Origin of the sequence: Pluralibacter sp., from assembly GCF_019237635.1 — a bacterium.
In the GTDB taxonomy this organism is placed as follows: Bacteria; Pseudomonadota; Gammaproteobacteria; order Enterobacterales; family Enterobacteriaceae; genus Enterobacter_B.
In genome coordinates this window covers 1-57,433 of the sequence record NZ_JAFAGS010000149.1, presented here as the reverse complement: position 1 = coordinate 57,433, position 57,433 = coordinate 1, and the positions used below count along the sequence as shown (strand labels likewise).

Here is a 57,433-nt window from a genome sequence, read left to right as displayed (position 1 = left end):
GCTCTTATCCAGCGGCTGGAATACGCCTGCGGTGAGTTGACGCTCCAGGAAACTCGCCGACGGCACCACCAGGTCAAAACCGGTGCTTCCCGCCATCAGTTTACCTTCCAGCACTTCGTTGGAATCGAAGACGTCGTAAACGACTTTAATACCGGTTTCTTTTTCGAAGTTCGCTACCGTGTCCGGCGCGATATAATCTGACCAGTTATAAATGTGCAGCGTTTTTTGTTCGTCAGCGAGCGAGCCGGCAGAGACGGCCATCAGCGCACCCGCAACCAGACCCGTTAACCATTTTTTACTCAAGGCGGTCATATCTCTTTTCCTTATCAACGTCCGTTAACATTCGGACTAAACAAACGCACTTTAAAGCATGCAAAACTCATGCATATTTTGTCAGTCTGCAAAGAAAAGGAGAGAGGTTCTCTCCCGGCACGCATTGCTCGCGATTGCCGCAGGATATTCCGCGTTACATCGCGATAATCGCAGGTTTTCACGCGGCCCTTTTTCAGGCTTCGCAAGAATAACTTTAGCCAGGGATTGAGGCCATAGCTCAGGTTAAAAAACGTTTTTTATCAATTTTTTATGCAAGATCACTTTATGGCGTAAGCCAATAGCGGCGGAGAGGTGGTGAAAAATTCTTTAAGAAGATGTTAAAAGCAGCAGATACGCGGGATTAACGCAGTCGCACTGGCAGCGACTGCGTTAATGACTCTCGGGATCAGTGGAGAAAATGGTATTGAATCTCTTCCTCTGTCGGCTCCTCTTCTTCCGACTTAAACAGCAACTGATGCGCCGCCGCTTCGAGGATAACCATGGAGACTTGCTCTTCACTCTGGCGGAAGAACCACTCAAACTGTTCCCACGTCACGCCCACGCCGACCGACAGCGACTGGCAGACCACCAGTTTTGGCAGGTTGTCGTCCTGAATATCGATAAACGCTTTCACTGTAAGCGAACTGGCGTTAATCGCGGAGAGATCGGCGGCCAGCGCCAGCAGCGCCGATGGTTTGACCTCCGCCAGCGCCGAGAACAGCAGCACGTTGTCGACCAGATCGAGCTTGGCATCGAAAATGCCGTCGAAATTCTGCATGTGCGGAAGATGAAGCGCCTGACAGGTATCGCACTCAAAGAAGCTGATGCCCATTTCGTCGAGCCATTGACGTAACGTATCCAGACCCGGAACGACGAGTGAATCCATAATACCTCAGACCTCTTGCTATGAAAGTAAACCGCCATAGATTACGCAAAAAACCCGTTTGACGCTACGAAACGGGCGAAAATGGCGATCATCCGCCAGTTTTCAGGCAATAACCGGGATGTGCGTTACGCTCTATCCACTGGATCATCTTGCCCGCAATATCAATACCGGTGGTTTTCTCAATCCCTTCCAGGCCTGGCGAAGCGTTAACCTCCATCACCAGCGGCCCACGGTTGGCCCGCAGAATATCGACACCCGCCACGTCAAGCCCCAGCGTACTCGCTGCCTTCAGCGCAATGGCCCGCTCCTGTGGGGTGATGGCGGCGACAGTCGCCACGCCGCCGCGGTGCAGGTTGGAGCGGAAATCGCCGTCCTTTGCGCGCCGCTCGATAGCAGCAACCACCTCATCCCCCACCACCAGGCAGCGGACGTCGCAGCCTTTGGCCTCCTGGATATACTCTTGCACCAGAATATAGGCATTGAGCCCGCGAAAGGCATCAATCACGCTCTCCGCCGCTTGACGGGTTTCCGCCAGCACCACGCCGATGCCCTGAGTGCCTTCGACCAGCTTCACCACCAGCGGCGCGCCGCCGACCATGTCGATAAGATCGCTGGTGTCATCCGGCGAGTGGGCTATGCCGGTGATGGGCAGGTCAATGCCCTGACGCGCCATCAGTTGCAGCGAGCGCAGCTTGTCGCGGGCGCGGGTGATGGCGACGGACTCATTGAGCGGATAGCTGCCCAGCATTTCGAACTGACGCAGCGACGCCGTACCGTAGAAGGTAATGGCGGAACCAATACGCGGGATAACTGCATCGTAATGCGGCAACTGGCGGCCTTTATAGTGTATAGACGAGGCTGCCGGGCTGATGTTCATATAGCAGGACAGGGGGTCGAGAATATCGACCAGGTGGCCGCGCTGCATGGCGGCCTCACGAAGACGTTTACAGGACCAGAGCGTTCCGTCCCGGGACAATATGGCAATTTTCACCCTGCACCTCGCAATGAAGACCTGAAAGCTGGCGTATCATACACATAGTCTGGCTCAGGATGAATGGCCTCAGCGTACGGCCCAGCCCTGTTTATGCAAATAGTCCAGAATGAACGGACGGTTCTCTTTAACGATGGTGCGACGGATGTGATCGCTCCAGGTATCGCGGCGGGTATTGCTGCCGCGGGAAAGATAGTAGTTCGCCATCTCTTCATCATAGCGGGCAAGCTCAGCCGCATCGACCGCCTGATACTGGTTTTCGTGCACCACCAGGCTGGTTGGCAGGCGCGGTTTTACGCCCGGGTCATCCGCAGGCCAGCCCAGACACAGGCCAAACAGCGGCAGCACGTGCACCGGCAGCTTCAGCAGTCCGGTGACGGACTCAATATTATTACGAATCCCGCCGATAAAGACGCCGCCAAGGCCGAGCGACTCCGCCGCCGCCATCGCGCTCTGCCCCATCATCGCCGTATCCACCACGCCGAGCAGCAGCTGTTCCGCCAGCCCCAGTTGCGCCTCAGGGCAAATTTGCAGATGGCGGTTAAAATCCGCACAAAAAACCCAAAACTCCGCCGCTTGCGCGACGTGCTTTTGCCCGCCGCTCAGCGCCACCAGCTGTTCGCGTAGCGCCGGGTCGGTAATGCGTATAATGGAACTGCACTGCAAAAAGCTGGAGCTGGAGGCCGCCTGGGCGCTGGCGATAATCGCTTCGCGCTGTGCGCAAGTGATGGGTTTATCAGTGAAGTGGCGAATGGAGCGGTGGCTGCGCAGCAGATCAATGGTCGGCGTCATCTCGTTTTTCCTGGTCAGACGGTGAAGAAGGTTTGTCGTTACGGCGCATCAGTTGCGGCGCGACGGTTTGCGCCATTCCCCACATCAGCGCAACGGCCGCCGGGAGCATCAGAACAATACCGGCGAAAATCATGATGACGCCAGCAAGCTCGCTGCCAAACGGCGCGGGTAGCGAGACATACTGTTTGAGCGAAAGCCAGGCCAGCGCCAGCAGCGCCATGCCGATGCCTTCCAGTATCAGCACGCTTTTCGGTAACGATCCAAGCGAACGCATAGTCCTTCTCCATCCACAAAGATGAATCATTATAGCGAGGCGAACTCAGGCTGTATTTAACGAAAATAGCCAGAAGTCATCAAAGCAACAGGCAAAACCTTCTTTCTTCTTCGCCCCACTCCCGGCATCATAACGGTATTCGCCGTCAGGCGCAGACTCATCTCAGGAGAGAAATATGTTTACCGTTATTTTTGGTCGTCCAGGATGCCCTTACTGCGTACGTGCAAAAGAGCTGGCAGAAAAACTGACCAATGAGCGCGATGATTTCAATTACCGTTATGTGGATATCCACGCGGAAGGGATCTCGAAAGAAGATCTGCAGAAAACTGTCGGCAAACCGGTGGAAACCGTACCGCAGATTTTCGTCGATCAACAGCACATCGGCGGCTTTACCGATTTCGAAGCCTGGGCGAAAGCCAACCTCGGGCTGTACGCGTAAGCCGCAGCGTGGGCGCTACTCGCGTCCACGCTTCTCCCCGGCGATAACCCGGATAAACTGCCAGAACAACGCCCCCAGCCCGCACCAGAATACCGCACTGAAAAGCCACGCCAGCTCCTGCCAGAAGGAGCGGGTGGAAACAAGCCCCAGACGCATCAGCAACAAACATACCGGCATCGCCAGCACCGCGCCCAGCAGAGGCAACATCAGCCGCCGTTTTGGCGAGATAACGCTTGCGATGACACCAGGAATAACAAAAAAAAGCAGTCCCAGTTCCGAATGCCCGGACGTGCGAAACGCATCGCCGATGCGCAAGGTCAGAAAAAGGCACACGATAATAAACAGGACAAAACAACAGATAACGCCCGCCCAGCCACGTTCAGTCTTCACAATTCCTCCTGACGTCTCTCTATCGAACTTCCACTACGCCCAGATAAAGTTTTACGGCATTCCATGCCTGCAAGTACCCACGTGATTACAAACGATTGTTACTAGCCGTCGTCTACAGGAACGATTAAACTAGCGGCCTTAATTTGAAGGTTATCGGCAAGCAGAAGAACGTTACCGTTTCCCGTCATACCTGGGAAAAACCTTAGCCTAAATAACCATTCCTTTCAACAAGTTACTAGTAAACAAGAAGTTAGCTTCCGTGAATATAAACGTCGCAGATTTGTTAAATGGGAATTACATCCTGTTATTATTCGTGGTGCTGGCGCTGGGCCTGTGTCTGGGTAAATTGCGCCTTGGCTCCATCCAACTGGGTAATTCCATTGGCGTTTTAGTGGTCTCTCTGTTATTAGGCCAACAGCATTTCAGCATTAACACTGATGCATTGAATCTCGGTTTTATGCTGTTTATTTTTTGCGTCGGCGTGGAAGCTGGCCCTAACTTTTTTTCTATTTTCTTTCGCGACGGTAAGAATTATCTGATGCTGGCGTTGGTCATGGTCGGCTCCGCGCTGGTGATCGCATTGGGACTCGGTAAGCTGTTCGGCTGGGATATCGGCCTGACCGCCGGTATGCTTGCAGGCTCCATGACCTCTACCCCGGTGCTGGTGGGCGCAGGCGATACCCTGCGGCACTCCGGCATGTCGGGAAGCGAGCTAACCTCCGCACTCGACCACCTGAGCCTGGGCTACGCCCTGACCTACCTGATTGGCCTGGTGAGCCTGATCCTCGGCGCGCGCTATTTACCGAAGTTACAGCATCAGGATCTGCAGACCAGCGCCCAGCAAATCGCCCGCGAGCGCGGCCTGGACGCCGATTCCAACCGCAAGGTCTATTTGCCGGTGATCCGCGCCTATCGCGTCGGGCCGGAGCTGGTAGCCTGGACTGACGGCAAGAATCTGCGCGAGCTTGGCATCTACCGCCAGACTGGCTGCTACATCGAGCGTATTCGCCGTAACGGTATCCTGGCGAACCCGGACGGCGACGCAGTGCTGCAGATGGGCGATGAAATCGCGCTGGTCGGCTACCCGGATGCCCATGCCCGCCTCGACCCGAGTTTTCGCAACGGTAAAGAGGTGTTTGACCGCGACCTGCTGGACATGCGCATCGTCACTGAAGAGGTGGTCGTGAAAAACCACAATGTGGTCGGCCGCCGTCTGGCGCAGCTGAAGCTCACCGACCACGGCTGCTTCCTGAACCGCGTGATCCGCAGCCAGATTGAGATGCCTATCGACGATAACATCTTGCTGAACAAAGGCGATGTGCTCCAGGTCAGCGGCGACGCCCGCCGCGTCAAAACCATCGCCGATCGCATCGGCTTTATTTCCATTCACAGCCAGGTGACCGATCTTTTAGCATTTTGTGCCTTTTTCATCGTCGGCCTGATGATCGGGATGATTTCCTTCCAGTTCAGCTCATTCAGCTTCGGCATCGGCAACGCCGCGGGCCTGCTGTTCGCGGGTATCATGCTGGGTTTCCTGCGCGCCAACCATCCGACCTTCGGCTACATCCCGCAGGGGGCGCTGAATATGGTGAAAGAGTTTGGTCTGATGGTGTTTATGGCAGGCGTCGGCCTCAGCGCGGGCAGCGGCATCGGCCACGGGCTTGGCGCCGTGGGCGGCCAGATGCTGGTCGCGGGCCTGATTGTCAGCCTGGCACCAGTCGTTATCTGCTTCCTGTTCGGCGCTTATGTGCTGCGCATGAACCGCGCGCTGCTGTTCGGCGCAATGATGGGGGCAAGAACCTGCGCGCCAGCGATGGAAATTATCAGCGATACCGCGCGCAGCAACATCCCGGCGCTGGGCTACGCAGGCACCTACGCTATCGCTAACGTTTTGTTAACATTGGCAGGTACACTCATTGTCATCATCTGGCCGGGGCTTGGATAAAACCGAAGATTGCAACCAGCAAAAAAAATTTTTGTGAAGTGCAGAACTTTTTAATCGGGCATCAGTCATAAGTAGTGCCACTGCTTTTCTTTGATGTCCCCATTTTGTGGAGCCCATCAACCCCGCCATTTTTGGTTCAAGGTTGATGGGTTTTTTGTTTCTGCTCCCCGGCAATTCTCCCCACCATCTGACGAATCTCCTCGCGGCCAAGCGGCGCGCGGTCTGTGACGAAGTGCAGCGTCATACCCTCGATAAACGCATCCAGCGCCCGCGCGGTCGGCGCATCGAACCAGCGCCCGAGCGTCTGCTGGCTGCGCTGCATCCAGTCCTGCATTATCCCTTTCAGCGCCGGTTTGCAGCTGGTGAAGGCGTACATCTGATACATCAACTCCATATTGCGCGCGGTGGTCACCTCGGCGCCGGAAATCAGCGCGGTGATGGCGTCGCAGGCCTCGTCAGGTGTTGAGACGTCATTAAAAAACGCCTGGTACTGCAGCGACATCTGTACGGTAAAGCTGTTGAACGCTTCCTCCAGCAGCGCATCGATGCCGCTGAAATAGTAGGTCATCGACCCCAGCGGCACATCGGCGCACAGGGCGATTTTACGGTGCGTCACCGCCTGAATACCGTGGCGGGCGATGGTGTCGAGCGTGGCCTGAATAATACGCTCCCGGCGCAGCGGGTCGTTGGGTCGGCGAGCCATATTTTTCCCCTCCTGATTTATGTACAAATGTACACAACCTTGTTAGTGTTGTCTCTGCTTCTCTTTGTACAGGCCATGAATGGATGACATCGCTCTCTTCCCGTAACGCCCTGCGGCTTCGCATGTGGGCGCTGTTTATGTTCTTCTTTTTACCCGGGCTGCTGATGGCCTCCTGGGCTACGCGCACGCCCGCTATCCGCGATATGCTCTCACTGTCGACCGCCGGTATGGGCGTAGTGCTGTTTGGGCTCTCAGTCGGTTCGATGAGCGGCATTCTCTGTTCGGCCTGGCTGGTAAAACGCTTCGGCACCCGTAAGGTTATCCGCACCACCATGTCCTGCGCAGTGCTGGGCATGGCCATCCTGAGCGGTGCGCTGTGGCAGGCTTCTCCTCTGCTGTTCGCCTTTGGTCTGATGATTTTCGGCGGCAGTTTCGGCGCGGCGGAAGTCGCTATCAACGTCGAAGGCGCCGTGGTGGAGCGCGAGATGAACAAAACCGTGCTGCCGATGATGCATGGCTTTTACAGCTTCGGCACCCTTGTTGGGGCCGGTGTCGGGATGGCGCTGACCGCCTTTGGCCTGTCGGCGACGCTGCACATTCTGCTGGCGGCGCTGGCAGGCATACTGCCTATCATGATCGCCATCAAAGCCATTCCCGACGGTACCGGGAAGAACCGCGCCGACAACACCGCCCATGGCGATAAAGGCGTGCCGTTCTACCGCGATATCCAACTGATGCTGATTGGCGTCATCGTGCTGGCGATGGCCTTTGCCGAAGGCTCGGCTAACGACTGGCTGCCGCTGTTGATGGTGGACGGACACGGCTTCAGCCCCACCTCCGGCTCACTGATTTACGCCGGTTTCACCCTGGGGATGACCGTCGGGCGCTTTACCGGCGGCTGGTTTATCGACCGCTACAGTCGCGTGGCGGTCGTGCGCGCCAGCGCCATGATGGGCGCGCTGGGCATCGGGTTGATTATCTTTGTCGACGTCGACTGGATTGCGGGCGTGTCGGTTATCCTGTGGGGGCTTGGCGCCTCGCTCGGCTTCCCGCTGACCATCTCCGCCGCCAGCGACACCGGGCCGGACGCGCCCACCCGCGTCAGCGTCGTCGCCACCACCGGCTATCTGGCATTCCTGGTCGGCCCGCCGCTGCTCGGCTTCCTCGGCGAGCATTTCGGCCTGCGTAGCGCGATGCTGGCCGTGCTGGCGCTGGTCATCGTGGCGGCGTTTATCGCCCGCGCGGTCGCGAAACCTGAATCTCAACCGGTAATGGAGCATGCATGATGAGCGTAAAACTGATTGCAGTAGATATGGACGGCACCTTCCTGAGCGATGAAAAACGCTATAACTGCACGCGGTTTCTCGCGCAGTACCAGCAGATGAAAGCCCAGGGCATTCGCTTTGTGGTCGCCAGCGGCAACCAGTACTGGCAGCTTATCTCCTTCTTCCCGGAAATTGTCGCGGAGATAGCCTTTGTGGCGGAAAACGGCGGCTGGGTGGTGGACGCGGGTGAAGAGGTCTTCAACTGCGCGCTGCCGCGCGACCATTTTCGCACCGTTGTGGACTTTCTGCATACCCTACCTGATGTGGAAATTATCGCCTGCGGCAAGCGCAGCGCCTACACCCTGAACCGCTATGACGATGCGCTGAAATCCATGGCGGCACTCTATTACCATCGCCTTGCGCTGGTGGATACCTTCGATAACCTGGACGATACCTTCCTGAAATTCGGTCTTAATCTGCCGGACCGCCAGGTGCCGGATGTCCAGGCCGCGCTGCATGAAGCGCTGGGCGACGTGATGACCGCCGTCACCACCGGTCACGGCAACATTGACCTCATCATGCCCGGCATTCACAAAGCCAACGGTTTGCGCCTGCTACAGCAGCGCTGGGGCATCCACGACGCCGAGGTGGTCGCCTTCGGCGACAGCGGTAACGATCTCGAGATGCTGCGCCAGGCCGGGTTCGGCTTTGCGATGGCTAACGCCGCCGCGCCGGTGCAGGCGGTGGCGGGTTATCGTGCGCCGCATAACAACGAGGAAGGGGTGCTGGAGATCATTGATAAAATCCTGAGGCGAGAAACGCCTTTTGCCTGATGATAAGCCCGGCAGCGCCGGGCTTATTGATCACTGCTGCGAATTGCCCACCGATTTATTCCACAGGAAGTAGGTCATCAGCCCCAGCCATATCACGCCATTAAGCAGGTTAAACAGGCTGAACAGCCCGTTGCCGCCCAACTGGTAAGCATGTTTGCTCACCTCGATGCCGACGGTAAAAATCAGCATCTGCAGCATGCCCATCGCCGCAGAAACCGTCCCTTTACTCATATCGCTGGCAAACAGCGTCAGACGCACCAGGCCCGCATTCGCCAGCCCAATGCCAAAGGCATAGAGGCTCAAACCGGCGGTCATCCACAGATAGGCATGGCTGGACACCACCGTGGCGGCAGCGGCCAGAATCAGCCCGGCGGCAATCGGCCAGCCGCCCGCGATAATCAGCCAGCGTACCGTACGGCGCGAGGTCAGTTTCGCCAGCGTCAGGTTGCCGACGATCAGCGCGCCGAAAATCGGCACCTGCAGCATGCCGTACTCATAGGTGCTGGCCTGCTCACCGCTGATGATAATTACTGGCGACTGCGCGATCCACGCCAGCAGCGGCAGGCTGACGAACCCGGTCGCCAGCGCGCCAGCGACGAAGCGGTAGTTTTTCAGCACCTGGGCATAATCGCGGCCCAGCGCCTTAATCGACAGTTTTTCGCCCATCCGTGTCGCCGTCTCCGGCATCGCTTTCTGCAGGCCGAAAAACGACACCGTCGCCAGTGCGGCAAACAGCACGAACATGGTCTCCCACGGGGCGATGTGGATCCAGGCGGCACCCACCAGCGGCCCCAGCAGCGGCGCTATCAGCGCGACGTTGGCCATCAGCGCGGTTATCTTGATGCACACCGCTTCATCAAACGACTCCTGAATGGCGGCGTAGCCGACGGCGCCGATAAAGCACAGGCTGATGCCCTGCAGAAAACGCAGCACCGTGAACTGCTCAATATTTTGCGCCAGCAGGGTGGCAAGGCAGGTGAGGATAAACCACACCACGCCGGTCAGCATCACCGGGCGGCGTCCGATGCGGTCCGACAGCGGGCCTAACAGCCACTGCAGGAACATACCGCCCGCCAGATAGGCCGTCATTGAGGTGGGAACCCATTCGTTCCCCGCCTGAAACTGCTCAACCACCACCAGCATACCCGGCTGGATCATATCGTTGCCGATGTAGGTGGAGAATTCGTAAAGCACCAGACAGAGAGGGAAAAGCAACGCCTGACGTCCGAGGCGCTTACCGGAAATTAAGTGGTTTTGCATGAAATCTCTTAGCAATAAAAAAAGCGCGTGAAGTGTAATCAATGAGTATCAACGACGATAGTGAAAAGTGCATGACACACTCTGTTACAGCACAAATAGGTTTGTTTAAGGTTCGCTTAAGTTCCTCCCCCTATACTCCCTGATTATGGTTGCCTGAAGATTATCGTAACCGCCGGACAATTAAGATAAAGCTGGTTTACTGTCGGGGACACGATTTTTATCGTAAGTAGCGTCATCAAACTGTCAGAGTGCGCAAAGTATGCTGGAAAATTTAAATCATTCGTTGTTTAGCTGGATTAATGCCACGCCCGCGTCGCCGCAGTGGAGTCTGTCGCTGGCGACATTCATCGCCCAGGATCTGATTTTCATTATTCCGGCGCTTGCCGTCATACTCTGGCTGTGGGGACCACAGGCTCAGATCAGCGCGCAGCGCCAGTTGGTCATTAAGATGGCGATGGCATTGGTTATCAGCATGGCGCTGTCATGGGTCGTCGGCAACATTTTCCCGCATAACCGCCCGTTCGTGGATGGCGTGGGCCATACCTTCCTGCAGCACGCGCCGGATAACTCCTTCCCGAGCGATCACGGCACCGCGATTTTCGCTTTCTCGCTGGCCTTTTTGTTCTGGCATCGTCTGTGGTCAGGCCTGTCGCTGCTGGTCATCGGCGTCGCCATCGCCTGGTCCCGCGTGTACCTTGGCGTCCACTGGCCGCTGGATATGGTGGGCGGGTTCCTCTCCGGCCTGAGCGGCTGTCTGATCGCCCAATGGCTGTGGCTCTCCTTCGGCGCCGCGCTGTACCAACGTCTGCAGCAGCTCTATCGCCTGTTGTTTTCCTTACCGATTCGAAAAGGGTGGGTACGTGACTAACCCGTGACGCGCAGGTAAAATTACCGCCTGGCCCTCGCCTGCCGCGAGGGTAATTTTAGTGACAGGGGCGATATGGAAACTCGGCGCGAAGAGCGAATCACACAGCTTATTCAGGCACTCAAACGCAGCGATAAACTGCATCTGAAAGAGGCTGCAGCCCTGCTAGGCGTCTCCGAGATGACCGTTCGCCGCGATCTCAACAGTCTGGATGGCCCTGTCGTGTTGCTCGGCGGCTACATCGTGCTGGAGCCGCGAAGCGCGAGCCACTACCTGCTCAGCGATCAAAAAACCCGTCTTGTCGATGAAAAACGCCGGGCAGCCCGCCTGGCGGCAAAACTGTTAAAACCGCACCAGATGGCCTTTTTTGACTGCGGTACGACCACCCCCTGGATTATCGACGCCATCGATAACGATATGCCCTTTACCGGCGTCTGCTATTCGCTGAATACCTTTCTGGCCCTGCAGGAAAAACCGCTGTGCCGCGCTGTGCTCTGCGGCGGTGAGTTTCACGCCAGCAACGCTATCTTTAAACCCCTGAGCCTCGAAGACACACTCAACCACTTGTGTCCGGACATCGCCTTTTACTCCGCCGCGGGCGTGCACATTGAGCAGGGCGCGACCTGTTTTAATCTGGAGGAGCTGCCGGTTAAACAGTGGGCCCTGCGCCACGCGCAGTACCATGTTCTGGTGGTGGATCACAGCAAATTCGGCAAAGTACGTCCGGCGAGAATGGGGGAGTTGCAGAGTTTCAACGTTATCGCCAGCGACCGCAGCCCCGATGAGGCGCTGACGGCGCTGGCGAAACAGCGCAAAATTACGCTGCTGTTCGAGCCGTCATGAGAACCAGCTACCGAACCACTGGTGGAATTTCATCAGCACGAAGTCAACCATCCGGCTGAAGAAGCCGCCCTCATTGACCGCTTCCATGACAATGAGCGGGCGCTGTTCAACGGTCTGGTCATTGAGTTTAAAATCGATGGTGCCGACAACCTGCCCTTTCGCCAACGGCGCGGTGAGCTGAGGCTGGTTCAGGGTGTAGCTGGCCTTCAGGTTTTTCAGCTGTCCGCGCGGGAGCGTAATTGAGCCCGCTTCCCCTGCCCCCAGTTTGGCCTGGTTCGTATCGCCGTACCAGACGCGCTGCTCAACGAAGGTGGCGTCCGGTTTAATCGGCGTCACGGTTTCGAAGAAGCGGAAGCCCCAGGTCAGCAGTTTTTCAGATTCATTAAAGCGGATACGGTCCGTTTTGGTGCCAAGCACAACCGCGATCAGGCGCATATCGCCCTGGACGGCGGAAGAGACCAGGTTATAGCCAGCGCCCGCTGTCGTTCCGGTTTTCACCCCGTCCGCATTCAGGCTGGCGTTCCACAACAGGCGGTTGCGGTTAGGCTGGCGAATGTTGTTGAAGGTGAACTCTTTTTCTTTGTGGATGGCGTACTCTTCCGGCACGTCGTGGATCATCGCCCGGGTCAGCAGCGCCATATCGCGGGCGGTACTGAACTGCCCCGGCGCGTCCAGGCCGTGAACAGTCTGGAAGGTGGTATTGGTCAGGCCGAGCTTCTGCGCATAACTGTTCATCAGGCCGACAAAGGAGTCCTGGCTGCCGGCGACATAGTCCGCAATCGCAATGCTGGCATCGTTACCTGACTGGATAATCACCCCTTTATTCAGATCCTCAACCGACACCTGATCACCCGGTTTGAGGAACATGACCGACGATCCGCGCAGCGACGGGTTGCCCGTCGCCCAAGCGTCACGCCCGATGGTGACGCTGTCCGTCAGTTTGATTTTCCCTGCTTTTAACGCCTGGCCTACCACATAGCTGGTCATGATCTTCGTCAGGCTTGCCGGATCGAGTTTTTCGTCAGCGCTTCCTTCGCTCAGGACTTTTCCGCTGGCGTAATCCATCAGGATCCACGCCTTAGCATCCACCGGGGGAGGTGCAGGCATCTGAACCTGCTCTGCCGCCTGCACCGCAGGGGCAACGAAGAGTAATAAAAGAGAGCCTGCCGCCAGGCCGCGAAGAGAAACTGCATTACGCGTCATAAGAGCCACCCAAAGTATCCATTCCAAAAAACACGCCACGTCACCGAAGCCGTGTTACAGCAAGCGGTGAGTAATAGCGTACAAATGACCTTAAAGAAACAATGCGTTGGTAAAGTTTTTAAAGTTTACGCAATAACGCCGCTTTGTGTTGAATGACGCACAATTTTTTTCGTGATGGTTGCCTGAGGATTTACTTTCCTCCACCATGGACGCTCACCAACATCGTTACACAACCGGGAGTGATTCATGATTACGCTGTGGGGCAGGAACAATTCGACAAACGTCAAAAAGGTGCGCTGGATTCTGGAAGAGCTGGAATTACCGTATAACCAGATCCTGGCGGGAGGCCAGTTTGGTCTCAATCATGACCCGGCGTTTTTATCCAAAAACCCCAACGGTCTGGTGCCGCTGCTGGTGGATGACGAAACGCAGATAACGTTGTGGGAATCGAATACCATCGTGCGGTATCTCGCCGCCCAGTACGGGCAAAACCGCCTGTGGGTGGAATCACCGGCACAGCGCGCCGAAGGCGAGAAGTGGATGGACTGGGCAAATCAGACGTTATCGCCTGTGCACCGGGTCATTCTGCTGGGGCTTATCAGAACACCGCCGGAAAAGCGCGACCAGGCCGCAATTGACGCCGCCATCGTGCAGTGTGAATCGCTGTTCGTCATGCTGGACGACGCGCTGGCGAAATCGCCATGGCTTTCCGGTAGTGAATTCGGCCTCGGCGACCTCGCCGTCGCACCGTTTATCTATAACCTGCTGGAAACCATTCACAGCTGGCAGCCGCACCCTAACCTGCAGCGCTGGTACCAGCAACTGGCCCGCCGCCCTGCTTATCAGAACATCGTGATGATTCCGGTTTCCTGAAGGTGACAAAACAAGGGGGAGGTGGCTCCCCCTTGACGCTACGCTCGCGCCATTGGCGCGAGAGCATTCATTTCCTGAATGCTACTATCCAATGTGGTCAGGCAGCGCTCGAGTGTCTCTACGTTAACAGCAATATACAAAGGGCAATCATGGTGCCCGGTCATCAGACAAACGGCGGCAGACGCCATGGCCTCTCCGGCCATATGTAACGCCTCTTGCTGCTGTGGCGTTACCGAGGGTGCAATTGCTGCGCTTCTGTTGCGCAGTTCAGCACAGAGCTCAAACAAATTATCACGCAGATGGTCATTCTCGCTGACTGACATGTATCCCTTCGCACGCCGGAGCTGGAGGTACGCGGCAATGTCGATGCGCGCATTCACCAACTTGTCCATGAGGTTGCGTTTCCGTCTGTCAACGTTCATGCATTTCCCTCCTGTGTTGTCCATTACCACAGTTATAGTATGGTCATTTTCTGAGCAGAATCATGCGCAAGGTCAATATTTAATCATTGATTAACAATTTTATAAAAAATCTTTATAACATAAGCAGTTGTTAACGCTTCGTCGACATATTCGATGTCGGGAGGCGTCGTCTTATGGCAACTTTTGCAAGATTTGCCAGGCGGCATTAACCCGTGCCGGGTTCGGGTAATTCTTGTTTGCCAGCATCACAATACCGACGTTCTTTTCCGGGATGAAAACGATGTAGGCGCCAAAACCGTTAGTACTGCCGGTTTTGTGCAGCCAGGTCGCCGGAGTCGCCGGGCGCGGCGGCGATAGCCGTTTCGCCGGTCGCGCTTTGAGCGCCATATCGTTACCACTGGCGGTAATCACCTTTTCGGCGTCAACAGGCCAAGAATACATTTCCCAACCCAGCCCCTGATACATATCGCCGATTTTGTAGTATCCCGTTTGCGCAATGGTGATGGCCTTCGCCAGTCCCGCCTCTTTCGTCGCCAGCGCTTTCGGGTCGATATTCGCCTGCATAAACGCCGCCATATCCTTCACCGTCGTTTTAACGCCGTAGGCCTGTGCGTCGAACATCCCCGGGCTTACCCGCACCGGCTGCCCGTTACGGTATCCCCAGGCATAATTTTTTTCCGCCTCTGCCGGTACGCTTATCCAGGTATGCGTCAGCTGTAGCGGTGCAAAAACGTGCTGTTTCATGAACGCTTCAAACGACAAGCCGCTGTCTTTTACCGCCAGCGCGCCAAACAAACCGATACTGGCATTGGAATACTGACGCTGGGTTCCCGGTGCCCACTGAGGCTGCCAGTGCTGGTAGTAGCGCCATAACGCATCGGCATTATCGACGTCATCCGGCACCTGAAGCGGCAGACCACCTGCAGTATAAGTGGCCAACTGCAGCATAGTGATTTTCCGCCACGGCGGCGAAGTCAGCTGCGGCGCATAGCGGGCAACGGGGTCGGTAAGACGCAAATTGCCGCTCTGTACGGCGTAGCCTCCGGCTATACCCGTAAAGGTTTTACTGACAGAGCCCAGTTCAAACAGCGTATCGTCTGTGACCGGCCGCTGGTTTTTCACATCGGCCAGCCCATAATGGTAGAGGTGCGTTTTACCGTCGACGATCACCGCAACCGCCATCCCCGGGATGTCCTGTTGTTTCATTAGCGGCGTAATGGTGCTGTTCACCAGTTCATCGAGGTTTTGCGTCTTTTCCGCCATCACGCTGTAAGACGTCATCAGCAGCGCGGTTGCCATCACCAGCGGGGTTACAGGTCTTTTTTCCACAATACACTCCCCTGTTTGTTCGCCATTTTCTCTCCCCAATTCTCACGTGAACGCATGTTGCCTGCGCCATTAAGCCGAAAAGCCCGTACAGGCGCAATTCTTACGTGAAATTTTACTGCGGATTCGCGCCAGCGACTTCAGCGGTGTGATTCACGTACTCTCAGTGGGGGATGGTACGCATAAGCGTCTGTTGCATGCTATTTTTGATAGACGCTTACGGTCGCTATGATGACGTTCAGGGGTTTTATGTCAACGATTCCCGTTTCGGAAAAAATATGTTCATTGAGCAGAATCGATCTGAATCTGCTGACTATTTTTTGTTTAATCTATAGCGCAGGCAGCATTAGCAAAGTGGCCGACATGCTGGAGATTTCCCCCTCGGCGGTCAGCCAGTCATTGCGAAAACTGCGTGAAATGATGGGCGATAATTTATTTGTCCGTAGCGGTAACATCCTTTTACCCACCGTATTCTCAGATGAGCTTTATGACAATATCATCCCGCTCATCGACGAATTATCAGCGGTATTGCCGGTATCCTCGCTGGTGCAGAAGAAACGGCTGACATTATATACGGAATCATTTATTTCTCCGCTTATCGTCCCCGAATTGACCGAAAAAATCATCTCGATGAATGACAATCTCAGCCTGCTGCATCGCACCGATGACCTGAACGAAACACGGATTATCGAGCTACTCAACATGCGACAGGCCGACGTTGTTTTTTCAACATTTTCCACTGAAAACAGCAATATCAGCTGCAAGAAGGTCAGCAACATGAAGCTGGTACTGGTCGCCTCTCAACACAATACGCTCTATGGCGACACCATCAGCGAAGTCATGCTCAGGGATGCCAGTCTGGTGGGATATAATACGAAAAATGAGAAAGTCATTTATTACAGAACGATTTTTGATAAAAAATTCCGTTCCAGCGAGCGCTGTCTGCTCACGACGTCGTTTGCCTCTATTTTAATGATCGTCTCGAAAACCAATTGTTTAGGTATTATCCCCGAAAAAGCATTTGCCGCTTATGCTGACATGTACCATTTAAAGAAAATCGAGCCGCCGTTTCCATTACCACAATTCAGTATTTATGCCTCATCCCGGAAGGAAATAAATAAAACACTGTTTTCAGTGCTGGTCGATATGCTGGCGGCAGTTCCTGGGTGATGTTATTCGATGAATAACAAAAGGTGGTGGTGTAACGCTTAGTGCTTCTTTATTTTCTGCTGTGTGTTGGGTTTGTCGACAAGGTTTAACTCGGCGATAAGTTTCGGACGCGTGAGCCCTGTGGCGACAGAAATGCAAATCAAATCAACGCCATTCGCATACAGCGTTTTTGCCATTTTTAATTTTGACGGTAAATAAATGTCTCTCATTGGATGCCTCGTGATAGTTAATGAGCCATAAAAGTACAATATTTGAACAACGGTTCCAATAAGCAGCGCTTAAAGCCGGGATAAGTAACACTAACGAGCTATGCGGGACAGGCGCCACCACCGAGCACACAGATCCTGTATAAATCCGGCGAGGAAATCTGTACAATCCCTGCCCTGACCATTCCAATAATTGAACAATTTTTAAGCTATGAGCAATGTAACGCAGCAGCCGAAGATCGGCTTCGTCTCCCTGGGCTGTCCGAAAAACCTCGTCGACTCTGAACGCATCCTTACCGAACTGCGTACCGAAGGCTACGACGTGGTGCCAAGCTACGATAACGCCGACATGGTTATCGTCAACACCTGCGGCTTTATCGATAGCGCAGTGCAGGAATCCCTGGAAGCGATCGGCGAAGCGCTGAAAGAAAACGGCAAAGTGATCGTCACCGGTTGCCTGGGCGCCAAAGAAGATCAGATCCGCGAAGTGCATCCGAAAGTGCTGGAGATAACCGGGCCGCACAGCTACGAGCAGGTGCTGCAGCACGTGCACCACTACGTTCCGAAGCCGCAGCATAACCCGTTCCTGAGCCTGGTGCCGGAACAGGGCGTGAAGCTGACGCCGCGTCACTATGCATATCTTAAGATTTCCGAAGGCTGCAACCATCGCTGCACCTTCTGCATCATTCCGTCCATGCGCGGCGACCTCGACAGCCGCCCGGTAGGCGACGTGCTGGCCGAAGCCAAACGTCTGGCGGACGCAGGCGTCAAAGAACTGCTGGTTATCTCTCAGGATACCTCGGCCTATGGCGTCGACGTGAAGCACCGCACCGGGTTCTACAACGGCGAGCCGGTGAAAACCAGCATGGTCAGCCTGTGTGAACAGCTCGCGAAGCTCGGCGTGTGGGTGCGTCTGCACTACGTCTATCCGTACCCGCACGTGGACGACGTGATCCCGCTGATGGCCGAAGGAAAAATCCTGCCGTATCTCGACATCCCGCTGCAGCACGCCAGCCCGCGTATTCTGAAGCTGATGAAGCGCCCGGGTTCCGTGGACCGCCAACTCGCACGCATTAAGCAGTGGCGCGAGATCTGCCCGGAATTGACCCTGCGCTCCACCTTTATCGTCGGTTTCCCGGGCGAAACAGAAGACGATTTCCAGATGCTGCTCGATTTCCTCAAAGAAGCGCGTCTGGACCGCGTCGGCTGCTTTAAGTACAGCCCGGTAGAAGGCGCCGCCGCCAACGAACTGGCCGATCAGGTGCCGGAAGAGGTGAAAGAAGAGCGCTGGAACCGCTTCATGCAGCTGCAACAGCAGATTTCCGCTGAGCGCCTGCAGGAGAAGATTGGCCGCGAAATCATGGTTATCGTTGATGAAGTCGACGAAGAAGGCGCCATCGGCCGCAGCATGGCGGATGCACCGGAAATCGACGGCGCGGTCTACCTGAACGGTGAAACGCGCGTCAAGCCTGGCGACGTACTGCGCGTTAAGGTCGAGCACGCCGACGAGTACGACCTGTGGGGTAGCCGGGTCTGATCCCTCCTCTCTAACCCTCTCCGGCAACGGAGAGGGTTTATGCCCTACCCCTTAATCTTCGGGTCCAGCGCGTCGCGCAGGCCGTCCCCCAGCAGGTTGAACGCCAGTACCGTCAGAAAAATCGCCAGCGCCGGAAACAGCGCCACGTGCGGCGCAATCACCATATCCGCCCGTGCTTCGTTGAGCATAGCGCCCCATTCCGGCGTCGGCGGCTGCGCGCCCAGCCCGAGAAACGACAGACTGGCGGCGGAGATAATCGACACGCCAATGCGCATCGTGAAATAGACCACGATCGACGATACCGTACCGGGCAGAACATGGTGGAACAGGATGACGCCGTCGCGGGCGCCGATACTGCGCGCCGATTCGATAAACGTCTGCTGTTTAAGCACCAGCGTGTTGCCGCGCACCAGGCGGGCAAAGGCCGGTACCGAAAAAATCGCCACGGCGATAATAACGTTCGCCATGCCGCTGCCCATCACCGCCACCACCGCAATCGCCAGCAAAATGCCGGGAAAGGCGAACAGCACGTCGCAGATGCGCATAATAAGGCGATCCCACCAGCCCTCGTAGTATCCGGCCGCCAGCCCCAGCACCGTACCAATCGCGGCGCCTATCAGCACCGCAAAAACCCCAGCGGCCAGCGAAATCTGCGCGCCGAGCAACACCCGGCTAAAGATATCCCGCCCCAGCGAATCGACGCCGAACCAGTGCAACAACGACGGCCCTTCGTTCAGGCGATCATAGTCAAAATAGTTTTCAGCATCGAACGGCGCTATCCACGGGGCGATGATCGCCACCACAATCAGCAGCAGGACAAAGATCCCCGCCGCCATCGCCACGGGCTGACGGCGAAAACGCCGCCAGAACTCATGCCACGGCGTTCGCACCTGACCCGATGCCAGCATCGGCATGGCGTTCATTACCGCCTGGCGACGCCAGTTTAACAGTCGCACTTTACTTGTACCTGATAGTCGGGTTGATGGCCGCATAGAGTACGTCCACCACCAGATTGATAAGAATAAACTCCAGTGAAAACAGCAGTACTTCCGCCTGAATCACCGGATAATCGCGCATTTCCACCGAGTCCACCAGCAAACGTCCGAGCCCCGGCCAGTTAAACACTTTCTCCACCACGATAGAGCCGCCGAGCAGAAAGCCGAACTGCAACCCCATCATCGTCACCACCGGGATCATCGCATTGCGCAGGCCATGCTTGAGCACCACCCGCGTTTCGCTCACCCCTTTCGCCCTGGCGGTGCGCATATAGTCCTCATTGAGCACCTCAACGAACGACGCGCGGGTAAAGCGCGCCATCACCGCCGCAACCGCCGCGCCGAGCGTGAGGGAGGGTAAGATGTAGTGCCGCCAGCTGTCGGCGCCGACCGTCGGCAACCAGCCCAGCTCAACCGAAAACACCTGCATCAGCAGCATGCCGAGCGCAAAAGCCGGGAACGAGATACCGGTGACCGCAATTGCCATACCCAGACGATCGGGCCAGCGGTTTCGCCAGACCGCCGCGGCAATCCCCATCGCCATACCGAAAATCACTGCCCATACCATGCTGGTCAGCGTCAGCCAGAGCGTCGGCAGAAAGCGGCTGGCTATCTCTTCGCTGACCGGTCTGCGCGACACCATCGAGATGCCGAAATCCCCCTGCAGAACGTTGCCGATATAGTTCCAGAACTGGACGTGCAGCGGCTGATCCAGCCCCAACTGTTGACGCACCTGGGCGATAACCTGCGCGTCAGCTTCCGGCCCGGCCACCAGCCGCGCCGGATCGCCTGGCAGCATGTGCACAAACAAAAACACCAGCACCGCTACGATCAGCAGCGTAGGGAGAAGCCCCAGCAGTCGCTTAATGACATAGTTGAGCATTACTTCAGGTCGGCCTCCTCGAAGCTAAACCCGGTATCCGGCATGATGTAAAAACCGGTGAGGTTTTTACTGTGCGCGGACACCAGTTTTTCCACCACCAGCGGCACCCACGGCGATTCTTTCCAGATGATATCCTGAGCGGCTTTATACAGCTGCGCCTTTGCCTGCGGATCGTTCGTTTTCAGCGCATCGGCCAGGTCTTTATCCACCTGCGGGTTGCTGTAAAACGCAGTGTTAAACAGCACAGGCGGCCAGTTTTGCGCAGCGAACAGCGGCGACAGCGCCCAGTCAGCCTCCCCGGTGGAGGCCGACCAGCCGGTATAGAACATCCTGACATCGCTCTCTTTCTGGCTCTTACCCTCGACCTGCGCCGCGCGCTGACCGGCATCCATCGCGGTGACCTGCGCTTTAATCCCCACCTGCGCCAGTTGTTGCTGGGTAAACTGCAGCACCTTCTGCGCAGTGCTGTGGTTATGCGATGACCATAGCGTGGTGCTAAAACCATCCGGGTAGCCCGCCTCTTTCAACAGCGCTCGCGCTTTCGCCGGATCGTACGGCCACGGCTGATACTGCTGGGCGTAGGCAATCGACGGCGGCACCACCCCGGTCGCCGGTGTGGCGTAACCGGCGAACGCCACTTTCACCAGCGCCTGACGATTAATGGCGTAGTTGATGGCCTCGCGCACCTTCGGGTTATCAAATGGCTTTTGCGTCACGTTCATGCTGATATAGCGCTGCATGATTGAGGGGCTCGCCACCAGTTCCAGCTTGCTGTTTTTCGCCAGCAACGCCGCCTGCTCGTAAGGGATCGGGAAGGCGAACTGCGCTTCGCCGGTCTGCAGCATCGCCGCGCGGGTATTGTTGTCGACAACCGGACGCCAGGTGATGGTGTCCAGCTTCGGCAGCCCCTGCTGCCAGTAGCCGGGGAATTTTTTCACCTTCAAAAAATCGGTCTGGTTCCAGGTGTCGAGCTGATAAGGCCCGGTACCCACCGGATGAAAGCCGATTTCGTTGCCATATTTTTTCAGCGCCGTCGGGGAGATCATCGCGGTTGCCGGATGAGCAAGAATATTAATAAACGCCGAGAACGGCTGCTTAAGGGTGATTTTTACCGTCGACGAGTCGACCGCCTCGGTGCTGGCGATGTCTTTGTACAGGTTGTAGCGCTTAAGGTGGCTGTCCGGGTTGCTGGCGCGATCGAGGTTCGCCTTCACCGCCTCGGCGTTAAAATCGGTGCCGTCCTGAAACTTGACCCCCTGGCGCAGCTTGAGGGTATACACCAGACCATCCGCCGACACGGTATAGCTGTCGGCCAGCACGTTCATCAGCTTCATGTCTTTATCAAGACCAAACAGCCCCTGATAGAACGATTTGGCCACCGCCTGCGACAGCGTATCGTTAGCATCATACGGGTCCAGGGTGGTGAAGTTCGAGCCCACCGCCACCACCACATCTTTGGCTGCAAACGCCGGGAAAGCCGCCAGCGCGGAGAGTACGCCCAGCGCCAACATCCCTTTACCAGAAACGCGTTGTGTCATGTTGTTCTCCTGAAGTTATAAGCGGTCGTATCCTCACGCGCCACAAAGTGGCCGGGGCTAACCTGCTGTAGCGGAACGCTGGCAATCTCTTCCCCCCGCCGATAGATGTTCCCCGGCAGTTCATCTGACAGCAGCACACGCTGCGGGCGCTGATGCGTCGGGTCGGCCACCGGAACGGCCGCCATCAGTTTGCGGGTATACGGGTGCTGCGGATTCTCAAATACAGCGCGGCGCGGCCCCATCTCAACGATCCGCCCGCGGTACATCACCGCCACGCGATGGCTGATGCGTTCGACCACCGCCATATCGTGGGAAATAAACAGGTACGCGATGCCCATCTCCCGCTGCAAATCGAGCAGCAGGTTGATGATTTGCGCGCGAATCGACACGTCCAGCGCTGAAACGGCCTCGTCGGCGATCACCACTTTCGGGTTGAGCGCCAGCGCTCTGGCAATACAGATACGCTGACGTTGGCCGCCGGAAAACGCGTGCGGATAGCGCGCGGCATGTTCCGGCTGCAGGCCGACGCGCTCCAGCAGCCACGCAACCCGCCGCTGGGCGTCTTCGTGCGACATCACCCCATGCACCCGCAGCGGCTCCATCACTGAGTAACCCACCGTCTGGCGCGGGTCGAGCGAGGCCCACGGATCCTGGAAAATAAACTGGATATCGCGGCGCAGGGGCTGAAGCTGTCCGGCTTTCAGGGTATCCATGCGCTCACCGTTAAAGGTGATGGCGCCGCTTTGCGATTCCACCAACCGCAGCAGCGCGCGACCGGTGGTCGATTTCCCGCACCCGGACTCCCCCACCAGCGACAGCGTTTCGCCAGGCCAGAGATCGAAGCTCACCTTTTCCACCGCGTGAACCTCACGGGTAATGCGGTTTAACAGGCCACTGCGCAGAGGAAAACGGGTGACCAGGTCGCGCACCTGAAGGATGGGTTCGCCGGGGATGACGGTATCCTGCTCCGGTTCGCGCTCGGGTGCTTTCGTCACCGGATTGATTAACGGGAAACGGCGAGGCAGGTCGCTGCCCCGCATCGCGCCCAGTCGTGGCACCGCCGCCAGCAGGTTGCGGGTATAGGGATGCTGCGGCGCGCTGAAAATCTGCTCCACGCGGCCGGTTTCCACCGCCTCGCCCTGGTACATCACCAGCACGCGATCGGCAATATCCGCCACCACGCCCATATCATGGGTGATAAAAATCACCCCCATCGACATCTCTTTTTGCAGTACATCGATAAGCTGGAGGATCTGCGCCTGAATAGTGACATCCAGCGCCGTGGTCGGCTCATCGGCGATCAGCACCGCCGGACGGCAGGAAAGCGCCATGGCGATCATCACCCGCTGACGCATGCCGCCGGAAAGCTGATGCGGGTAGCGGGACAGTATGGTTTCCGCCTCCGGGATACGCACCAGGTCGAGCATCTTTTTCGCTTCCTTCAGGGCATCATCCCGCCCGAGCCCCTGGTGCAGCCGGATAGACTCGGCAATCTGTTCGCCGACGGTAAACACCGGGTTTAGCGACGTCATGGGTTCCTGAAACACCATGGCGATATCGGCCCCACGCACGCGGCGCATTTGCGATGGCGACTGTTCGTTGAGTTCAATCACCTCGCGATTGCGCCGCCGCAGCAATATGCTGTCACAGTCGACATCCGCCGTAGCGCTATCCAGCAGGCGCATCAGCGCTTGCGCGGTGACTGACTTGCCCGACCCGGACTCGCCGACAATCGCCAGCGTTTCGCCGCGTTTAAGCGAAAAGGAGAGATGGCGAACCGCGGGCACAACCTGCTGCTCCTGCTGAAAACGGATGCTGAGATTGCGCACCACCAGCACATCGCTGGCATCGATTTCATCACTGTGCGGCACGGCTACTCCTGATCCCGATAAATGCCGACGGAAGGCGTGTCGCCCGCATAGGCATACGCGCGGTACATGCCTTCGCTGTTAAACGGCAGCGCCACATTGCCTTCGCGATCGATAGCGACGGCGCCGCCGCTGCCGCCAAGGGCCGGAAGTTTTTCCAGAATGACCCGCTCGCAGGCTTCCTGCAGACTCAGGTTGCCGTACTCCATCAGGGCGGAAAGGTCATACGCCGCCAGCGTGCGCATAAACACCTCCCCCGTTCCGGTACAAGAGACCGCCACGCTTGCGTTATTGGCATAGCATCCCGCACCAACGATGGGGCTGTCGCCCACCCTTCCTGGCAACTTGTTGGTCATACCGCCGGTCGAGGTCGCGGCGGCCAGATTACCGGCGTAATCCAGCGCCACTGCGCCGACGGTACCCATTTTGCTGCGCTCTTCGAGCGGGGCGCCGCCGTGGTCGAGCACCACCAGTTGCGCCTCACGGGCCTGCTGTAGCTGGGCATAACGCTCGTCCGTGGAAAACAGCGCGTTGTCGACGTGCGCCATGCCGTGACGCATGGCGAACATTTCCGCGCCCGCGCCTATCAACAGCACGTGCGGGCTCTCCTCCAGCACCAGTCGCGCCGCCAGCACCGGGTTGCGTAAATGCCGCACTCCGGCCACCGCGCCCGCCTGCAGGGAGTAGCCGTCCATCACGCAGGCGTCGAGCTCATGGGTTTCATCGGCGGTAAAAACGGACCCGATTCCGGCATTGAACAGCGGGCACTCCTCCAGCAACCGCACCGTCTCGGTGACGCAATCCAGCGCGCTGGCGCCGTTTTCCAGCATTGACTGCCCGGTGCGGACAATTGTAAACAGCGCCTGCACATAGTCCTGTTCGCGCGCGGGCGTCATTGTCGCCCGGCTAATGGCGCCAGCTCCCCCGTGAATCGCAATCACTGCTTTTGTCATCGTCGTCTTCCCTTCAAATCCCTGTCTGACATCACTATTGTACAGACACTCCTGGACGATTTTTGAATATAGAAAGAGCCGCTGCTGATGTAAAGGTTACGCAGCAGGCGGCATACAGTCTGTCGGGTTTTTCTGCCATAATGGGCGGATTAGACGAATGGCCGCAGGAGTAACTTGATGGATTTTAATGCCGGATTGATGCCGCTTGAGACAGCGCTCGCTGAGATGCTTACACGGATAGCGCCGCTGACCGACACCGAAACGCTACCGCTGGCGCAGGCCTTTGGCCGCGTCACGGCCCGGGAGGTTGTTTCACCGCTGGACGTGCCGGGGTTTGATAACTCGGCGATGGACGGTTACGCGGTACGCCTGGCCGATGTGCAGAACGATAAACCGCTGCCGGTCGCCGGTAAGGCCTTCGCCGGGCAGCCGTTCGACGGCGAGTGGCCGGTCGGTACCTGCGTGCGCATCATGACCGGCGCGCCGGTGCCTGTCGGCTGTGACGCCGTTGTGATGCAGGAAGAGACCGCGCAGAGTGATGCAGGCGTACGTTTTACCGCCAGCGTCAGGCCTGGACAAAACATTCGCCTGCGCGGTGAAGATATTGCCGCCGGCAGCGTGGTTTTCGCGCGCGGCACCCGCCTGACCGTGGCGGAACTGCCGGTGCTGGCGTCGCTCGGCATTGCCGACGTCGAGGTGGTGCGCAAACCCCGCGTGGCGGTATTTTCGACCGGCGACGAACTGCAGCTGCCTGGCAAACCGCTGGCTGCCGGGCAGATTTACGATACCAACCGCCTCGCGGTACACCTGATGCTGGAACAACTCGGCTGCGAGGTGATCAACCTCGGTATTATCCCCGACTCCCCTGAACAGCTGCGCGAAGCGTTTATCCGCGCCGATGCGCAGGCCGATGTGGTGATAAGCTCCGGCGGCGTCTCGGTGGGCGAAGCCGATTACACCAAATCGATTCTGGAAGAACTGGGAGAAATCGCTTTCTGGAAGCTGGCCATCAAGCCTGGCAAGCCGTTCGCCTTCGGCAAGCTCAGGCACAGCTGGTTCTGCGGCCTGCCCGGCAACCCGGTTTCTGCGGCGCTGACGTTTTATCAACTGGTGCAGCCGCTGTTGGCGACGCTGAGCGGTAATCCGTCCTCCGGCGCCGCGCCGCGCCTGCGGGTTCGCGCCGCCACGCGGCTGAAAAAATCGCCGGGACGCCTCGACTTCCAGCGCGGCATTCTCGCGCGTAACGCCGAAGGCGACCTGACCGTGTCGACAACCGGCCACCAGGGGTCGCACATTTTCAGCTCCTTTAGCCAGGGCAACTGCTTTATCGTGCTGGAGCGCGATCGCGGCAATGTCGAGGTGGGCGAATGGGTCGAAGTGGAGCCGTTTAATCCGCTGTTCGGAGGCCTGTGATGACAGAGGCGCTGAGCGACCCGGAGATGCTGCGCTACAACCGGCAGATAATTCTGCGGGGGTTTGATTTTGACGGTCAGGAGGCGCTCAAGGGCGCGCGCGTTCTGGTGGTCGGGCTCGGCGGGCTCGGCTGCGCCGCCGCGCAGTATCTGGCGGCGGCCGGTGTCGGCGCCATGACGCTGCTTGATTTCGATACCGTCTCGCTCTCCAACCTGCAGCGCCAGACGCTGCACAGCGAGGCGACCCTCGGCCAGCCGAAAGTCGACTCAGCGCGCGCGGCGCTCAGCAATATCAACCCGCACGTACAGTTCACCTGCATCAATGCGCTGTTAGACGATGACCAGCTGGCGGCGGAAATCGCCGCTCACGATCTGGTGCTGGACTGTACCGACAACGTGCAGATCCGCAACCAGCTTAACGCCAGCTGTTTTCAGCATAAAACGCCGCTGGTTTCCGGCGCCGCCATCCGTATGGAAGGCCAGATCAGCGTCTTCCGCTACGCCGACGGCGAACCGTGCTACCGCTGTCTGAGTCGTCTGTTCGGCGAGAATGCGCTGACCTGCGTCGAAGCGGGCGTGATGGCGCCGCTGGTCGGGGTGATAGGCTCGCTACAGGCGATGGAGGCGATTAAGCTGCTGACCGGGTACGGTACGCCTGCGGCGGGAAAAATCGTGATGTATGACGCAATGACCTGCCAGTTCCGTGAAATGGCGCTGATGCGTAACCCCAACTGCGAAGTGTGTGGGGCTTAACGCCCCTGCCGGGCAAGCGCCTGCGCTGCCCGGCAAGCCCGTCAAATAGAGGTGCGCCCAAACGCGCTCAGCCAGTCCTGCTCGAATTTCGCCACCGCAGCGTCCACCGCCGGAGAGGCGATAAACTGCCGGGCGACGTCCAGCGGCAGGGTAATCGCCCCGCAACCCGCCAGCAGGCAATCCAGCGCCTGACGCGGTGTTTTAAAGCTGGCGGCCAGTACCTTCGCGTGCGGCGCATGCAGCGTCAGCAACTGCTGTAACTCCACTACCGTCTGAATCCCGTCGCCACCCTGCGCATCCACGCGGTTCACATAAGGCGCGACGTACTCCGCCCCGGCCAGTGCCGACAGCATCCCCTGCGCCGCGCCGTACACGGCGGTGCCGAGCGTGGGGATCCCTTCGGCCTTCAGCATTTTTATCGCCGCCAGCCCTTCTGCGGTTACCGGCACTTTCACCACCAGGTCGGGGATAATCGCCCGCAGCGTATGCGCGTCTTCCACCATCCCTTCCGCGGTCGTCGCCATCACCTGAGCAAACAGACGCCCCTTGCCGCCCAGCGCCTCGTGGAGTTCTGGCAACAGGACATCCAGCGGTTTTTTGCTCGCCGCGACAATACTGGGGTTCGTCGTCACGCCCGCCAGCGGGAAAACACGCGCCAGCGCGCTGACGGCGGCAACATCGGACGTATCAAGATAGAGTTCCATGGTCGTTCCTCAAAGTGTGAGATTCTGCATGCTTTAACCCTACCATAGCGAAACCTCTCGTTTAGTTGACTCACATCAAGATAACTTTCATTCGAAAGTAATTTACTCTTTATACGAAAGCTGAGAGGTAACCTATGATCTTCAATATTCAGCGCTACTCCACCCATGACGGACCCGGTATTCGCACCGTGGTCTTCATGAAAGGCTGCTCGCTGGGCTGCCGCTGGTGCCAGAACCCGGAAAGCCGCGCCCGGACGGAGGATGTGCTCCTCGACCCGCGCCTGTGCCTCGACGGCTGCGATCTGTGCCAGAAAGCGGCGCCCGGCGTTATCGAGCGCGCGCTGAACGGGGTCATCATCCACCGCGAAAAACTGAGCGCTGAGCTTATTCCGGCGCTACGAACCTGCTGTCCGACGCAGGCGCTGACCGTCTGCGGCGAAGAAAAAAGCGTCGATGAGATTATGGCGACCGTGCTGCGCGACAAACCGTTCTACGATCGCAGCGGCGGCGGGCTGACCCTGTCCGGCGGCGAACCGTTTATGAACCCGGCGCTTGCCCTTTCGCTACTGAAAGCCAGCCACGACGCCGGTATTCATACCGCCGTGGAAACCTGTCTGCACGTGCCGTGGCGCTACATTGAACCGGCATTGCCCTGTATCGACCTGTTTCTTGCCGACCTTAAACACATCGACCCGACGGTTTTCCAGCAATGGACGGACGGCTCAGCGAAGCGGGTGCTGGATAACCTCAAACGCATCGCTGCCGCCGGTAAAAAGATGACCATCCGCGTGCCGCTGATTCAGGGATTTAACGCCGACGAAGCGTCAATCCGCGCCATTACCGCTTTCGCCGCCGATGAGCTGCACGTGCGCGACATTCACTTTTTGCCGTATCACACGCTGGGCATGAATAAATACAACCTGCTCGGCCTTCCCTATTCCGCCCCTGACAAGCCGCTCGATGCCCCGGAACTGCTGGACGTTGCCCAGCGCATCGCCCGGGAAAAAGGGCTGACTGCGACCTTACGAGGATAACATCATGACCACGCTGACTCTTGATAAACTGACCGACCGCATTCAGGCGCACAAAACCGCGCTGGTGCATATTGTGAAACCGCCGGTGTGTACCGAGCGCGCACAGCACTACACCGAAATGTATCAGCAACATATGGACAAGCCGATCCCGGTGCGCCGCGCGCTGGCGCTGGCGCATCATCTGGCCAAGCGGACCATCTGGATCAAACATGACGAGCTCATCATCGGCAACCAGGCAAGCGAAGTGCGCGCGGCGCCTATTTTCCCGGAATACACTGTCAGCTGGATAGAAAAAGAGATTGATGACCTCACCGATCGTCCTGGCGCCGGTTTTTCCGTGAGTGAAGAGAATAAACGCGTGCTGCATGAGGTATGCCCGTGGTGGCGTGGACAAACCGTACAGGACCGCTGCTACGGCATGTTTACCGATGAGCAAAAAGCGCTGCTGGCGACCGGCATTATCAAAGCCGAAGGCAATATGACCTCCGGCGACGCGCACCTGGCGGTAAACTTCCCGCTGCTGCTGGAAAAAGGCCTCGACGGCCTGCGTGAGAAAGTCGCTGAGCGCCGTTCTCGCATCAACCTGACGGTGCTGGACGATCTGCACGGCGAACAGTTCCTGAAAGGCATTGATATTGTGCTGGAGGCCGTCAGCCGGCACATCACCCGCTTTGCCGACCTCGCGCGTACCCTGGCCGCCAGCGAAGCGCGCGAAACGCGCCGCGACGAGCTGCTGGCGATGGCGGAAAACTGCGACATCATCGCCCACGAGCCACCGAAAACCTTCTGGCAAGCGCTACAGCTGTGCTACTTCATTCAACTGATTCTGCAGATCGAATCCAACGGCCACTCGGTGTCGTTTGGTCGTATGGATCAGTACCTTTATCCGTACTACCGTCGCGACGTCGAGCTGGATCAGTCGCTCGATCGCGAACACGCCATTGAGCTGCTGCACAGCTGCTGGCTGAAGCTGCTGGAGGTGAACAAGATCCGCTCTGGTTCGCACTCGAAAGCCTCCGCCGGCAGCCCGCTGTACCAGAACGTCACCATCGGCGGTCAGAGGTTGGTGGACGGTAAACCGCTGGACGCCGTCAACCCGCTCTCTTACGCCATTCTGGAGTCCTGCGGCCGCCTGCGTTCCACCCAACCAAACCTGAGCGTGCGCTACCACGCCGGGATGAGCAACGATTTCCTCGACGCCTGCGTACAGGTGATCCGCTGCGGTTTCGGTATGCCAGCCTTCAACAACGACGAAATTGTGATTCCGGAATTCATTAAGCTGGGCGTTGAGCCGCAGGATGCCTTTGATTACGCGGCCATCGGCTGCATCGAAACCGCCGTCGGCGGCAAGTGGGGCTATCGCTGCACCGGGATGAGCTTTATCAACTTCGCCCGCGTGATGCTGGCGGCGCTGGAAGGCGGACGCGACGCCACCAGCGGCGAAGTCTTCATGCCACAGGCGAAAGCGCTGTCGGCTGGCACCTTCGCAGGCTTCGACGAGGTAATGGCGGCGTGGGATACGCAGATCCGCTACTACACCCGAAAGTCGATAGAGATTGAATATGTGGTCGACACCATGCTGGAAGAGAACGTGCACGATATTCTCTGTTCGGCGCTGGTCGATGACTGCATAGAGCGGGCGAAGAGCATTAAACAGGGCGGCGCGAAGTACGACTGGGTTTCCGGCCTGCAGGTCGGCATCGCCAACCTCGGCAACAGCCTGGCGGCGGTGAAAAAGCTGGTCTTCGAACAGGGCGCTATCGGCCAGCAACAGCTGGCGGCGGCGCTGGCCGAGGATTTTGACGGCCTGACCCACGAGCAGTTGCGCCAGCGGTTGATCAACGGCGCGCCGAAGTACGGCAACGACGACGACAACGTTGACGCCCTGCTGGTTCGCGCTTATCAGACCTATATCGACGAGCTGAAACAATATCACAACCCGCGCTACGGTCGCGGCCCGATTGGCGGCAATTACTACGCCGGCACCTCGTCCATCTCCGCGAACGTGCCCTTTGGCGCCGCCACCATGGCAACGCCGGACGGTCGTAAGGCGAGAACGCCGCTGGCAGAAGGCGCAAGCCCGGCCTCCGGTACCGATCACCTGGGGCCGACGGCGGTTATCGGTTCGGTCGGTAAATTGCCGACGGCGGCGATTCTCGGCGGCGTACTGCTCAACCAGAAGCTAAACCCGGCGACGCTCGATAACGACAGCGACCGCCAGAAGCTGATGGTGCTGCTGCGGACCTTCTTTGAGGTGCATAAAGGCTGGCATATCCAGTACAACATCGTTTCGCGCGAAACCCTGCTGGATGCCAAAAAGCATCCTGACCAGTACCGCGATCTGGTCGTACGGGTCGCGGGATACTCCGCCTTCTTCACCGCGCTGTCGCCGGATGCGCAGGACGACATTATCGCCCGTACGGAGCATACGCTGTAATCTCTTTGCCCGGTGGCGCGACGCTACCGGGCTTTTTGCTTTCATTCGAAATAAATTTGTGATTCCCATCACCTTGTAATTAGAATGTTGCTGGTCGCAGTCACAGCCAGGAGCCTTCGTATGACCGTTAAAGTTATCGTCACAGACATGGACGGAACTTTTCTTAATGATGCCAAGCAGTACCACCGTGAACGCTTTTTGGCGCAGTTCGAACAGTTAACGCAGCGCGGCATTGAATTCGTCGTCGCCAGCGGCAACCAGTACTACCAGCTTATCTCCTTCTTCCCGGAAATCCGCGATCGCATCTCCTTCGTGGCAGAAAACGGCGCGCTGGTGTACATGCACGGGCAGGAGTTATTCCACGGCGAATTGACGCGCCATGAATCCCGGATAGTCATCGGCGAACTGCTGAAAGACCCGCAACTTAACTTCGTGGCCTGCGGCCTGGAAAGCGCATACATCAGCGACAACGCGCCTGAAGCCTTCGTGGCGCTGATGGCAAAGCATTACCACCGCCTGAAGCCGGTTGCCCGCTACGGCGATATCGACGACACGCTGTTTAAATTCTCGCTGAACCTGCCGGACAGCGAGATCCCGCAGCTTATCGATAAGCTCCACGTGTCGCTCGACGGGATTATGAAGCCGGTCACCAGCGGATTTGGGTTCGTCGACCTGATTATCCCCGGCCTGCATAAAGCCAACGGCATCAGCCGTCTGCTTAAGCGCTGGCAGTTGTCGCCGCAGCAGTGCGTCGCCATTGGCGACAGCGGCAACGATGCCGAAATGCTGAAGCTGGTGAAATACGCTTTTGCCATGGGCAATGCGGGGCAAAGCATTAAAGACATCGCCCGCTATCAGACCGATGACAACAACCACGACGGCGCGCTGAATGTCATTCAGGCCGTACTGGACAACGCTTCTCCTTTCGACGCCTGACCCTGCCCGCCGGGGCTGACTCCCCGGCAATCGCCTCATTATGTTTTTTAACTTGCATTAACTTAATTTTAACTTAAAGTGACATATGTAAGTTAAATTACTTTCGAATGAAAGATTGAGAGGTCATCATGGCGCTTACCTTTACCCACGACACCCTGCCCGCCGATCACAAAACGGCGATCCGTGATATGAAAAAGATCCTGCGCGCGCAGATTGGCGACGTGCAGGCGGTATTCGACAAACTGACGGCCCGCATCGAAACCCGGCTGGGGGAAATTGACCGTCTGAAAGCGGCGGGCGACCCGGTATGGCCGGTGATCCCGTTTGCCGATCTCGCCGATGGCCGCATCACTGAAGCGCAGCGTGAAGCGGTTAAGCGTCGCGGATGTGCGGTCATCAAAGGTCACTTCCCCCGCGAACAGGCGCTGGGCTGGGACCGCGCGATGCTGCAGTACCTTGATAACAACCATTTCGACGATATTTATAAAGGGCCAGGTGACAATTTTTTCGGCACGCTGACGGCGTCTCGCCCGGAAATCTATCCGATCTACTGGTCCCAGGCGCAGATGCAGGCGCGACAAAGCGACGAAATGGCGATGGTACAGTCATTCCTTAACCGCCTGTGGCGTTTCGAAACCGACGGCAAACGCTGGTTTGACCCCGACGTCAGCGTGATTTATCCGGACCGTATCCGCCGCCGCCCGCCGGGCACCACCTCGAAAGGACTGGGGGCGCACACCGACTCCGGCGCGCTGGAGCGCTGGTTGCTGCCCGCGTACCAGCAGGTGTTTAAAAACGTGTTTAACGGCGACATCGACCGCTACGACCCGTGGGATGCCGCTCACCGCACGGACGTCGAAGAGTACACCGTGGATAACACCACCAAATGTTCGGTCTTCCGCACCTTCCAGGGCTGGACGGCGCTGTCGGATATGATCCCGCATCAGGGGTTGCTGCACGTGGTGCCTATCCCGGAAGCGATGGCCTACATCCTGCTGCGCCCGCTGCTGGACGATGTGCCGGAGGACGAACTGTGCGGCGTGGCGCCGGGGCGCGTACTGCCGGTTTCCGGGCAGTGGCACCCGCTGCTTATCCGCGCGCTGACCTCCATCCCGGCGCTGGAAGCGGGAGACTCCGTCTGGTGGCACTGCGACGTTATCCACTCCGTGGCACCGGTCGCCGACCAACAGGGCTGGGGCAACGTGATGTATATTCCGGCCGCGCCGATGTGCGCAAAAAATCTGGCCTATGCCCACAAGGTCAAGGCGGCGCTGGAAAAAGGCGTGTCCCCGGGCGATTTCCCGCGCGAGGACTACGAGGCGAAATGGCAGGATCGTTTCACCCTTTCCGACCTTAACCGCCACGGCAAACGCGCACTGGGTATGGACGGTTAGTCGTCGTAGAGCCCTTCCCGCTGTACGGTGGTGCGCCGGTTTCCCGGACGTATCCGCCGTACTGAGTCTCTCACCGCCAGCTCGCCGTGCAGCAGTAGCGAACCGCACGGCGCCTGCGGACGGATCAGCCGCTGCTGTAACATATGCACTGCTTCTGTTCCCAGTTCATCACGCGGCACATGCACCGCCGTCAGCGGCACATCCTGGATGGTGGCAAGATTAAAGCCGTCGATACTCATCACCGACACATCCTGCGGCACCCGCAGCCCGCGCTGCTGCAGGGCGTTAATCGTCCCCGCGGCCATAAAATCGCCGCCCACCAGGAACGCAGTGGGCAGCGGTTTGCCCTTTTGCGCATCCAGCCAGTGCCCGACGCTCTCCTCGGTTTCCCTGGCGCTGAAGCTCGGGACGGTGATGAGATCCCGGGCATCCAGGAAACGCAGGTTCTGCGCACGCCAGGCCTCTTTAATCCCCACCAGCCGGAGATCCATGGTGTAACGACGCAGGCACATAACGTTCATCACCGCCCGGTGCCCCATATCAAACAGATAACGGGCGGCGCACTGCCCGATCAGCCGGTGATCGGGGGCGATCGACGGTAGACGCATGCGTTCATCGCGGCAGTTGATCAGCACGCAGGGTTTGGCGAAATCGGCGGCCAGCGAGTGAATATGGGGGTCATCAATACCCAGCAGCACCGCCGCCTGGGTTTCCGCCTCGTTCATCCGCGCCAGAAACAGGTTGGCGTCGCTGTCGTTTTCCTCCAGCGCACAATAACGCAGCCGCACCTCATGGGCCGCCAGCGCTTTGTTGATACTCTGGATAACGCGGTAGTAAAAGATGTCGGACCGCTCATCGAAGGCCCGCTGCGGTGCAAAGACCACCAGGCTGTTGAGCAGCATACGTCCGGCCGCCATGCCGTCCATCACGCCCAATTCGCGCGCGCAAGCCAGTACCCGGTGACGCGCCTTTTCACTGGTATTGGCTTTCCCCGCCAGTACGCGCGATACGGTGCTGGCCGACAACCCGGTACGTTCGGCAATGTCGGCGATTTTGAGCTTTTTGTCCAATTTGTGATCTACCCCCACTTTGAAAATGAAAAAATTTTCACAGTCACTTATGGTTGCTAATGCTGAATTGATAGCGCTTTAAACGCAGTATAACGGCGCACAATGAAAGAAATTGCATAATTTACGCTATTGCAGGTGGTTTTTCTGTCCTACCCTAAATTGGACTGACAACTTCCATACTAGTTATACGGAATGTCGGGAAAAGAAAATCGATAATTTTCAATTAAATAAAAAACTGGTGTGACAACTCACGGAATGAGCAGGCCACCTTACCCCCTACAAACCGTCTTATGGAGATTTCTATGAGCCAAGGCGTTAACAACAACATGGCGGCCAGCAAAACCCGTCGCGTAGTGAAAAACCTGCGCTGGTGGGTACTTATTCTTTTCTTACTCGGCGTGACCGTTAACTACATTACGCGCAACTCTCTGGGCATCCTCGCGCCGGAACTGAAAACCAGTCTTGGCATCACCACCGAGCAATACTCGTGGATCGTCGGCGCGTTTCAGCTCGCCTATACCCTGTTCCAGCCGCTGTGCGGTTGGTTAATTGACGTCATCGGCCTGAAGCTGGGCTTTATGGTTTGCGCGGTACTGTGGGCAATTGCCTGTATCGCCCACGCCGGAGCGGGAAACTGGCTGCATCTGGCCCTGCTACGCTTTTTTATGGGCGGAGCGGAAGCTGCCGCTACGCCTGCAAACGCCAAGACTATCGGCGAGTGGTTCCCGAAATCAGAGCGCCCTATCGCTGCCGGTTGGGCAGGCGTCGGTTTCTCCATCGGCGCGATGCTGGCGCCGCCAATCATCTATTTTGCCCACGCCTCTTTTGGCTGGCAGGGCGCGTTCATGTTTACCGGCGTGCTGGCGCTTGTCTGGGTCGTCCTGTGGTGGGCGTTTTACCATAACCCGGAAAAACACCCGAACCTGGGCAGCGACGAGCTGAACTACATTAAGCAGGATAACGAACCGCCTGCCGTGAAACTGCCCTTCTTAACCGCGCTGAAAACCGTCTCGAAAAATAAACGCTTTTACGGTATCGCCATCCCGGCGTTTATGGCCGAGCCCGCCTGGGCCGTGCTGAGCTTCTGGGTGCCGCTGTACCTGGCGAAAGAGCACGGTATGGATCTGAAGCAAATCGCCATGTTCGCCTGGCTGCCGTTCCTTGCCGCCGATCTCGGCAGCGTCGCCAGCGGCTATTTAACCAAGCTGTACACCCGTCTGTTCGGCTACTCGCGCGTTAACTCGGTTATCGCCAGCTCCGTCACCGGCGCCTTCCTGATGATCTCTCTGGCGATTGTCGCCATTACCCGTGACCCGTATATCACCATTGTGCTTATCTCCATCGGCGGTTTCGGCCACCAGATCATCTCCTGCATGCTGAGCGCGCTGGTCGTGGAGTCCTTCGATAAAGGTCAAATGGCGACCGTCAACGGGATGCGCGGCTCTGCGGCGTGGATCGCAAGCTTCCTGTTTTCACTGTTAATCGGGGTGACTGCCGACAAGATAGGCTTCAACCCGCTATTTATTGCCATGGGCTTCTTTGACCTGATTGGCGCATTTTTCCTGGTTGCATTTATAGCTGAACGTCGCGCTAAGCGCGCCTGAGAGTGGAAGTAGATAATGAAAACGCTTAAACACTGGAGTTTTGAAAAACAGTCGGCCCATCATCTGGAGCTGTTGGTCGACGGGCAGCACACGCTGTGTCTGTATGTGCTCGAAGAAAATCTGTTCCGCGTGTTGCTCAAACGCAAAGGCGAGCTGGCGCTGGACCGAACCTGGAGCATCGCCCCGGGTCAGGATGTGCCGTGGGAAGGCCGCTCCCGTGACGATTTGAGCGGTTTCACCCTGCCGGGCTGGACGCTGGAGCAGCAGGGCGACAGCCTGACCATCGCCACCTCACAGCTGCGCGTCACCGTCCACCAGCCGCTGTGGCTGGAATGGCACTATCGCAACGACGCAGGCGAGTGGCAATTCCTGACCTGCGACCGCCCCACCAGCGCCTATCTGCAAAACGCGCACGGCGACGGCGTCGCGCACTATATGAACCGCCGCAAGGACGAGCGTTTCTATGGTCTGGGCGAGAAGGCCGGCTGTCTGCAACGTACCGGAAAACGCTATGAGATGCGTAATCTGGACGCCATGGGCTATAACGCCGCCAGCACCGACCCGCTGTACAAGCATATCCCGTTCACTATCGCCCGTTGCGATGACGTGAGCTACGGTCTGTTCTACGACAACCTCAGCAGTTGCTGGCTGGATCTGGGCAACGAGATCGATAACTACCACACCGCCTACCGCCGCTGGCAAGCGGAAGCCGGTGATATTGATTACTACATTTTTACCGGCAAGCGGGTGCTGGACGTTACCAAAGCGTTTGTCCGCCTGACCGGCAAGACGCTGTTCGGGCCGAAATGGAGCCTCGGCTACAGCGGCTCAACCATGCACTACACCGATGCGCCGGATGCGCAGAACCAACTGATGAACTTTATTCGCCTGTGCGAAGAGCATGCCATTCCGTGCGACTCGTTCCAGCTCTCCTCCGGCTATACCTCGATTAACGGCAAGCGCTATGTCTTTAACTGGAACCACGACAAAGTGCCGCAGCCGAAGGCGATGAGCCAGGCATTCCACGACGCTGGGTTGAAACTGGCAGCCAACATTAAACCGTGTTTGCTGCAAGATCATCCGCGCTATCATGAGGTTGCCGCTCGCGGGCTGTTCATTCGCGACTCCGAATCCGACACGCCGGAACGCTCAAGTTTCTGGGATGACGAAGGGTCGAACCTCGACTTCACCAACCCGGACACCGTCGCCTGGTGGCAGGAAGGCGTTACCACCCAACTGCTGGAAATGGGTATCGACGCTACCTGGAACGACAACAACGAGTTTGAGGTATGGGACGGCGAAGCGCGCTGCCACGGTTTCGGCAACGAAATTGCCATCAAACACATTCGCCCGGTGATGCCGTTGCTGATGATGCGTGCCTCTATGGAGGCGCAGCAGCGTTTTGCCCCGGATAAACGCCCGTATCTTATCTCCCGTTCCGGCTGCGCCGGGATGCAGCGCTACGTACAAACCTGGAGCGGCGATAACCGCACTAACTGGGAGACGCTGCGCTACAACACCCGAATGGGCGTCGGGATGAGCCTGTCGGGGCTGTTCAATGTGGGTCATGATGTCGGCGGTTTTTCTGGCGATAAGCCGGATGCCGAACTGTTTGTGCGCTGGGTACAAAATGGCGTGATGCATCCGCGTTTTACCATCCATTCATGGAATGACGACCACACGGTTAACGAGCCGTGGATGTATCCGGGCGTCACGCCGGCGATTCGCAGCGCCATTGAGCTTCGCTACCGTCTGCTGCCCTATCTTTATACCCTGCTGTGGCAGGCGCATGCCGACGATGAGCCGATGCTGCGCCCGACGTTCCTCGACAACGAGCACGATGCGCAAACCTTCGAGGAATGCGACGACTTCCTGCTGGGACGGGATATTCTGGTGGCAAGCGTGGTAGAGCCAGGGCAGCGCGAGCGCCAGGTCTGGCTGCCGGATAATGAAACCGGTTGGTACGATTTTTACACGCACGCGTGGTTCTCCGGCGGCCAGTGGATTACCGTCGATGCGCCGCTGGAAAAACTGCCGCTGCTGGTGCGTGCTGGCGCCGGTCTGCCGCTCAGCGAACGTATTACTCACGTCAATGCGGCAAGAGATGACGCGCGCGAACTGAAATTGTTCCCGGTAAAAGGCCTCGGCCGTACGTCCGGGCTGCTGTTTGAGGATGACGGCGAAAGCTGGGGTTATCAGCGCGACAATGCGCTGTGGCTGGAATGGGAGATGGTGTGCGACAGCGCGACCATCAACCTGAAGATAGCGACGCGCGGCGATTATCGTCCGGCGTGGAAAGCGCTGAAACTGTCGTTACCGGCGGGAGAAAAACGGACGTTACGGGTGAATGGCGTTGAAGGGAGTGAATGGGTGCTGTAGTGCGTAATTGCCGGGTGGCGGCTTCGCCTTACCCGGCCTACAACTCAGGAGAGCAGGCCCGGTAAGCGTAGCCACCGGGCCTTTTTTTAGCCTTCGATCCCTTTACTACGCAGGTAATCTTCGTAATTACCCGTGAAGTCCACCACGCGCTCTGGCGTGATCTCAATGACGCGGGTCGCCAGCGATGAAACGAACTCACGGTCGTGAGAAACGAAGATTAGCGTGCCCTGATACAGTTCCAGCGCCATGTTCAGCGATTCGATAGATTCCATATCCAGGTGGTTGGTCGGTTCGTCCATCACCAGAATGTTCGGCTTTTCCATCATCAGCTTGCCAAACAGCATACGCCCCTTCTCACCACCTGAAAGCACCTTCGCCGGTTTCTTGATATCGTCCTGGCTGAACAACAGACGGCCGAGAATACTGCGTACCGCCTGCTCATCGTCGCCTTCCTGTTTCCACTGGCTCATCCAGTCGAAGACGGTCAGGCCATTTTCGAACTCATACTCATGGTCCTGCGCGTAGTAGCCAATCTGTGCGTTTTCGGACCACTTCACAGTACCGTTATCCGGCGTCATCTCGCCCACCAGCGTTTTCAGCATGGTGGATTTACCCACGCCGTTTGCGCCGAGGATGGCAATTTTCTCGCCCACTTCCAGCAGCAGGTTGAAGTTTTTGAACAGCGGGCCTTCATCAAAACCTTTGGCCAGCGCCTCCACTTCCAGCGCGTTGCGGAACAGTTTTTTATCCTGTTCAAAGCGGATGAACGGGTTCTGGCGGCTGGAGGCTTTCACCTCTTCCAGCTTGATCTTGTCAATCTGACGAGCACGCGAGGTGGCCTGACGGGATTTAGAGGCGTTGGCGCTAAAGCGGCTGACAAAGGACTGCAGGTCGGCAATTTGCGCTTTTTTCTTGGCGTTATCGGCCAGCAGGCGTTCGCGCGCCTGAGTTGCCGCGGTCATGTACTCATCGTAGTTGCCCGGGTACACGCGCAGTTCGCCGTAGTCGAGATCCGCCATGTGGGTGCAGACCATATTCAGGAAGTGACGGTCGTGCGAGATGATTATCATGGTGCTGTCACGATCGTTCAGCGTCTGCTCCAGCCAGCGGATGGTATCGATATCCAGGTTGTTGGTTGGTTCATCGAGCAGCAGAATGTCCGGATTAGAGAACAGCGCCTGCGCCAGAAGCACACGCAGTTTCCAACCTGGCGCCACTTCGCTCATCGGGCCGTAATGTTGTTCAACCGGAATCCCGACGCCCAGCAGCAGTTCACCGGCGCGCGCTTCGGCGGAATAACCGTCCATTTCACCGTATTTTACTTCCAGATCGGCAACTTTGTAGCCATCTTCCTCGCTCATTTCTGCAAGGCTGTAAATGCGGTCACGCTCCTGCTTCACTTCCCACAGCTCGCCGTGACCCATAATGACGGTATCCAGAACGGTGAAAGATTCGAAAGCGAACTGATCCTGGCGCAACTTACCGATGCGCTCATTAGGATCGAGAGAGACGTTACCCAGCGTCGGTTCTAAATCGCCGCCGAGAATTTTCATAAAAGTGGATTTACCGCTGCCGTTGGCGCCAATCAGGCCGTAACGGTTGCCGCCGCCAAATTTAACGGAGATATTTTCAAACAGCGGCTTACTGCCGAATTGCATGGTAACGTTGCTGGTAACTAACACGGGCGTATCCTGAAAGATGTGACAAACGGCGTATTTTGCCACAGTTCTGAATTAAAATCGCCCTGCCTTTAGCCCGGCTATACTGACAGTAACGCGAAAAAGTGTGATTTAATCCACATCTGATTTCCCTGTTCGGTGGAATGCACATATAATGCGCTCCCATCTAACGCCCGACTTTACAACCAACAGCCTGTAAGGCTCTGATACTTCACTTAACATGAAAATGAAACTATCGATGTTTTTCGCGGCGGCGTTCGCCGTAGTGGGCTTTTGCAATAGCGCATCAGCCGTCACTTACCCGCTACCGACAGATGGCAGCCGTCTGATTGGTCAGAACCAGGTGATCACCATCCCGGAAGATAACAAGCAGCCGCTGGAGTACTTTGCTGCCGAGTATCAGATGGGTCTGTCCAACATGACCGAAGCGAACCCGGGCATCGATGTGTATCTGCCGAAAGGCGGTAGCGTGCTGAACATTCCCCAGCAGTTGATCCTGCCGGACACCCCGCACGAAGGTATCGTCATCAACAGCGCCGAAATGCGTCTGTACTACTACCCTAAAGGCACCAACACGGTTATCGTGCTGCCGATCGGCATCGGTCAGTTGGGTAAAGACACGCCGATCAACTGGACAACCACTGTAGAGCGTAAGAAAGCCGGTCCAACCTGGACGCCGACGGCTAAAATGCACGCGGAATATATTGCCGCTGGCAACCCGCTGCCAGCCGTTGTCCCTGCAGGCCCGGATAACCCGATGGGTCTGTACGCGCTGTATATTGGCCGCCTGTATGCGATTCACGGCACCAACGCGAACTTCGGTATCGGTCTGCGCGTAAGCCATGGCTGCGTACGCCTGCGTAACGATGACATCAAATTCCTGTTCCAGAACGTGCCTGTCGGCACGCGCGTACAGTTTATCGATGAAGCGGTGAAAGCGACCACGGAGCCAGACGGCAGCCGCTATGTAGAAGTTCACAACCCACTGTCCACCACCGAAGCCCAGTTCACTCACGGTGAAACCGTGCCAGTGACGCTGAACAACGCGGTGCAAACCGTAACCAGTCAGGCCGACGTTGACCAGAATGTACTGAACCAGGCAATCCAGAACCGTTCTGGTATGCCAGTACGTCTGAACTAACGCTTCAGAGATATAACGTTATATAAAATACCTCGGATATTTCCGGGGTATTTTTTTGGTTCACGCTAATCCGCGATAAACCAAACCTCAGCCGTTATTCACAATGACAATACCACCGTGATCGTAGCGGTAATGACAGTGCGCATACTCCAGCGGCGTGCCATCCTCCAGATAAATCACCTGCTCCACCTCCAGAATCGGGTCGCTTTCGCTGCAGATAAGATGCTGCTGGTCCAGCGCATCCGGTTTGATTGCGCGCACCACCCGGTAAGAGCCCATAATTTTTAACCCCACGCTCTCCTGCACGTAACGAAACACCGAGCTTTCAAGGTGACTTTTATTCAGACCCGGAACCAGATTTACCGGCATGACGGTCGCATCCAGCGACACCGGCTCGTCGTTTAATAAACGCAGGCGGACAAAGTCGTACACTGGCGAATCGGCATTAATAAGCAGCGACGCCTGCTCTTTTTCACTGGGGAAGCGCAACTCAAAGCGGACAACCCGACTGGCGACCGTGCCCAGATGCTCCCAGGTTTTGGTCGCGCCGAAGTAGTCGCTGCCACAGAGATCCCACTGTGATAGCTGCAGAAAATTCTTGCGCACGAAGGTCCCCTGCCCCTGGCGGGTATATATCAGCCCTTCAACGATAAGCTGGCGCATCGCCTGCTGGATGGTCATCCTGCTGGTCTGGAACTCTGCCGCCAGCGCGAGCTGATCGGGCAATGGCTCGGTTGCGGAATACTGCTGGCTGATAATGCGTTTCTTAATCTCGCGCGCAATCGTCAGATACTTCGCCGCCATTGCCCTTCCTTCTTTGATTCAATTATCCCATTGTTTTTAAAGCCACTCTCTCAGCATTTTTGAGGAAAGGCCGGTAGAAGAATACACCAACGATGCTGATTATCAACTGGACCACCCGCACTGCCGAACCCGCCAGACCGGCCAGAGGAAAAATCAGCATGACCGCGGTGGACTACATCTCCTCGCCGTTACTGTGAATCGCCCGTTTTAACCATGCATAGCTCTTCTTCGGCACGCGCTTGAGATCTTTCAGGTCGTGATTTTCACGGTTAACGTAAACCACGCCGTAGCGCTTACGCATATCGCCCTGCGAACTGAGAATGTCGATAAGCCCCCATCCGAGGTAACCGATAACCTGGGCACCATCCTCAAACATCGCGTCTTTCATGGCGTTGATATGATCGCGGTGGTATGCGATACGGTAATCATCCTCCACCGGATTGACGCCATCCCACGACTCAATCACCCCAATACCGTTCTCAATGGGGAATACCGGCAGTCGCCAGTCGTTGTAATAACGGGTGATAATAGTGCGAAAACCCAGCGAATCTATCTGCCAGTTCCACTCGGTCGCCTGCAGATGCGGGTTACGCTTATCACCGTGCAACATGTAGTTATTTACCGCGGTACCCGGCGGAATGGCGTCGCTGTCGAGGGATTTACTGGCGTAGTAGCTAAACGCCATATAGTCGTTTTTGGTCTGCGCCAGAACCGCCAGATCCTCATCCCGATACAGGTCGCGAAAGCCTTCTCGTTCGACCAGCGCCATGACTTCAGGGCTGTACCCTTCGCCGGCGAATACCCGTAACAGATTCTGGTTAAAAAACTCATCGACCTGCTGGGCGCAGAAGATGTCGCGCGGCTTACAGGTCGCCGGATAGACCAACGCATGCGCCAGCATTCCGCCCATCAGTTGCCCCGGCTTGTGCTGGTGCAGGTAATGGGTCAGGTGGGCGTGCGCCATCATCACGTGATGCTGGATGGCGTAAAGGTCACGCAGGGTTTTATCGCCGCGCATATAGCCCGAAATACAAAACGCCTCCGGCATGTGGTAGAGGTTCTGTTCGTTAAAGGTCAGCCACCATTTCACTTTGTCGCCGTAGCAGTCGATCATTTTCTGACCGTAGCGGATAAACGCTTCCATCACCCGACGATCGGTAAAACCGTTGTAGGTCTCAGCGAGGTGCAACGGCATATCGAAGTGGTACAGGCAGATCATCGGTTCAATGCCGCGGGCGATCAGGTCATCGATAAAACGGTGATAAAACGCAATGCCCTCTTCATTAAACGCGCCATCGCCAGTAGGACAGACGCGGCTCCAGGCTATCTGAAAGCGGTAGCAGTTCATCCCAAGATCTTTCATCAGGTCGAAATCTTCCTGATAGCGGTGGTATGAATCAGTCGCTACCTTCCAGTCGGAGGCGAACTCGCCGGGTTCGCGAATATCGTAAACCGACATCCCCTTCCCTCCCTCATTCCATGCGCCTTCGGTCTGCATGCTGGACACCGAGTTGCCCCATAAAAATCCTGCTGGCAATGTGCTCATTCCGTCACTTCCTTATATGACTAGTCATTTAAATGAAATGACCAGTCATATAAACAAAAATGACAATTCAGGCAAAGAGGCTGTGCGGAATTTGTGAGCAGTTTCGAAAAGAAAAAGCCGATTTCGCCGACATTCAGGCTCGCACGATCCTAACGAAGGCAGACGAGCAGCAGGTAACCTACCACGGCTGCCCACAGCAGCATCGGTAATGAGTAGAGGTGAAAACGCCACCAGATGCGTCGGTCGTTAGCCATGCGCAGGGCTATCAGATTCGCAAGCGACCCCGGCAGCAGGCCGAATCCGCCAACGTTGACCGCCCATGCCAGCAGCAAGGAAGGAGAAACATAGTTAAGCAACAGGATAGTCGATGGCACATTGCTTATGACTTGCGACAGTCCTATCGCCGTCAGCCACAACCGGACGTCGCCATACTGGCCGATGTCGCTCAACAGCGTTTGCAGCAACGGAAGCTGGGTAAGCAGAGAGACATCGATAAACATCGCCATAAAGACCAGCAGCAGCGTCCAGTCGACGCTGAGCACCACTTTTCTTTCCAGGGCAAGGAAACCCGCCACCAGCAGAGCAAGCCCTCCAAGCTCAAGACGGAGTTCCAGCGCCAGCAAAAAGATAAGGTAGAAGGCAAGGCAGCTCCACACCAGCTTCGGTTGCCACGGCGGCATCCGGTCGGCGCTCTGGTAATGCAGCGCTTTCGCCGGAAAGCAAAACCAGCACAGCGCGACAAGCGTCAGCACCATCACCAGCGACAGCGGCGCCATCTGCCCGCTGAAGGCGGTGAACGACAGCCCGGAGCGTCCCCACAGCAAGATGTTTTGCGGGTTGCCAATCGGCGTCAGCAACGATCCGGCATTTACCGCCAGGGCTTCAAAAATGATCAGCCGGTTAATCGGTATCGCACACCATTTCTTGAGCGTAATGGTTAACGGCACCACGATAAACAGCGCCACGTCGTTGGTCAGAAACGTCGACAACAGCGCTGCGGCGAGCAGCAGAAACAGCGCCAGCTGGCGTTCGGTGACGAAACGCCGCACCATTTTTCGCCCCACCACGTCAAAGTAGCCGCTCAGCTCAACGCCTTTAGTGAGCAGCATCAGGCCGCTCAGGGTAACAATAGTGTGCCAGTCGATGGCGGTCAGCCACGCGGCGGGATGAAACGGCAGCCAGACGCTGAGCAGAACGCCCGTCAGCACCAGCAGATGCAAAAAGCGGTCATGGCGCAGCGACCGCAAAAACGGCAACGTCATGGCAATTGTTGTTCAGCGGCGAGCGTGAACTGGCGAAAGCGTTCAAGCGTCTCTTCACTGACATGGTGCTCCATCCCCTCGGCGTCCCGGCGGGCAATTTCCGGACTTACACCAATGACCCGTAAAAAGTTTTCGACTATATGGTGACGTTCGCGGCTTTCCTGCGCCAGCTTTTCACCTTCGGGGGTCAGAAAAACGCCGCGCCAGGGGATCTGCTCGATAAGCCCTACCCCGGCGAGTCGTTTGAGCATTTTGGCGACGGTGGGTTGTGAAACGCCTAAACGCGCCGCCATATCCACCTGGCGCGCTTCGCCCACTTCGCGGATAAGATCGGAAATCAGCTCAACGTAATCATCAATCAGCTCGCGGCGGTGCGCTTCACGCACCTGGCGAAACCCTTCGACATGCTCTTCGACATTCACTAATTGCGTCACTTTTTTTGTTCCTGGCGTGCCCGGGCGACGGCTCATTTTGCTTCCTCATCATGGTGACGCGTCAAAGCGTCTTATAAAGGTACCCCCATTGTAAAGGATTGGCCTCAGAGCACAAAAAATTCACGTTTTAGCCATAGCTATACAACATAGCCTGTGCTATATCTGTATGTAATACGAACATTCCTTCACGGAACGAAGGTGCGGAAAGGTTCAGGAGGCCCTATGAACGAACTGAAGAGGTGCTTACGGGTGTTTAGCCATTCTCCTTTTAAGGTACGCCTGATGTTGGTCAGCATGCTGTGCGACATCATCAACGGCAAACCTCAGCAAAATAAGCCATCCCACTGATGCGGCGTCGCGGTACGCCGCTTCATTTTTCTGTCATCTGAAGGTGGAATACTGACTGTTTTTCCCACAAAACCCCTCTTTTTTTCCGGATTTGCAATCTTCCTCCCAAAACAATTTGTTATAGACAGTTGATCTTCTCCTCCATCAAATTTATCTTCTAGCGACACCTGCTGCTCCTGCGCCTCGTTGAACCCCTTCTACACGCACTGCCCGGCAGTTTTAATCCCTTGACGCCAGGGGACGCACATGGCGGTTTTTTTGATTGTGACTTATGAATATTACCCTGAAAGAATCGCTGGCTGCGCGTGGCCTGGCGTTAAGCCCATGGACCGGATTTTACGTTTTACAGTCGTTGCTGATTAATCTGGCACTCGGGTACCCTTTCAGCCTGCTTTATACCTTCGCTTTTGCTGGCGTCTTGCATCTGCTGTGGCGGGCCGCCCCGCGCGTGCAAAAAACGCTGCTCGCCGTCATCTCTCTGATTGCGGCCTTTTATTACCCGTTTGCTCAGGCCTACGGCGCCCCCAATTTCAATACGTTGCTGGCACTTCATTCCACTAACGTTGAAGAATCCACCGAGATACTGACCATATTTCCGTGGTACAGCTACTTTATTGCGGTCTTTATTTTCATCCTTGGCGTCGTTGCCTTTCGCCGCAAGCATCATGAAGAAAAACGCCCGTGGAGCAAAATCGAGCTGCTGTGCTTACTGTTTTGCATCGGCACCGCCTTTGTCAGACCGGTTCAGGAAATCGCGTGGGACGGCGTTTTTCGTATCAGCAAAGTCGGCTATCCGGTCGCGCGCTTTGCCCATGATGTCGTGGTCAGCAACCAGCAGGTTCTGGACGAACAGGCGCGCCTGGCGCAGTTTGCCGACCAGAAAGACACCTGGAACGTGGTGGCGGTAAAACCGAAGTATCACACCTATGTCGTGGTCATTGGTGAAAGCGCGCGCCGCGATGCGCTCGGCGCGTTCGGCGGCCACTGGGATAACACGCCGTTTGCCAGCCATGTCAACGGCACTCTGTTTGCCGATTACATTGCCGCCAGCGGCTCGACGCAAAAATCGCTGGGCCTGACCCTCAACCGGGTCGTGGACGGCAAGCCGCTGTATCAGGATAACTTTGTCACCCTCGCCAACCGCGCCGGTTTCCAGACCTGGTGGTTCTCCAACCAGGGACAAATCGGCCAGTACGATACGGCAATAGCCAGCATCGCCAAGCGTGCCGATGAGGCGCATTTTCTGAAAAGCGGTGATTTCGAAGCGGATAAAAATACCCGTGATGACGACCTGCTGAAAATGACCGCCCAGGTGCTGTCGACGCCGCGTACGCAGCCACAGCTGATCGTTTTACACCTGATGGGTTCGCATCCTCAGGCTTGCGATCGCACCCAGGGTAAATATGACGTTTTCGTGCAGTCGAAAGAAACATCCTGTTACTTGTACAGCATGACGCAAACCGACGATCTGCTCAGCAAACTTTATGCGCAGTTACGTAATACCGGCGAGAGTTTCTCAATGGTCTACTTCTCCGACCACGGTCTGGCGTTCAAAGAACGGGGTAAAGAGGTGCAGTATCTGGCGCACGATGACAAGTTCCAGCAGAACTTCCAGGTGCCGTTTATGGTGCTCTCCAGCGATGATAAAACCCACCGCGTCATTAAAGCGCGCCGCTCCGCGAATGATTTCCTGCGCTTTTTCTCGCAGTGGACCGGTATTCAGGCAAAAGAAATCGCCAGCCCCTACCGCTTTATCTCAGAACAGAAAGCCAGTCCGGTCTATATCACCAACTTCCAGCTGCAGAAGGTGGACTTCAACCACCTCGGCACCGACCTCTTTTCCACTAAGAGCCGTTAACGCTCCGGCTTACAGGCAAAAAAAATCCGCCCAAAATGGGCGGATTTTTATTATCACCGAAGTGATTAGAAACGGTAACCAACGCCTGCGATCCAGGTGCCAACGTCAACGCTACGAATACGAGACTGCTCGTAGGAGAAGTCCAGAGCAACGTTTTCGATCGGGTTGAACTGAACGCCTGCGCCGTAGGAGAAACCATAGTCGCTGGTGTCAGCTTTATCTACCGGGAAGTTAGTAGACTGGAATTTACCGTAGCCCAGGCCCACTACGCCGTAGACGCTCGCCCAATCGTTGATGCGGTAAGCCGGACCAGCAGTGATACCGTAGTACTGAGATTTGTTGTAAGAGCCGCCGTCGGTGTTGTTTTTCTCGGTGTAGGTGAAGGAACCGATCACGCCGAGCGGGCTGTTGTCCTGCTCGTAGCGGTATTTCAGGTTGAAACCGTTCGCTTTGTTAACAACGCCCTGCATATCGCTCTGAGCGTAACCACCGGTAACGGTAGAAGTGCTTGCTACTGCGGAACCTGCGGAAACAGCCAGAACTGCGGCCAGTGCTGAAAGACATGCAATTTTTTTCATAACCACCTCAAATGTGCTTCAAGTAAATCCTAAGTTTTAAATATATCAAAAATTGTTAAGAAACTCTTTGTGATTGATGTTGTCTAACGGGTGCTTTCATGTAACCAAATGTTTCCATGATTGACTATCCCTTTCAAAAATCAGCCACTTTCACGCATTATTCGCCATTATGGCGCGTAAGGAACGGCACGCTCATCCAGATTAATCCTAATCTGGTAGTGAAATATCCCATCAACGATCAACCATTCTACGAGCTTCCCGACGCTTTTTTTTCAACAAAAGCTAAACCGGAAAGGGGTAATTCATTTACACTGCGGGTTTTACCTCTTTTGACAAAATCTGACAGGAGAAAGGATGCCAGGGTTGTCTCGTAAGGTGCCTGTGTGGTTGCCCGTCCTTGTTTTACTGATCGCCATGGCGTCTATTCAGAGCGGCGCATCGCTTGCCAAATCGTTGTTCCCGGTCGTCGGCGCTCCCGGCGTAACCGCACTGCGCCTGACGCTCGGTACGCTCATCCTGGTTTGCATCTTTAAACCCTGGCGCCTGCGCTTTGCCCGTGAACAACGTCTGCCGCTGCTGTTTTACGGCCTGTCGCTTGGCGCGATGAACTATCTGTTCTACCTGTCGATTCAGCGCATCCCGCTGGGGATCGCCGTTGCCCTTGAATTTACCGGCCCGCTGGCGGTGGCCCTGTTCGCCTCACGTCGGCTGGTCGATTTCATTTGGGTCGCGCTGGCGGTATTGGGGTTGTGGTTTCTGCTGCCGCTCGGCCAGAATGTCGCGCACGTGGATATCACCGGGGCCGCGTTAGCGCTGGCGGCGGGTGCCTGCTGGGCGGTCTATATTCTGGCGGGCCAACGCGCCGGAGAAGAGCACGGTCCGGCAACGGTCGCCATGGGTTCACTCATTGCGGCGCTGGTGTTCGTCCCCATTGGCGTACTGCAAGCTGGCGATGCCCTGTGGCACTGGTCGATACTGCCGCTAGGGCTGGCTATCGCTATCCTGTCGACGGCGCTGCCCTACTCGCTGGAGATGATCGCCCTGACCCGTTTACCCACCCGTACATTTGGCACATTAATGAGTATGGAGCCTGCGCTGGCAGCCATATCCGGTATGATTTTCCTCGGCGAAGTGCTGACCTTATCGCAAACCCTGGCGCTTGGCGCGATCATCGCCGCCTCGATGGGTTCGACGTTGACCCAGCGGCGGGAAAGCAAAATTGAGCACGTGGATGTTGGCTAACATCCTGCTTTTAGCGCAATTAGCTATGTTAATTGCGCTATTGGAGTAATAGGTACCTCCTGCGCCTCGGGCCCTTCCGGCGCTGTTATACTTAATCCCGGAAAATACCTGGACTAATAACATCAAGAGGAGATGGATTATGGCCACCGCTAAACTGGTAAAAACGAAAACATCAAATCTGCTTTATACCCGCAACGATGTGTCTGACAGCGATAAAAAAGCGACCGTGGAGCTGCTGAACCGCCAGGTTATCCAGTTCATCGACCTGTCGCTTATCACCAAGCAGGCTCACTGGAATATGCGTGGCGCAAACTTTATCGCCGTTCATGAAATGCTGGATGGCTTTCGCACCGCGCTGACCGACCACCTGGATACGATGGCCGAACGCGCCGTACAGCTGGGCGGCGTTGCCCTCGGCACCACCCAGGTCATCAACAGCAAAACGCCGCTGAAAAGCTACCCGCTGGATATCCACAACGTGCAGGATCACCTGAAAGAGCTGGCAGAACGTTACGCTATCGTCGCGAACGATGTCCGCAAAGCAATTAGCGAAGCAAAAGATGAAGACACAGCCGACATTTTCACTGCGGCATCCCGGGACCTCGATAAGTTCCTGTGGTTCATCGAAGCCAACCTCGAGTAATTTTATCTCAATGCCCCTCCAGCCCCTCTCCTGAGGGGCTTTGCACTTTTATAGTGCACCTCCATTGCCAGCAAAATCCAAAATAAGTAAAACAATTGTAATAATCACCTCACACAATCGTTAACGAAAGGTTGTTTTATCAGCACATTGCGCGCTTAATAGCATCGAAGAAGACGCAGCCCCTCTTGCGCACCATTTTGGTGCTCTGTCGTGGTGCAGCGCCTGTGCCTTGCTACAATTTATGTGCAACACCTGACAACCACTTCCTTGTAAAACAACAGGTTGTAAAACTGGCACGATTCTTTCATATGAGATTCGTTCCCGCAGGGGATCGCCCCATCGATAAAAAAGGAAATGCTATGAAGTCTGTATTAAAAGTTTCACTGGCTGCACTTACCCTGGCATTTGCGGTATCGTCCCAGGCCGCGAATAAACAACTGGTGGTCGCGACCGATACTGCGTTCGTTCCCTTCGAATTCAAACAAGGTGACAAATACGTCGGCTTCGACGTGGATCTGTGGGCCGCTATCGCTAAAGAACTGAAACTCGACTACACCCTTAAGCCGATGGATTTCAGCGGCATCATCCCTGCGCTGCAGACCAAAAACGTTGATGTTGCGCTGGCAGGCATCACTATTACCGACGAACGTAAAAAAGCGATCGACTTCTCTGACGGCTACTACAAAAGCGGCCTGCTGGTGATGGTGAAAGCCAACAACAACGACATCAAGAGCGTGAAAGATCTCGACGGTAAAGTTGTTGCTGTGAAGGGCGGCACCGGTTCTGTCGACTACGCGAAAGCCAACATCAAAACCAAAGACCTGCGCCAGTTCCCGAACATCGATAACGCCTATATGGAGCTGGGTACTAACCGCGCTGATGCCGTCCTGCACGACACGCCGAACATTCTTTACTTCATCAAAACCGCGGGTAACGGTCAGTTCAAAGCGGTAGGCGAGTCTCTGGAAGCGCAGCAGTACGGTATCGCCTTCCCGAAAGGCAGCGACGAGCTGCGTGAAAAGGTGAACGGCGCCCTGAAAACCCTGCGTGAAAACGGCACCTATAACGAAATCTATAAGAAGTGGTTCGGCACTGAGCCGAAATAATAATTCTTAAAAATTTTCATTAACTAAGGGGCGACCTTTCGCCCCTTATATTTTGAACCACGGTAACAGGAAATTATCATGCAGTTTGACTGGAGCGCCATCTGGCCTGCCATTCCTATCTTGCTTGAAGGCGCCAAAATGACCCTGTGGATTTCGGTCCTCGGTCTGGTTGGCGGGTTAATAATCGGTCTCGTCGCCGGTTTCGCCCGCACCTACGGCGGCTGGATTGCTAACCACATCGCATTGGTTTTCATCGAAGTCATTCGCGGCACCCCGATTGTGGTGCAGGTGATGTTCATTTACTTCGCCCTGCCAATGGCCTTACCCGACCTGCGCATTGACCCCTTCTCTGCGGCAGTCGTCACCATCATGATCAACTCCGGCGCCTATATCGCGGAAATCACCCGCGGTGCGGTGCTGTCGATTCATAAGGGATTCAGCGAAGCCGGTCTGGCATTAGGGCTGTCGCGTCGCGAAACCATTCGCCACGTGATCCTGCCGCTGGCGCTGCGTCGCATGCTGCCGCCGCTGGGCAACCAGTGGATCATCAGCATCAAGGACACCTCGCTGTTTATCGTGATCGGCGTTGCCGAACTGACCCGTCAGGGGCAAGAGATCATCGCCGGTAACTTCCGCGCACTGGAAATCTGGAGCGCCGTGGCGGTTATTTATCTCATTATCACTCTGGTTCTGAGCTTTGTTCTGCGCCGTCTTGAAAGAAGGATGAAAATCCTGTGATTGAATTTAAAAACGTCTCCAAGCACTTTGGTAAAACCCAGGTGCTGCACAATATTGATTTGCACATCACCAAAGGTGAAGTGGTGGTCATTATCGGGCCGTCAGGCTCCGGGAAATCCACCCTGCTGCGCTGCATCAACAAGCTCGAAGAGATAACCAGCGGCGACCTGATCGTCGACGGTCTGAAGGTGAACGACCCGAAAGTGGACGAGCGCCTAATCCGCCAGGAAGCCGGTATGGTGTTTCAACAGTTTTATCTGTTCCCGCATCTGACGGCGCTGGAAAACGTCATGTTTGGCCCGCAGCGCGTGCGCGGCGCGTCAAAAGAGGCGGCGGAAAGACTGGCGAAAGAACTGCTGGCGAAAGTCGGGCTTGCCGAACGCGCGCACCACTACCCGTCTGAACTTTCCGGCGGTCAGCAGCAGCGCGTCGCCATTGCCCGCGCGCTGGCGGTTAAGCCGAAAATGATGCTGTTTGATGAACCGACCTCGGCACTTGACCCGGAACTGCGTCACGAAGTGCTGAAGGTCATGCAGGATCTGGCGGAAGAAGGGATGACGATGGTTATCGTCACGCACGAAGTCGGTTTTGCCGAAAAAGTCGCGTCACGTCTTATCTTCATCGACAAAGGGCGTATTGCGGAAGACGGCAATCCGCACGATCTTATCCAGAACCCGCCAAGCCAGCGCTTGCAGGAGTTCCTGCAACACGTCTCCTGATGCTGCGCGTCTGGCCTCGCCCGCGAGGCCAGACAAACGCCTCGTCAGTTAGCGGGCGCGTGCGGCAAAGCGACGACGCTTGTCGTCATCAAGGAAGGTCCAGGCGATAAAACGACTCTGTTTTTGTCCCTGGGCCATCTCTTTTTTCACCACCTTTACCGCCCCGACGCGAGTCAATGCACGATAAAGCTCCGGCAGGTTATCGCCGCGCGAGACCAGCGAGGTAAACCACATCACCTGCTGAGCGAACTGAGCGCTTTCGGCAATCATCTGGCTGATAAAGGCCACCTCGCCTCCCTCGCACCAGAGCTCCTGCTGCTGACCGCCAAAATTGAGCGCATCGCGATCGCCAAGCCCCAGATTACGACGCTTACGCTCGCTCCCCTGCTGCGCGCTGGCGGCGGAATCGTGAAACGGCGGGTTGCACAGCGTGGCGTCATACACCTCATTTTTATGCACTACCCCGCAGAGAATCGCCTTAGGGTCTTTCTGCCGACGCAGACGAATCTGGCGGCTTAACCCCGGATTGGCGTTAACGATCGCCTGCGCGCTGCTGAGCGCCTGGGGATATACTTCGCTGCCGGTAAAACGCCAGCCGTACTCGTGGCTGCCAATCAGCGGGTAGATGCAGTTCGCGCCGGTTCCGATATCCAGGATAGTCGCCTGACGAGGGATATCGCCGTGGGTTTGTGCCAGCAGATCGGCCAGATGATGAATATAGTCAGCGCGCCCAGGCACCGGCGGGCAGAGAAAACCGTCGGGGATGTCCCACTGTTTGACGTCGTAAAAAAAGGCCAGCAGCGCTTTGTTCAGCGCCTTTACCGCCTCTGGACGGGAAAAATCAACGGTCTGTTCCCCCGCCGGGTTAAGAAGGATAAATGCCGAAAGTTCCGGGCAAATTTGGCACAACGCCGGTAAATCATAGCGTTGATGGTGGCGGTTACGCGGGTGCAAACCCGGCTTTTGAGATTTCATGGCATCCTCCTGTCAGCAGCGGCGTAAGATACCCGTTGACGACGACAAGGTAAATAAGCGTCTTCCCGGGCAACTCGTGTCGTTCAAAAAACAGACCGGAGATCCGCGATTTTTTGCGGGATTGCCCCTCTCATCCCTGCCTACACTTTAAATGCCCTGCTGTAACCAAGAGGATGTGCATATGAAAAAAACGTTGATAGCAATCGCCATCAGTGTCGGTGTCCTGGCAACGCTTTCTTTCTCGGTCGCTGGCGCACCTCAACAGCTGACAAACGGTGATACCGGGCAGCTACGCCCGGCCGGAACGGTGTCTGCCTCCGGCGCCGACAATCTCGATGATTTGCAAGCCAAACTGGCCGAAAAGGCCCGTGAACAAGGGGCGAAAGGCTATGTCGTTGACTCCGCAGGCGGCGAGAACAAAATGTTCGGCACCGCCACCATCTACAAATAATTGCCACCCAGAACGACCCTCATTGACCCTGTTTATTACCCTTAGTTTGCCCGTCCGCCACTGAACGGGCTTTTTTTTAATCAACAAACGCAATTTTCAGGACAAACAGCAGCGCCACCACCACCACACACAAATTCAGCTCCCGCCAGCGTCCGGTGAACACCTTCATAATGCAGTAGCTCATAAATCCCAGCGCGATCCCCTCGGTAATGGAAAAGGTAAATGGCATCATCACCGCGGTGATAAACGTAGGCACCGACTCGGTAAAATCCTGCCAGTCCACGCGGGCCAGGCTCGCGGTCATTAATACCCCGACAAAGACCAGTGCGCCTGCCGTCGCATAGCCCGGCACCATTTCGGCCAACGGCGAGAAAAACATCACCAGCAGAAACAGAAGCCCCACCACAACCGCCGTTAATCCCGTACGACCGCCAACGGAGACCCCGGACGTGCTCTCGATATAGGCCGTCACCGATGAGGTGCCGATAAACGCCCCGGCAACCGAGCTCAGGCTATCGACATACAGCGCCTTATGCATGTTCGGAAACCGCCCTTCCTTATCGATCAAACCCGCTTTATCCGCCACGCCAATGAGCGTTCCTGATGAGTCAAATAGATTGATCAGCATAAAGGAGAAAATAATTCCGGCTAAATTGAGCGACAGCGCCCCTGAAATATCCACCTCGCCAATCACGCTAAAGACATTCGGTGGCGCAGAATACACCCCGCTAAACTTAACGTCGCCTAAATACAGTCCGAACAGCGACGTAACAACAATAGACACCAACACCGAAGCATGGAAATTTCTCGAGGATAGCACCGCAATAATAAAGAAACCTGCAATGCCTAATAACACGCCGTGCGATGTTAAATCACCAATTGCCACCAGCGTATCTTTATTCGCGACGATAACACCCGCGTTTTTAAGCCCCATCATGGCAATAAATAAACCAATACCGCTGGTAATACCGATACGCAGGCTTATCGGAATATTAGAGATCATCCAGTAGCGTATACGAAACAGGGTTAATAAAAACAGCCCAACCGCCCCCCAAAAAATGGCGCCCATCCCGGTCTGCCAGCTAATGCCCATGGCCCCGACGACGACAAAGGCAAAGAAGGCGTTAAGCCCCATGGCAGGCGCCAGGGCAACGGGCAGATTCGCCAGTATCCCCATCGCAATACTGCCGATACCAGCAATCAGGCAGGTGGTGACAAACACCACTTTCGCATCCATATGCGCCGCCCCGAGGATCTGGGGGTTTACGAAAACAATGTAGACCATCGTCAGAAACGTCGTCATTCCCGCGATGACTTCGGTGCGTATCGTCGTACCGTGTTGGCTGAGCTTAAAAAAGTCTGTGCCATCACTTTTACTTTCAGCAAGATTACTATTCATTTTTGCCATCCATATAAAGAGACAAGTCCAGATCAATAAATCCCGCCTACTTTTAAAGTATATTCATCAATCAGTTCAGTGAGTTTTATCACATCATGAACGATGGCCTGATATTACACTAAAAATAATAAAGACGATAATTCAAGAATCAATTTGATAAAATCAAAATGAGAAAAACATGGATGCGAATATTAATTTAAAATATCATGAAATTAGCCGCAAGCAGCATCGTGAATTACTGGCTGTCGCGCGCGGTGAAGCCATCGCTGATTATATTATTGATAATGTCACCGTCCTCGACGTCATCAACGGCGAAGCGATCCCAGGCCCCATCGTCATCAAAGGTCGACATATCGCCGGCGTTGGGCCCGCCTATGCCGATGCGCAGGCCAAACATCGCGTGGACGCCGCGGGCGCCGTTGCCGCACCGGGGTTTATCGACGCCCATCTGCATATTGAATCCAGCATGATGACGCCGGTCACTTTCGAGACTGCCACGCTGCCGCACGGGTTAACTACCCTTATTTGCGACCCTCACGAAATTGTCAACGTCATGGGCGAAGAGGGACTCGCCTGGTTTATCCGCTGTGCGGAGCAGGCGCGGCAGAATCAGTATATTCAGATAAGTTCATGCGTACCGGCCCTGAGCGGCAGCGATATCAACGGCGCAGAGTTCCCGCTCGCAGCCATGCTGAAATGGCGCGATCACCCGCGAGTGACGGGGCTTGCGGAGGTCATGGATTACCCGGGCGTCATCGCCGGCAATGCCGCGTTGCTGGATAAGCTGGATGCCTTTCGCCATCTGACCCTCGACGGCCACTGTCCAGGGCTGAGCGGTAAAGGGCTCAGCGCCTATATTGCCGCCGGGATCGAAAACTGCCACGAAACCTGGGCTCTCCAGGAGGGGCGTGAAAAGTTGCGCGCGGGCATGGCGCTGATGATCCGCGAAGGTTCTGCCGCCCGAAATCTCGACACCCTGGCGCCGCTCATTACCGAGATGAACAGCCCCCAGTGCATGCTGTGCACCGATGACCGAAACCCGTGGGAAATCGCACACGAAGGGCATATCGATGCGCTGATCCGTAAACTCATCACTCAACACAACGTGCCGGTACATGTCGCTTACCGGGTCGCCAGCTGGTCCCCTGCCCGCCATTTCGGGCTGAAACATCTTGGGCTGCTGGCGCCGGGCAAGCAGGCGGATATCGTGTTGCTGCGCAATGTTCGCAACGTCGATATTCAGCAGGTGTTTATCAAAGGCGAACCGCTTTCGCTTCCGGCGCTACAGGCCGATGAGCATACCCGGTTGCAGCACAGCCGACCGCCGTATGGCAATACGGTTTCCCGCCTTCCCGTCAGCGCAGGCGACTTCTCCTTCGCACTCGCGCCGGGCAAACGCTACAGGGTGATGAATATTATCCCCGGCGAGCTCATCACACCGGCCTCGGAATATGTCCACTCGTCGCAGGGTCTGACAGACAGCGATATCTGTTTTATCGCCGTGCTTGAACGCTATGGACACCAGCTCCCCGCAGCCTGCGGCCTGTTGCGCGGTTTTGGTCTGCGCAGCGGCGCGGTGGCCGCCACCGTGAGTCATGACAGCCATAATATCGTCGTGGTGGGCCGTAGCTGTGAGGAGATGGCGCTGGCGGTCAATCAGGTGATACTCGACGGCGGCGGGCTTTGCGTGGTGCGCGGCGAGGACGTGGCCTGCCATCTGCCGTTGCCCATCGCCGGGCTGATGAGCGCCGAGCCTGCCGATACGCTCGCCCGGCAAATTGGCGATTTGAAAGCGGCCTGTCGGGAGTGCAGCATTACGCTCGACGAACCGTTTATCCAGATGGCGTTCCTGTCTTTGCCGGTGATCCCGGCACTTAAGCTCACCAGCAAGGGGCTTTTTGACAGCAGCGATTTTTGCTTCACGTCGCTCGAAGTCGAGCGCTAAGGTCTGTGCGGCCGCGCCAGCGGTCGCATCCTACCCGCACTCAGCCACGCGTTCCAGGCCGGCGCTCACC

The 57,433-nt window shown here is 56.6% G+C and carries 54 protein-coding genes (1 of these 54 cut by a window edge); 27 read left to right on the top strand and 27 right to left on the bottom strand.

Annotation, left to right across the window (positions count from 1 at the left end):
* The 5 genes from potF to JO226_RS17295 form a co-directional block, all read right to left on the bottom strand.
* Positions 1–312, bottom strand: partial view of a spermidine/putrescine ABC transporter substrate-binding protein PotF gene (potF, locus tag JO226_RS17315; RefSeq protein WP_293606997.1) — the 5' portion only. It extends 801 nt beyond the left edge of the window; 312 of the gene's 1,113 nt are visible here — the first part of the coding sequence; it begins with the start codon at positions 310–312; its stop codon lies beyond the left edge, outside the window.
* 406 nt (positions 313–718) lie between these two features.
* Positions 719–1,198 carry a YbjN domain-containing protein gene (locus JO226_RS17310; RefSeq protein WP_293606996.1) on the bottom strand — a complete coding sequence of 160 codons (480 nt, stop codon included), beginning with the start codon at positions 1,196–1,198 and terminating at the stop codon, positions 719–721.
* Positions 1,199–1,286: 88 nt separating this feature from the next.
* Entirely contained in the window at positions 1,287–2,189 is a 903-nt protein-coding gene (rimK, locus tag JO226_RS17305; protein WP_293606995.1) for a 30S ribosomal protein S6--L-glutamate ligase, read from the bottom strand.
* A gap of 69 nt (positions 2,190–2,258) precedes the next feature.
* The gene (gene nfsA, locus JO226_RS17300) at positions 2,259–2,981 is read right to left on the bottom strand and encodes an oxygen-insensitive NADPH nitroreductase (protein ID WP_293606994.1); all 723 of its coding nucleotides are present in this window, start codon (positions 2,979–2,981) and stop codon (positions 2,259–2,261) included.
* The gene (locus JO226_RS17295) at positions 2,965–3,255 is read right to left on the bottom strand and encodes a DUF1418 family protein (RefSeq protein ID WP_293606993.1); all 291 of its coding nucleotides are present in this window, start codon (positions 3,253–3,255) and stop codon (positions 2,965–2,967) included. The genes nfsA and JO226_RS17295 overlap by 17 nt, the downstream gene beginning before the upstream one ends.
* Before the next feature lie 175 nt (positions 3,256–3,430).
* Here JO226_RS17295 and JO226_RS17290 point away from each other — a divergent pair, with 175 nt between their 5' ends.
* Complete coding sequence (locus JO226_RS17290) at positions 3,431–3,694, top strand: GrxA family glutaredoxin (protein ID WP_013366944.1); 264 nt, start codon at positions 3,431–3,433, stop codon at positions 3,692–3,694.
* Positions 3,695–3,709: 15 nt separating this feature from the next.
* Here JO226_RS17290 and JO226_RS17285 read toward each other — a convergent pair whose 3' ends face one another.
* Entirely contained in the window at positions 3,710–4,084 is a 375-nt protein-coding gene (locus tag JO226_RS17285; RefSeq protein WP_293606992.1) for an inner membrane protein YbjM, read from the bottom strand.
* A gap of 259 nt (positions 4,085–4,343) precedes the next feature.
* On the opposite strand from JO226_RS17285, the gene JO226_RS17280 reads away from it, so the two are divergent.
* Positions 4,344–6,029 (top strand): aspartate:alanine antiporter, encoded by a 1,686-nt coding sequence (locus tag JO226_RS17280; RefSeq protein ID WP_293606991.1) that lies wholly within the window; start codon positions 4,344–4,346, stop codon positions 6,027–6,029.
* Positions 6,030–6,165: 136 nt separating this feature from the next.
* On the opposite strand, the gene JO226_RS17275 is transcribed toward JO226_RS17280, so the two are convergent.
* The gene (locus tag JO226_RS17275) at positions 6,166–6,732 is read right to left on the bottom strand and encodes a TetR/AcrR family transcriptional regulator (protein WP_293606990.1); all 567 of its coding nucleotides are present in this window, start codon (positions 6,730–6,732) and stop codon (positions 6,166–6,168) included.
* Between the two features lie 83 nt (positions 6,733–6,815).
* On the opposite strand from JO226_RS17275, the gene JO226_RS17270 reads away from it, so the two are divergent.
* Both JO226_RS17270 and JO226_RS17265 read left to right on the top strand, forming a co-directional pair.
* Positions 6,816–8,018, top strand: coding sequence for an MFS transporter (locus JO226_RS17270; RefSeq protein ID WP_293606989.1), 1,203 nt, complete (start codon positions 6,816–6,818; stop codon positions 8,016–8,018).
* Positions 8,018–8,830 (top strand): Cof-type HAD-IIB family hydrolase, encoded by an 813-nt coding sequence (locus tag JO226_RS17265; protein WP_293607026.1) that lies wholly within the window; start codon positions 8,018–8,020, stop codon positions 8,828–8,830. Before JO226_RS17270 ends, JO226_RS17265 begins: the two co-directional genes overlap by 1 nt.
* A 30-nt stretch (positions 8,831–8,860) precedes the next feature.
* Here JO226_RS17265 and JO226_RS17260 read toward each other — a convergent pair whose 3' ends face one another.
* Positions 8,861–10,090, bottom strand: a complete 1,230-nt coding sequence (locus tag JO226_RS17260; RefSeq protein WP_293606988.1) for an MFS transporter — start codon at positions 10,088–10,090, stop codon at positions 8,861–8,863.
* Positions 10,091–10,349: 259 nt separating this feature from the next.
* Here JO226_RS17260 and ybjG point away from each other — a divergent pair, with 259 nt between their 5' ends.
* Entirely contained in the window at positions 10,350–10,958 is a 609-nt protein-coding gene (ybjG, locus tag JO226_RS17255; protein ID WP_293606987.1) for an undecaprenyl-diphosphate phosphatase, read from the top strand.
* Between the two features lie 72 nt (positions 10,959–11,030).
* Positions 11,031–11,798 carry a DNA-binding transcriptional repressor DeoR gene (deoR, locus tag JO226_RS17250; protein ID WP_293606986.1) on the top strand — a complete coding sequence of 256 codons (768 nt, stop codon included), beginning with the start codon at positions 11,031–11,033 and terminating at the stop codon, positions 11,796–11,798.
* Here the strand turns inward: deoR and dacC are convergent.
* Positions 11,793–13,001, bottom strand: a complete 1,209-nt coding sequence (gene dacC, locus JO226_RS17245; protein WP_293606985.1) for a serine-type D-Ala-D-Ala carboxypeptidase — start codon at positions 12,999–13,001, stop codon at positions 11,793–11,795. The two genes, deoR and dacC, sit on opposite strands and share 6 nt — an antisense overlap.
* Before the next feature lie 246 nt (positions 13,002–13,247).
* On the opposite strand from dacC, the gene JO226_RS17240 reads away from it, so the two are divergent.
* Positions 13,248–13,874: a glutathione S-transferase family protein gene (locus tag JO226_RS17240; protein WP_293606984.1), complete on the top strand. Its 627-nt coding sequence runs from the start codon at positions 13,248–13,250 to the stop codon at positions 13,872–13,874.
* Positions 13,875–13,912: 38 nt separating this feature from the next.
* Here the strand turns inward: JO226_RS17240 and bssR are convergent, their stop codons facing one another.
* Both bssR and ampC read right to left on the bottom strand, forming a co-directional pair.
* Complete coding sequence (gene bssR / locus JO226_RS17235) at positions 13,913–14,296, bottom strand: biofilm formation regulator BssR (RefSeq protein WP_293606983.1); 384 nt, start codon at positions 14,294–14,296, stop codon at positions 13,913–13,915.
* A gap of 171 nt (positions 14,297–14,467) precedes the next feature.
* Complete coding sequence (ampC, locus tag JO226_RS17230) at positions 14,468–15,577, bottom strand: class C beta-lactamase (protein ID WP_293607025.1); 1,110 nt, start codon at positions 15,575–15,577, stop codon at positions 14,468–14,470.
* A 294-nt stretch (positions 15,578–15,871) separates the two neighbouring features.
* Here ampC and JO226_RS17225 point away from each other — a divergent pair, with 294 nt between their 5' ends.
* A complete protein-coding gene (locus JO226_RS17225) occupies positions 15,872–16,792 on the top strand; it encodes a LysR family transcriptional regulator (protein WP_293606982.1) in 921 nt (306 codons plus the stop codon).
* Between the two features lie 417 nt (positions 16,793–17,209).
* The gene (gene rimO / locus JO226_RS17220) at positions 17,210–18,535 is read left to right on the top strand and encodes a 30S ribosomal protein S12 methylthiotransferase RimO (protein WP_293606981.1); all 1,326 of its coding nucleotides are present in this window, start codon (positions 17,210–17,212) and stop codon (positions 18,533–18,535) included.
* Between the two features lie 44 nt (positions 18,536–18,579).
* On the opposite strand, the gene gsiD is transcribed toward rimO, so the two are convergent.
* Genes gsiD through iaaA form a run of 5 tightly spaced genes read right to left on the bottom strand, consistent with a single transcriptional unit; the run spans position 18,580 to position 24,772 of the window.
* Positions 18,580–19,491 carry a glutathione ABC transporter permease GsiD gene (gene gsiD / locus JO226_RS17215; protein ID WP_293606980.1) on the bottom strand — a complete coding sequence of 304 codons (912 nt, stop codon included), beginning with the start codon at positions 19,489–19,491 and terminating at the stop codon, positions 18,580–18,582.
* 1 nt (position 19,492) lies between these two features.
* Positions 19,493–20,413: a glutathione ABC transporter permease GsiC gene (gene gsiC, locus JO226_RS17210; RefSeq protein WP_293606979.1), complete on the bottom strand. Its 921-nt coding sequence runs from the start codon at positions 20,411–20,413 to the stop codon at positions 19,493–19,495.
* Positions 20,413–21,951, bottom strand: a complete 1,539-nt coding sequence (gsiB, locus tag JO226_RS17205; RefSeq protein WP_293606978.1) for a glutathione ABC transporter substrate-binding protein GsiB — start codon at positions 21,949–21,951, stop codon at positions 20,413–20,415. Before gsiB ends, gsiC begins: the two co-directional genes overlap by 1 nt.
* Positions 21,948–23,822 carry a glutathione ABC transporter ATP-binding protein GsiA gene (gene gsiA, locus JO226_RS17200; protein WP_293606977.1) on the bottom strand — a complete coding sequence of 625 codons (1,875 nt, stop codon included), beginning with the start codon at positions 23,820–23,822 and terminating at the stop codon, positions 21,948–21,950. Before gsiA ends, gsiB begins: the two co-directional genes overlap by 4 nt.
* Before the next feature lie 2 nt (positions 23,823–23,824).
* Positions 23,825–24,772, bottom strand: coding sequence for a beta-aspartyl-peptidase (gene iaaA, locus JO226_RS17195; protein ID WP_293606976.1), 948 nt, complete (start codon positions 24,770–24,772; stop codon positions 23,825–23,827).
* Between the two features lie 177 nt (positions 24,773–24,949).
* On the opposite strand from iaaA, the gene moeA reads away from it, so the two are divergent.
* Together moeA and moeB are read left to right on the top strand one after the other, a co-directional pair.
* Positions 24,950–26,185, top strand: coding sequence for a molybdopterin molybdotransferase MoeA (gene moeA, locus JO226_RS17190; RefSeq protein ID WP_293606975.1), 1,236 nt, complete (start codon positions 24,950–24,952; stop codon positions 26,183–26,185).
* Complete coding sequence (gene moeB, locus JO226_RS17185; RefSeq protein WP_293606974.1) at positions 26,185–26,937, top strand: molybdopterin-synthase adenylyltransferase MoeB; 753 nt, start codon at positions 26,185–26,187, stop codon at positions 26,935–26,937. The genes moeA and moeB overlap by 1 nt, the downstream gene beginning before the upstream one ends.
* A 41-nt stretch (positions 26,938–26,978) precedes the next feature.
* Here the strand turns inward: moeB and fsa are convergent, their stop codons facing one another.
* A complete protein-coding gene (fsa, locus tag JO226_RS17180; RefSeq protein WP_293606973.1) occupies positions 26,979–27,641 on the bottom strand; it encodes a fructose-6-phosphate aldolase in 663 nt (220 codons plus the stop codon).
* Positions 27,642–27,775: 134 nt separating this feature from the next.
* Between fsa and JO226_RS17175 the strand changes: the two genes are divergently transcribed.
* The 4 genes from JO226_RS17175 to JO226_RS17160 all read left to right on the top strand — a co-directional run bounded on the left by JO226_RS17175 (position 27,776) and on the right by JO226_RS17160 (position 33,442).
* Positions 27,776–28,675 (top strand): glycyl-radical enzyme activating protein, encoded by a 900-nt coding sequence (locus tag JO226_RS17175; protein WP_293606972.1) that lies wholly within the window; start codon positions 27,776–27,778, stop codon positions 28,673–28,675.
* 4 nt (positions 28,676–28,679) lie between these two features.
* On the top strand, positions 28,680–31,112 hold the full coding sequence (locus JO226_RS17170; RefSeq protein WP_293606971.1) for a formate C-acetyltransferase/glycerol dehydratase family glycyl radical enzyme: 2,433 nt from the start codon (positions 28,680–28,682) through the stop codon (positions 31,110–31,112).
* A gap of 120 nt (positions 31,113–31,232) precedes the next feature.
* Positions 31,233–32,048 (top strand): Cof-type HAD-IIB family hydrolase, encoded by an 816-nt coding sequence (locus JO226_RS17165; RefSeq protein ID WP_293606970.1) that lies wholly within the window; start codon positions 31,233–31,235, stop codon positions 32,046–32,048.
* A gap of 128 nt (positions 32,049–32,176) precedes the next feature.
* A complete protein-coding gene (locus JO226_RS17160) occupies positions 32,177–33,442 on the top strand; it encodes a DUF1479 domain-containing protein (protein WP_293606969.1) in 1,266 nt (421 codons plus the stop codon).
* Here the strand turns inward: JO226_RS17160 and JO226_RS17155 are convergent.
* Positions 33,439–34,563 (bottom strand): LacI family DNA-binding transcriptional regulator, encoded by a 1,125-nt coding sequence (locus tag JO226_RS17155; protein WP_293607024.1) that lies wholly within the window; start codon positions 34,561–34,563, stop codon positions 33,439–33,441. The genes JO226_RS17160 and JO226_RS17155 overlap by 4 nt on opposite strands.
* Before the next feature lie 251 nt (positions 34,564–34,814).
* On the opposite strand from JO226_RS17155, the gene JO226_RS17150 reads away from it, so the two are divergent.
* Complete coding sequence (locus JO226_RS17150; protein ID WP_293606968.1) at positions 34,815–36,116, top strand: MFS transporter; 1,302 nt, start codon at positions 34,815–34,817, stop codon at positions 36,114–36,116.
* A 15-nt stretch (positions 36,117–36,131) separates the two neighbouring features.
* Complete coding sequence (locus JO226_RS17145; protein ID WP_293606967.1) at positions 36,132–38,495, top strand: glycoside hydrolase family 31 protein; 2,364 nt, start codon at positions 36,132–36,134, stop codon at positions 38,493–38,495.
* Between the two features lie 86 nt (positions 38,496–38,581).
* On the opposite strand, the gene JO226_RS17140 is transcribed toward JO226_RS17145, so the two are convergent.
* Entirely contained in the window at positions 38,582–40,177 is a 1,596-nt protein-coding gene (locus JO226_RS17140) for an ABC-F family ATPase (protein ID WP_293606966.1), read from the bottom strand.
* A 217-nt stretch (positions 40,178–40,394) separates the two neighbouring features.
* On the opposite strand from JO226_RS17140, the gene ldtB reads away from it, so the two are divergent.
* Positions 40,395–41,315, top strand: a complete 921-nt coding sequence (ldtB, locus tag JO226_RS17135) for a L,D-transpeptidase (protein WP_293606965.1) — start codon at positions 40,395–40,397, stop codon at positions 41,313–41,315.
* Positions 41,316–41,402: 87 nt separating this feature from the next.
* Here the strand turns inward: ldtB and JO226_RS17130 are convergent, their stop codons facing one another.
* From JO226_RS17130 to mntR, 4 genes are all read right to left on the bottom strand, one after another.
* Positions 41,403–42,119 carry a GntR family transcriptional regulator gene (locus tag JO226_RS17130; RefSeq protein ID WP_293606964.1) on the bottom strand — a complete coding sequence of 239 codons (717 nt, stop codon included), beginning with the start codon at positions 42,117–42,119 and terminating at the stop codon, positions 41,403–41,405.
* Positions 42,120–42,291: 172 nt separating this feature from the next.
* The gene (locus JO226_RS17125; protein WP_293606963.1) at positions 42,292–43,665 is read right to left on the bottom strand and encodes a glycoside hydrolase family 1 protein; all 1,374 of its coding nucleotides are present in this window, start codon (positions 43,663–43,665) and stop codon (positions 42,292–42,294) included.
* A 149-nt stretch (positions 43,666–43,814) separates the two neighbouring features.
* On the bottom strand, positions 43,815–44,927 hold the full coding sequence (locus JO226_RS17120; RefSeq protein ID WP_293606962.1) for an SLC13 family permease: 1,113 nt from the start codon (positions 44,925–44,927) through the stop codon (positions 43,815–43,817).
* Complete coding sequence (gene mntR / locus JO226_RS17115) at positions 44,924–45,397, bottom strand: manganese-binding transcriptional regulator MntR (RefSeq protein ID WP_293606961.1); 474 nt, start codon at positions 45,395–45,397, stop codon at positions 44,924–44,926. Before mntR ends, JO226_RS17120 begins: the two co-directional genes overlap by 4 nt.
* 186 nt (positions 45,398–45,583) lie before the next feature.
* On the opposite strand from mntR, the gene mntS reads away from it, so the two are divergent.
* Complete coding sequence (gene mntS / locus JO226_RS17110) at positions 45,584–45,709, top strand: manganase accumulation protein MntS (protein ID WP_293606960.1); 126 nt, start codon at positions 45,584–45,586, stop codon at positions 45,707–45,709.
* On the opposite strand, the gene JO226_RS17105 is transcribed toward mntS, so the two are convergent.
* Positions 45,685–45,876, bottom strand: a complete 192-nt coding sequence (locus tag JO226_RS17105) for a hypothetical protein (RefSeq protein ID WP_293606959.1) — start codon at positions 45,874–45,876, stop codon at positions 45,685–45,687. The two genes, mntS and JO226_RS17105, sit on opposite strands and share 25 nt — an antisense overlap.
* A gap of 104 nt (positions 45,877–45,980) precedes the next feature.
* Here JO226_RS17105 and JO226_RS17100 point away from each other — a divergent pair, with 104 nt between their 5' ends.
* Complete coding sequence (locus JO226_RS17100; protein WP_293606958.1) at positions 45,981–47,567, top strand: phosphoethanolamine transferase; 1,587 nt, start codon at positions 45,981–45,983, stop codon at positions 47,565–47,567.
* A gap of 65 nt (positions 47,568–47,632) precedes the next feature.
* Here JO226_RS17100 and ompX read toward each other — a convergent pair whose 3' ends face one another.
* Complete coding sequence (gene ompX, locus JO226_RS17095; protein ID WP_293606957.1) at positions 47,633–48,145, bottom strand: outer membrane protein OmpX; 513 nt, start codon at positions 48,143–48,145, stop codon at positions 47,633–47,635.
* 354 nt (positions 48,146–48,499) lie between these two features.
* Between ompX and rhtA the strand changes: the two genes are divergently transcribed.
* The 5 genes from rhtA (at position 48,500) to glnQ (ending at position 52,593) form a co-directional block, all read left to right on the top strand.
* A complete protein-coding gene (rhtA, locus tag JO226_RS17090) occupies positions 48,500–49,387 on the top strand; it encodes a threonine/homoserine exporter RhtA (RefSeq protein WP_293606956.1) in 888 nt (295 codons plus the stop codon).
* Between the two features lie 139 nt (positions 49,388–49,526).
* Positions 49,527–50,030 (top strand): DNA starvation/stationary phase protection protein Dps, encoded by a 504-nt coding sequence (gene dps / locus JO226_RS17085; protein ID WP_293606955.1) that lies wholly within the window; start codon positions 49,527–49,529, stop codon positions 50,028–50,030.
* A gap of 359 nt (positions 50,031–50,389) precedes the next feature.
* On the top strand, positions 50,390–51,136 hold the full coding sequence (gene glnH / locus JO226_RS17080; protein ID WP_293606954.1) for a glutamine ABC transporter substrate-binding protein GlnH: 747 nt from the start codon (positions 50,390–50,392) through the stop codon (positions 51,134–51,136).
* A 78-nt stretch (positions 51,137–51,214) separates the two neighbouring features.
* Positions 51,215–51,874 (top strand): glutamine ABC transporter permease GlnP, encoded by a 660-nt coding sequence (glnP, locus tag JO226_RS17075; RefSeq protein WP_293606953.1) that lies wholly within the window; start codon positions 51,215–51,217, stop codon positions 51,872–51,874.
* Positions 51,871–52,593 carry a glutamine ABC transporter ATP-binding protein GlnQ gene (glnQ, locus tag JO226_RS17070; protein ID WP_293606952.1) on the top strand — a complete coding sequence of 241 codons (723 nt, stop codon included), beginning with the start codon at positions 51,871–51,873 and terminating at the stop codon, positions 52,591–52,593. The genes glnP and glnQ overlap by 4 nt, the downstream gene beginning before the upstream one ends.
* A gap of 48 nt (positions 52,594–52,641) precedes the next feature.
* Here glnQ and rlmF read toward each other — a convergent pair whose 3' ends face one another.
* Positions 52,642–53,568 carry a 23S rRNA (adenine(1618)-N(6))-methyltransferase RlmF gene (gene rlmF / locus JO226_RS17065; protein WP_293606951.1) on the bottom strand — a complete coding sequence of 309 codons (927 nt, stop codon included), beginning with the start codon at positions 53,566–53,568 and terminating at the stop codon, positions 52,642–52,644.
* Positions 53,569–53,749: 181 nt separating this feature from the next.
* Here rlmF and mcbA point away from each other — a divergent pair, with 181 nt between their 5' ends.
* Positions 53,750–54,019, top strand: a complete 270-nt coding sequence (gene mcbA, locus JO226_RS17060; protein ID WP_293606950.1) for a DUF1471 family periplasmic protein McbA — start codon at positions 53,750–53,752, stop codon at positions 54,017–54,019.
* 76 nt (positions 54,020–54,095) lie between these two features.
* Here the strand turns inward: mcbA and JO226_RS17055 are convergent, their stop codons facing one another.
* Entirely contained in the window at positions 54,096–55,418 is a 1,323-nt protein-coding gene (locus JO226_RS17055; protein ID WP_293606949.1) for an NCS2 family permease, read from the bottom strand.
* Positions 55,419–55,596: 178 nt separating this feature from the next.
* Here JO226_RS17055 and adeD point away from each other — a divergent pair, with 178 nt between their 5' ends.
* On the top strand, positions 55,597–57,363 hold the full coding sequence (adeD, locus tag JO226_RS17050) for an adenine deaminase (protein WP_293606948.1): 1,767 nt from the start codon (positions 55,597–55,599) through the stop codon (positions 57,361–57,363).
* The last annotated feature ends 70 nt before the right edge of the window (positions 57,364–57,433 follow it).

What these genes read in the sequence shown, in the direction of transcription:
- JO226_RS17175 (WP_293606972.1), top strand. Translation starts at nt 27,776, where the DNA reads ATGATCTTCAATATTCAGCGCTACTCCACCCATGACGGACCCGGTATT.
- moeB (WP_293606974.1), top strand. Translation starts at nt 26,185, where the DNA reads ATGACAGAGGCGCTGAGCGACCCGGAGATGCTGCGCTACAACCGGCAG.
- JO226_RS17170 (WP_293606971.1), top strand. Translation starts at nt 28,680, where the DNA reads ATGACCACGCTGACTCTTGATAAACTGACCGACCGCATTCAGGCGCAC.
- JO226_RS17165 (WP_293606970.1), top strand. Translation starts at nt 31,233, where the DNA reads ATGACCGTTAAAGTTATCGTCACAGACATGGACGGAACTTTTCTTAAT.
- JO226_RS17100 (WP_293606958.1), top strand. Translation starts at nt 45,981, where the DNA reads ATGAATATTACCCTGAAAGAATCGCTGGCTGCGCGTGGCCTGGCGTTA.
- JO226_RS17145 (WP_293606967.1), top strand. Translation starts at nt 36,132, where the DNA reads ATGAAAACGCTTAAACACTGGAGTTTTGAAAAACAGTCGGCCCATCAT.
- mntR (WP_293606961.1), bottom strand. Translation starts at nt 45,397, where the DNA reads ATGAGCCGTCGCCCGGGCACGCCAGGAACAAAAAAAGTGACGCAATTA.
- JO226_RS17225 (WP_293606982.1), top strand. Translation starts at nt 15,872, where the DNA reads ATGTCAACGATTCCCGTTTCGGAAAAAATATGTTCATTGAGCAGAATC.
- JO226_RS17120 (WP_293606962.1), bottom strand. Translation starts at nt 44,927, where the DNA reads ATGACGTTGCCGTTTTTGCGGTCGCTGCGCCATGACCGCTTTTTGCAT.
- nfsA (WP_293606994.1), bottom strand. Translation starts at nt 2,981, where the DNA reads ATGACGCCGACCATTGATCTGCTGCGCAGCCACCGCTCCATTCGCCAC.
- JO226_RS17125 (WP_293606963.1), bottom strand. Translation starts at nt 43,665, where the DNA reads ATGAGCACATTGCCAGCAGGATTTTTATGGGGCAACTCGGTGTCCAGC.
- gsiC (WP_293606979.1), bottom strand. Translation starts at nt 20,413, where the DNA reads ATGCTCAACTATGTCATTAAGCGACTGCTGGGGCTTCTCCCTACGCTG.
- JO226_RS17295 (WP_293606993.1), bottom strand. Translation starts at nt 3,255, where the DNA reads ATGCGTTCGCTTGGATCGTTACCGAAAAGCGTGCTGATACTGGAAGGC.
- glnP (WP_293606953.1), top strand. Translation starts at nt 51,215, where the DNA reads ATGCAGTTTGACTGGAGCGCCATCTGGCCTGCCATTCCTATCTTGCTT.
- rhtA (WP_293606956.1), top strand. Translation starts at nt 48,500, where the DNA reads ATGCCAGGGTTGTCTCGTAAGGTGCCTGTGTGGTTGCCCGTCCTTGTT.
- rlmF (WP_293606951.1), bottom strand. Translation starts at nt 53,568, where the DNA reads ATGAAATCTCAAAAGCCGGGTTTGCACCCGCGTAACCGCCACCATCAA.
- iaaA (WP_293606976.1), bottom strand. Translation starts at nt 24,772, where the DNA reads ATGACAAAAGCAGTGATTGCGATTCACGGGGGAGCTGGCGCCATTAGC.
- JO226_RS17310 (WP_293606996.1), bottom strand. Translation starts at nt 1,198, where the DNA reads ATGGATTCACTCGTCGTTCCGGGTCTGGATACGTTACGTCAATGGCTC.
- ompX (WP_293606957.1), bottom strand. Translation starts at nt 48,145, where the DNA reads ATGAAAAAAATTGCATGTCTTTCAGCACTGGCCGCAGTTCTGGCTGTT.
- mntS (WP_293606960.1), top strand. Translation starts at nt 45,584, where the DNA reads ATGAACGAACTGAAGAGGTGCTTACGGGTGTTTAGCCATTCTCCTTTT.
- JO226_RS17130 (WP_293606964.1), bottom strand. Translation starts at nt 42,119, where the DNA reads ATGGCGGCGAAGTATCTGACGATTGCGCGCGAGATTAAGAAACGCATT.
- deoR (WP_293606986.1), top strand. Translation starts at nt 11,031, where the DNA reads ATGGAAACTCGGCGCGAAGAGCGAATCACACAGCTTATTCAGGCACTC.
- dacC (WP_293606985.1), bottom strand. Translation starts at nt 13,001, where the DNA reads ATGACGCGTAATGCAGTTTCTCTTCGCGGCCTGGCGGCAGGCTCTCTT.
- JO226_RS17160 (WP_293606969.1), top strand. Translation starts at nt 32,177, where the DNA reads ATGGCGCTTACCTTTACCCACGACACCCTGCCCGCCGATCACAAAACG.
- fsa (WP_293606973.1), bottom strand. Translation starts at nt 27,641, where the DNA reads ATGGAACTCTATCTTGATACGTCCGATGTTGCCGCCGTCAGCGCGCTG.
- gsiB (WP_293606978.1), bottom strand. Translation starts at nt 21,951, where the DNA reads ATGACACAACGCGTTTCTGGTAAAGGGATGTTGGCGCTGGGCGTACTC.
- JO226_RS17150 (WP_293606968.1), top strand. Translation starts at nt 34,815, where the DNA reads ATGAGCCAAGGCGTTAACAACAACATGGCGGCCAGCAAAACCCGTCGC.
- JO226_RS17240 (WP_293606984.1), top strand. Translation starts at nt 13,248, where the DNA reads ATGATTACGCTGTGGGGCAGGAACAATTCGACAAACGTCAAAAAGGTG.
- JO226_RS17265 (WP_293607026.1), top strand. Translation starts at nt 8,018, where the DNA reads ATGAGCGTAAAACTGATTGCAGTAGATATGGACGGCACCTTCCTGAGC.
- JO226_RS17260 (WP_293606988.1), bottom strand. Translation starts at nt 10,090, where the DNA reads ATGCAAAACCACTTAATTTCCGGTAAGCGCCTCGGACGTCAGGCGTTG.
- ampC (WP_293607025.1), bottom strand. Translation starts at nt 15,577, where the DNA reads ATGACGTCTTACAGCGTGATGGCGGAAAAGACGCAAAACCTCGATGAA.
- ldtB (WP_293606965.1), top strand. Translation starts at nt 40,395, where the DNA reads ATGAAAATGAAACTATCGATGTTTTTCGCGGCGGCGTTCGCCGTAGTG.
- JO226_RS17275 (WP_293606990.1), bottom strand. Translation starts at nt 6,732, where the DNA reads ATGGCTCGCCGACCCAACGACCCGCTGCGCCGGGAGCGTATTATTCAG.
- moeA (WP_293606975.1), top strand. Translation starts at nt 24,950, where the DNA reads ATGGATTTTAATGCCGGATTGATGCCGCTTGAGACAGCGCTCGCTGAG.
- mcbA (WP_293606950.1), top strand. Translation starts at nt 53,750, where the DNA reads ATGAAAAAAACGTTGATAGCAATCGCCATCAGTGTCGGTGTCCTGGCA.
- JO226_RS17055 (WP_293606949.1), bottom strand. Translation starts at nt 55,418, where the DNA reads ATGAATAGTAATCTTGCTGAAAGTAAAAGTGATGGCACAGACTTTTTT.
- dps (WP_293606955.1), top strand. Translation starts at nt 49,527, where the DNA reads ATGGCCACCGCTAAACTGGTAAAAACGAAAACATCAAATCTGCTTTAT.
- bssR (WP_293606983.1), bottom strand. Translation starts at nt 14,296, where the DNA reads ATGAACGTTGACAGACGGAAACGCAACCTCATGGACAAGTTGGTGAAT.
- ybjG (WP_293606987.1), top strand. Translation starts at nt 10,350, where the DNA reads ATGCTGGAAAATTTAAATCATTCGTTGTTTAGCTGGATTAATGCCACG.
- adeD (WP_293606948.1), top strand. Translation starts at nt 55,597, where the DNA reads ATGGATGCGAATATTAATTTAAAATATCATGAAATTAGCCGCAAGCAG.
- glnH (WP_293606954.1), top strand. Translation starts at nt 50,390, where the DNA reads ATGAAGTCTGTATTAAAAGTTTCACTGGCTGCACTTACCCTGGCATTT.
- rimO (WP_293606981.1), top strand. Translation starts at nt 17,210, where the DNA reads ATGAGCAATGTAACGCAGCAGCCGAAGATCGGCTTCGTCTCCCTGGGC.
- JO226_RS17270 (WP_293606989.1), top strand. Translation starts at nt 6,816, where the DNA reads ATGACATCGCTCTCTTCCCGTAACGCCCTGCGGCTTCGCATGTGGGCG.
- JO226_RS17290 (WP_013366944.1), top strand. Translation starts at nt 3,431, where the DNA reads ATGTTTACCGTTATTTTTGGTCGTCCAGGATGCCCTTACTGCGTACGT.